The following is a 44,886-nucleotide window of genomic DNA, read 5'->3' on the forward strand; positions in this document are numbered from 1 at the left end:
GTGCGGGGGCGGTCATCGGGTGGCTCCGGCGAGGGCGGGAACGGGCGTGGGGGCGGCGGGTTCGAGGGTGTTGGGGTTGATGAGTCCGCGGGCCCACTGGTCGAGCCAGGTGCGTTCGTCGGCTTCGGCGAGGGCGTGCAGGCCGTCGGACCAGTCGGGGGTGTGGGCCATGGGCGGTCTCCGTTCGTGCGGTGTTGATCGCTGCAACGGTGCCGCAGAATCCGGCGGGTGTTCCCCTGGCTCAGGCTGACTGCTGATCTTTGGAGCGGTGGGTTCGCCAGGCAGAGGGTGTACCGCCCATCAGCCGACGCCAGTGGTAGCGGAACAGCGACTCACCGTGGAAGCCGGAGCGGCGTGCGACGGCCCTGATGGGCAAGTTGGTGGTCTCAAGAAGGTGCTTGGCAAGGTCTATGCGCCTGGCTATCAGCCACTCCAGGGGTGCGGAGCCTGTGACCGCGTGGAAGTGGCGCTGGAAGGTCTTCCGGCTGACGTGGGCACGGATGGCGAGGTCTTCGACGTTGAACTTCTGGTCGAGGTGGTCTTCTGTCCAGCGGATGGCTTCGATGACGCCCTGCCTGGAGCGGCTGGCCGGCTGGGGGTGTTCGGTCAATGCGTGCTCCGTGTCTTGTCAGGCGGCGTCGAAGGCTTTGCGGGGCATGGTGCCACCCGCCTTCTCGTGGCGGGCTCGGGCGATGGCGGCCTGGCGGGATGCGTCGTTGTCGCGGGCCTGGGCGGTCTCGAGGCGGTCGACCTCCCACACTGCGTCCCGGTGCTCGCTCTCGGGCTGCCGGTTGGCGCGGAGGGCGGCTATCTGCCGTTGGCGTGCTTCCTCGAGGTACGGGTTGACCGGAGGCGGTGCGGGACGGTTGTCGAGGGCGGCGGCGAGGGCCTGCCGGTAGCCGGTCGAGGCGGTCTCACGGGTCCGGACCGGCGCCGGCTGCTGGGGCTTCTCCGGTTCGGGAGCGCCCTCGCTGTGCGCCGGCGCGGCCGCTCCCGGGGCGAGGATCTTCAGCGCGCGGACGCTGCTGCCGGTAGGGGTCTGCTGGATGCGGGTGAGGATCTGCGGCTGGCGGAGGCGGAGCTGGGCGCCGTAGGCGTCGGAGGCGGGCCGCAGGTGGAGGGTGCCGGTGTCGTGCTCGAAGCGGACGGCGGCGACTTTGTCGGCGAGTTCGGGGGCGATCGAGGGCCACTGGTCGAGGATGCTGCCGCCGGTCTCGGGGGGCTGCCAGGCGCGTTCGGTCATCATGCGGGTGATGGCGGCGCCGAGTCCCATGGGGTCGCCGGGCCGGCGGCTGGAGCTGCTGGTGGTGGTGCGGCGTTTCCGCTGGGGTTGGGTGGGCCGGGTTTTGGCGTCGGCTCGGGCGGCGGCGAGGGCGGCGCGGGCGAGGTCGATCCCGGACGGCTGCTGGCTCATGCGGGGCTCCCGTTGAGGAAGGCGAGGATGTCGGCTTCGGCGTCCCACGTGTCGACGGCGCCGGTGGAGAGGTCGTCGAGGCCGCGGGCCTGGCACTGCTTCTGGTAGCGGGCGAGGCCCTGCCTGTTGGCGGCCATCACGTCGATTCGGGTGCTGATGCGGGCCTGGAAGGCGCCCTGGGCAGGGTTCTCCAGCTCGTACCGGTCGGCAGCAGCCTGTACGGCCTGGGCTTCCTGCTGCTGCTCCTGGACGGCGGCGAGACTGGCCTTGATGAACGCGACCGGGTTGGTGGGCTTCCACCGCATGCCGTGGCACCAGCCGTTGAGGTCGGCGGAGATCTCGTAGGCGTCCTTGCCGCGGTCGGTCCAGGCTCGGAGGACGAACTCCAGCTGCCGAAGGGGCGCTGCCTGCGTCCAGTTGACCATCGCCCGGACCAGGCGGGTCGTGTTGCCAGCCTTCTGGACATCAGCCGCGGTACGGCGTCGGCCGTTGATGCTGGTGCTCTGGTGGGGGATTCGCGGTTTCGGCTGCCGAGCCTGCGAGGTGTAGTTATAACCCTCTACTACCTGTACCTGACTCTCTTCTCTAAGCCAGGTAAGGGAAGGGGGCTCAAGGCCCTCGAGACCGGGGTTTTCCACAGGCGGGTTATCCACAGGCTCAGAGCGGGTCTGGGCGGGGATGACGGGGGTCTGCTGGTCGCGCTGGTCGATGACGATGCGGGCCTGGTAGCCGGCGCCGATGATGGTGTGGCCCATGGCGTGGTCGTAGGCGGCGGGGATGACGGCGGCGTAGATGGTGGCGGTGGCGGCGTAGCCCTTGAGCCCCATCGCGCGGCGGATGTTCACGCGGGTGCCGTGCTGGACCCAGGCGAGCGCGCCGAGCTCGCGGAGGTAGCCGACGTGCCGCTTGATGGAGGCGCGGGAGATGCCGAGCCGTGCGGCCATCTCATCGAGGCAGTAGCGGACGTGCCCCGTGTCGTAGTCCATGCGGGCTGCGAGGTCTTCGGTGATGCGGAGGGTGGTGTGGTTGGCCTTGGGGTGGAGGCCTGCGCTGATGAGCCAGGTGACGGCCTGGAGCCACTTCCTCGGCCCGCTGCGGCGGGAGGTGGTGTGGTCGATGTGCTGGCTCGCGGTGCCGTGCACGAGGGGGTGCGGGGGGCACTGGGTGTCGCCCGTGTGGGGGGATGTTCCTCGCGAAACGGGCGCCGGGGAAGCGCCAAGCTGACAAGAAGGGGTGCGCTGAGGCACTATGGTCTCCGTACTGCTGAGGTACGACGAAGGCCCGGTTGGGACTTCGGATGGTTCGGAGAGAACCTGTTGGACGCTCCGGGAGACCGGAGCCTTAGCTCGAAGCGCCAACTTCGAGCCGTGGAATGAAGGCCGCGCGCGGTGCGCCAACACCAGCGGCCAGGCGGTAGAGGATGAGCCCCCGCCAAGGGGCACAAGGACCTCCCGCCGCAGCGATCGCTACGTCACTTGATCTCCCTCAATGGGCGGGGTCTGGTCGATCCGCTTAACGATGTTGAAGCGGACCGGGTGCGGGAGACCGGAAGCCCCCGACAGCTCCGTGTCGAAGTACATGCCGTGCAGGAGTTCGGCCAGCATCCTCTCCACGTTGTGCGGGGCGTACCAGCCAGTGAGCTGGGCCTCGGACAGGCTCGTGCGCAGACGAACAGTGCGCGCCGTGAAGGTCAGCGAGGTGCCACGAGGGAAGAAGACTTGGATGCTGCGCTTCGCCCTCTCGGGCTCAAGGTGCCATGCCTGCCGCTGCGCGGGGATGCGAGGCTTCGGCCGGGGGCAAGAGACGGTGACTTCCCAGACGCGGGCGCTGGCCGCACCGCCCTGGGCGGTCATGCGACTGCGGGGGTAGTGGGGACAGGGCCCGGCTGCGTCGGCGGTGTGATCTTCACGCCGGATACGCACAAACTTCGGGGTGACCTGTCTGAGGGGGATAGACCCCGGGTACTCTTAGCCATCGTCGGCACCTTCAGTAGCTGGTTGAGTGTCGGCCCGGCCCCTGTACCGGATGTTGCGAGCATCCGGACCACTACGGGGGCCGTTCCTATTGTCTTGTGGTCAGCGACCGAACCTGACCGGTCGTCTGACGTGTACCACATGCTACCCGTTGAGCCTGCCATCTGTCCCAGCTCCTTCCCCCGTGTCCCTAATCCCACTTGTCACACCGCACATGACGGGCTATCAGTGCCCGTGCTCTGTCTCGCCGTCCGCCGGATGCGGCGGTGCCTCCGGAGCCACCAGACGTCGCGACCGCGCCACACTCCCGGCCATCGCATGGAAGCCCGCCTTCGCGAACACGCCCGCCAGGCGGTCCAACTGATCCCGGAACATGCGCGGCGCCGCCGACACCCGCCCCGCGTGGAAGCCGACCGCCAACGCCCGATCCCACACCGCCTGGATCAGCACCGGATCCGCGTCCGGCCACAAGTCCCGGGCCAGCTTGTCCGGACGGCCCACCGTCTCCAGCTGGGCGTTCGCGATCAGCCCCGCCAGGAACTCCCCCGACGACATGGCGCGGCCGCACAGCACCGCATCGTTGCGCATCGTCTCGAACCCCGCGTCATCGCCGGAGGCGGACGGGACAGGGGCAGGGGTCGTCTCGGTCATGCTGCGGCCTCCATCGGCTCAGAAGGGAAAAGATCACGCACATCGGCCAGGCCATCCAGCTCGGCCACATCCAGGTCCACCTGACCCGCCACCGACACAAACCGCGCCCGCAACGGCCGCCGCCGGAAACCCCGACCCACCCGACGCCCCGAACGCCGCCGGAACTCAGACCGCTTCGTCGGCCACAGCAACAGCTGCCCGCCAACCTCCAGCAGCACATCCTCCACACCCACCGGAACCGCCGGCACCGACCCGTCATCCGGCACCACCGTCACACCGTCCAGCAGGCCCCGCTCCCGGGCCGCCTCCAGCACCCGCATCCGCGACACCGACTTCGGCAACCCCAACAGCCGCGTCACCTGAGACCGCTGCCAGTTCGCCGTCCGCACATCCGGCAACCCCGCAGCCTCCGCCACCTCCACCGGCCGCCAGAACTGCGCCAAAGCCCGCAACAGGGCCCGCTTCTGCGGGGTCTGCAACAGCCGGTCCGGGGCCGCGACCAGCTCGTGCTGCCGCTTGATGAACGCCCGATGCCGCTCCAGAGCCGTCCTGCCGCCCCAGATACCGTCCGGTTCCGCCAGGCGCGGTGTGCCGGCCTCTCGGACGACGGAGTTCGCGTACGAGTCGCAGGCCACCATCACCGGGCAGTTCAGGCACACCTCCACTGCCGCCGCCTGCCGGGCCTCCCGCACCCGCTGCGGCTCCGACCCGTCCCGGTCATCCCCATGCCAGGCGTCCAGCGACAGCGACGTATTGCCCGCCGCACGGCCACGCTCCACCTGATCCTCCGCACACCCGCGGTACCTGTAGTGCGGGTGGTCCTCCCACGCCTGCCTCAAAGCACTCGAAGACGTCACAGCACTCCTCCCTCCGAAGACGGATCAATCCCGGACGGGGCCGACGCCCACGCCTCATCCACCACCGAGCCGGCAGCCACCACGACCGCCGACGCCGCCAACTCCGTGTCCAGGCGCCGTCGGAACCCATCCAGCTGCGCCCGCAGCGCCGCACCGTCCCGGTGCGCGCAGCCGGCCATCAGCTCCGCCGACACCGCCCGACACCTGAGCCGCGCCTCCCGACGCCGCACAGCAACCACGCCAAAGGCGGCGGCCGCCGCAGCAAGCGCCACGACGGCCGACACGCACAAACAAGCTCGAGCACCCAAAGCGCTCACCTCCAAGAACAGGGGAAGGAACGGACAGAACAGGAACAGGGATCAGGGGTGGTACAAGGAGTTCGTGCGGGCCGCGGCGATCTCCGCCGCCTCCCCCGCGTCCAGGGCCGCCTCATCCCGGGCGGCCTGTACCTCGTTCGGCAGCCGCCGCCAGGCGTCCATCTCCGCCTCCCACAGGCGGCGGTACGACGACGGCCGGCGCCGCTCACGACGCGCCTCCCACCACCAGCCAGCCGCCGACACCACCAGCAGGCCCAGCAGCCACCACACGGAAACAGGCATGACGAACCTCCAACCGGCAGCCGCCGGAACGGGATGGGTGAAGCAGACGCCCCAAGACGGGGACTTCAAGGAGGCGACGCCCCAGGTCAGATCAAGCAGACTTCGGCAGGGGCACCATGGCGTTCCTAGCGCCAACAGGCGTCACCGCGAGCGACGATCGCCTGGCCAGGCGCTGCCGCCGCTTGGCCGCACTATGCGCCGACCGGCACGGCCCGCAATACGGGATACCCAGCACGTAGTGCGCCTGGTAGCCCTCCTCCGTACCGCACCGGCCGGTCCAGTCCGGAAACGCATCGGGATCATCGATCGTGTCGTCATCCCACGCCCCCACCGGAGGCCAGCCCCGCTCAGCCGCATGCCTCCTGGCCCGGGTGACACCGGCAGCCGTCGCCCCAGCCTCTCCCGGATCGACCCGCCACAGAGCGTCGTACATCGCTCGAACCTGCAACACCCGGCCGACCAGGACGTGCTCCCGGTTCAGCATCATGCTGAAGTTCCCCGGCCGCATCGCTAGGTACTCAGCCAGATGCTGCTGAGGCCAGCCCATAGCAACCAGCGCCTGAACGCGGCGCCGCGTTCCCACAGGGCTCACCGGCGTGGAGGGCGCCAGGTTCTCCAGCACCGGCTCCACGGCCAGGACGGCGGCGGCCAGATCCGGCCGGACCCGCTCCTGCGGTCCACTGCCCCGATCCGACCGCCCAGACAGAATCGCCTGGAGGCTCCGTCGGGCCACGCCGGCCTGTGCCGCGATCGTGCGCAGGCCCATGGCGCAGGACTGGAGGTGGCGGAGGTGGATACGGACCGGTTCGGCGTCCACCCACGGCTGCCACGTGCCAGCCGTGATGGCCTTCGACCGGTTCTCGTCGTACTCGCTGCGGGCAAACCCGCAAATGTAGCAGCGGCATCCGTCCAAGCGGTAGCGGGCATAGCCGTGCTCCCGCTCGCCGGCCATCAGGCGGCGCTCCTCTCCGTGTCGCCGCCCTGCGCGGCCTTCCCCTTGCCCACCTCAGCGATCTGCGCCAGGTACTCCTCAACCGCGCCATCCGCCCGAGCCGCCTGCCAGATACGGCGCACCGTGGCCGCATCCGGCGCCTCGTGCGCCTCATGCAGGTAGTCCCGCCCCTGAGCCGCGGTCGGCTCCGCAACAGCCTCCGGGGAAGCGCTCGCAGCCTGCGGCTCCGGCTGCACCGGCGGGTCCTCCGGCTCCGGCGCCGGCGGCTCCACCGGCTTCCACTCCTGCGGCGGATGCGCAGCCGAGAAGTGCACCACCGGATCCGACGACCCGTTGTTGTACAGCGACAGACCGAACTGGTCCCCCAGGTTCACCGCACACCGCTTCAAGGCCTGCGACACCGCGGTCTTCATCGCCAGGTCGTGCGCATCACCGATGGACGGCTGGTTGATGGCGTCACCTGCGGCTGCGTCCTCGAAGTGCGTGATCTTCCGGCCGTCGGGGGTGTACAGCGTCAGACGAACCTGCGCTCGGTACACGATGGTCCACTTCGACCGTTCACCGTTCTTCGTCTCCCGCTCGGAGACCAGGTCCAGGCTGACGGTGTCGATGGAGAACCCGCCGAACCCGAAGACACGGATGAGCTGCCGTCGGACGTCCCACGCTTCGAGGTGGGCCATGCCGCGGAGCATGCGGACCCGGTTGGCGTGGATACCGCCGTGGAGCATCCGCAGCTGGTACGGGGAGAAACGTCCGGCCTGATTTTGGGTGTGCGAGGTGGGGCCCTCCGCCATCGTCCCGGCGGGGGCCTCAACGGCTTGCGCCATGAGGTCACTCCTATGAGGTTGTGCAGTGATGAGATACGGCAGGGTCCCGGCCCAGAAGTCGGCGTCCAGGCCGGCCACGCCCAGAAGTCCTACGCGGCGGGGTCTCCCAGCCGGTCCGTCAGAATCCGTCGGACGACCTTCCCCGGGTGCATCGGAAAGTCGACGTCCTGCGCCATCCGCGCCACCCACTCACGGAGGGAATCCAGCAGCTCGCCGTCCACACGGATCGACATGCCAGCCCTCTCGACCTCCCCGTTCGGACCCGACGCATACTGCGCCTTGTACGTGCCAGAAGCCGTCCGCGGACGCTCCGTAAACTCCGGAGACCACGAACCATCCAGCAGAGCCCGGATGCCGTCCTCCGCAACCTCCCGCAGCGTCACACCCTCCGACGCCGCACGAGACTCCAGATACTCAGCCAACGGCTTCGGCAAAGCCAGATACAGAACGTCCTCACCGACACCCGGCTGCTCCACACCGAGATCCCAGGCCAGATACGACACCGCGATCCGGGACTGGTTCACCCGGTACCCCAGCCGCTCCTGAAGCTCCACCGCCAGAGCCTGCACCTGATCGGCCAGCCCCTTATCGACCCGCACGTTCAGCGTCGCCAGCTCCGCATTCAGGTTCCGGGGCACCCGCGGCGGCGTCCACGTACCGTTCAACACGGCCTGGAAGCCCTCAGCGACCACCTGGCTCAGCGGCGTCTCGAACTCCTCCGACGCGGCCACCAGGGCGCCCTTCAGGTTCTTGTCGAGCGTCAGCGCCATGTTCTTCGTCGGGCCGCTCGAGCCGCCCGACGCCTGGAGACGCCTCCACCCACCCGGGCCGGCGACCAGCCGGACGTAATGCGCGGACTCCAGGTATGCCTCCCTGTCCTCCGAGGACAAGGTGCCGGACTCGCCCAACAGGCCGGCGGCCTGCTCCAGCTGGGCGGCGGCGGTCTCGAGGCGCTGGGAGGCAGCGGAACGGGGCACGAGGCGGTGTCCTCTCTTGGTGCTCCGCCCGAATCGGTAGGTGGGCGGACGCGTGGGGGCGTTGTTCACGCCAGTGTCCTCCAATCTGCGTTGCACCGCCACGTCTAAGGGGGTGGCAGGCGGGACGGCGTCCCGACAACCACTACAGTACATCACTACACGTTGCGCTGCAATGTGTATCGCGTTAGGGTGGATGCACCGCACCAACACGGGGAGCCCACAGTGAAGCTGACCGCACGCCAGACCCAGACCAAGACCCTCGCGGACCTCTACCGCAGCCTGGACCGTCAGCACGCCGTCACCATCACCTACCTCAAGCCCGGCGAAACCGAGCCCACCGTGCGAACCATCGAGATCATCGAACTCCGCACCACCAGCGTCCGCATCACCAAGACCGGCGAGATCCGCGGCGGCGGCATCGTCATCATCGCCATGTGCCGGCTCCGCGGCGAGCGCAGGGAATTCCACCTGGCGGGCGTGCTCTCCTACACCCAACACCGCATCAGCTACACCCTCCAGCACCCCGCCAACACCACCTACGCGCCCCCGCAGCACCAGCCCACCGACGACGTCCAGGCCCTCTTCTTCTACGAGCTGGCCCGCGACAAGGACGACGCCGACTACCGGCCCCGCGTTCGCCTCGCCGCCTAGGAACGACGAAGGCCACCAACCCCGGTACGGGGGAGGTGGCCTAGTCACACGAAGTGCGTGACGGCAGTCTACAAAATCAAGTCCCCAAGCACCACCCCCCTTCGCTGAACTGGGAGAACGTAACTGTGTCGAGATTCGCCGTCAGATGCGGATGCGGCCGATCCATGCACCTCGACGGACGCTCAGGACGCAACGCCTTTCGCTGCGGCTGCGGAGCACGCATCCGTATCGACGAACTGCGAGCCGCCAGCCGGCGCTGCACATTCGGAGAATGCCGCACCCTCGCCACGACCAAGGAACCCTTGCAGTTCTGCCCCGAGCACCAGGACGAAGCAGCCAGCCTCCTCGCCCAGATTGCCGCACCAGCAAAATTCCAAGAGCTGGAAGACGCGCTACAGCGCAGCCCGATCACCCTGTACCGCCGATACGGCTACGCCCTCACCCCGATCCCGCAGAACATGCAGCACGCCCCGCTCGTCTACTTCGCCCGTCGGGAACGCCTCATAAAGATCGGATGGACGACCGACCTGAAGAAGCGCATGAAGGCCCTGGTGACGCGGTCCCTCGCCACCGAACCCGGGGACATCGTCCGCGAACGGCAGCTGCACCGCCGCTTCAAGCACCTCCTAGCCGAAAGGCGGGAGTGGTTCCACCCCGGTCCGGACCTCATCGCCTACATCAACGAGCTGCGTGCAGCCGCTGGCGAGGGACCGATCGCCGCCGAGAGCCCACACTGGCCGCATGGTCAGTAGACGGCAGGAGACGCTGCTCATCGACCCCGGCGGCCGCGCCCGTATCTGGTGCCGGACCTGCGGCCGGGAACTTTCTGACGAGACCTCGCGCAGCCGGCGCCTCGGCCCGGAATGCGATCCCGAGCCGCGCCACGGCTACGGCCGGTACGACGTCGACCAGGAGCCGATACCCGGCCTGTAGGCGATCCCTCGTCAGGAGTCCTCGCCGTTGTCGTCGTCTCGGCGTACACCGTAGTTGCGGTCCCAGGCGCGTCCGGCGGCCAGGGCAACCAGTCCCACGGCAGGGCCGACTTCCAGGGCCTTGGCCATGACCTCGTCGGCCGTGTCGTTGGAGAACGACAGCGTCATCAGGGCCAGCAGGACGACGGTTCCGACGAACAGGACGAACGACTGACGGCGCACCTCAATCGGTAGGTACTGGACGTCGCCGCCGGCGAACTCGCGGGCAGTCTCCTCCAGCTCGGCGACCAGGTCGTCCGGTACGGCGTCCTCGTCGGCGGACAGATATGCGCTCTCCGCGGCGGCCACGGTGGCTGTCCGCTGTTCGTCGCTCAGCGCGCGCCACGCGTCTACGTCGTGCAGGAGACGGTTCAGGCCGGTGGTGTCGAAGCCGGCTGCTGCACGGGCCGCTGCCTGGAGGAGGGGGGACTGCCACCGGGCGGACTGGTACTGGGTGCGGTAGCTGTCGAGCCAGGACTGAACCACCTGGTGGGCCTGGTTGTTGCGGGCTTCCTGCGCCGGCACGAGTACGTCTCGTACGTAGCGGTCCCAGGTGGTCTGCAACCGGGTCATCGGCGTGATGGCTATGCGCATCTGCTCGAAGCGTGCCTGTTGGTCCCGGGCCATGGCCTCCCGGATCCGGTCCAGGGTGGGCTGCATCGCGCGGGCGAAGGCCTCACTGGGAACGGGCAGGTCTTCGTCGCCTGTGGTCGTCATGGTCGTCAGCCTTCCACAGGGCGGGCGAGCCGAGGGAAGGTCTCCCCAAATCCCCCGTAGCGTGATCCGTACAGCCCCGGCCCTGCCCGGCCGGCCCCCCTCCAACCACCATCCTGATCTTTCAGTAAAACCTCGGGACACCCCAGCTCAGGAGCCCCGTTGTGGTGCACGGCGCGGAACCAGCCGCCCCTCGCCCACACGACCTCCCCCAGTGGGTGGTGGGTCCGAGGTTTTACCCAATATCTTGATCACGGGTGTGGGGCGGGCACAATGAACGGCATGGACCCGCGCACGCTCCTCGACACCTGGCTCGACACCGCAACCCACCTGCGGTCCTCCAGTCGCATCGAGTACCAGCGCGAAGTCGACCGCTGGCTCACCTGGTGCGCCATGCAGCGCCCGCCGGTCGACCCCTACCGGTGCGGCATCGAGGACTTCGCCGCCTGGACCGGCACCCTCCTCACCCGACAGTTGGACGGACGGCCCTTCGACGGACCCGACGCCCTCGCCCACGTCGCCGAACACCACCCCGCCGCCGCACTCACCCACGACCGCAGGATCACCGCCCTCACCCAGTACTACGAAGCTGCCAAGGACCGCGGCGCCATCCGCCTCACCCCCGACCTCACCATGCTCCGCAGCGGCGTCGACCGCGACGCCAGCCCACCCCGCCGCCTCACCCCCATGGAACGCGCCGTCCTCCTCACCTGCATCGGCATGTGGGGCCCCGACCGCGCCCGCTACTACCGCCGAGACCGATTGATCGCCTACCTCCTCCTCGAAGGCCTGCGGCCGGCCGAAGTCTCCCGCGTCGACATGCGACACCTCTACGACCTCGGCACCGGCGTATGGGAAGTCCGAGCCCCCGACTACGAATACGAAGCCGTCGGCAAGAAACACGTCCTCGAACCCCTCACGGTGGCCGCGCTGGTCGAGTACCTCCCCCACCGCATCCGCCCCGCCGACGACGTCCACAACCTGATCACCGTGCAGGGCGGCCGGCCCCTCGACTCCGGATACCCCAACATGATCATCCGGCAGATGGCCGCCACCCACACCCTCCTCGCCCAACGCACCCCACCCGTCACCGCGGACACCGTCGCCCACACCGGGTTCTGGGACACGCCGCCGCCGTCGTGAACCGAGCGGGCTCTGGCATCTAGATCCGATCGAGAGCAGCGTGGTCCTGCTGCCACATGGCGCGGGCCCGGTCCACGATGTCCGCCGGCGTCTGACCGTCCGGGGCTTCCAGTAGTCCAGCGCCGACGAGCGTGTAGACGAGGGCCTCGGCTCGGCGGATGCTCTTGCCCCGCCAGGAGCTGTAGTCAGGGAACCGAGTGGGCAGCTTGCCGGTTGCGCGGATCACCACGCGATCCAGTGTCCCGAATGATGAGGGCCCAGTCTCCAGGACGTAGCCCAGGACGGCGGCAGCAGTGCCTGCGGGTAGGCCCAGGTCGCGGTCGGCGCTGGATGCGATGTCCCGCCCGAACAGGTCGTCCAGGGCTTCCGGGTCGAGGGTGGAGAGCAGTCCGGCCATCGGTGCGGTGAGCATCTTCTGGCGGCCGATGTCTCGCAGGAGCGTGAGTGCGTCTCGGTGCAGTTCTTCGGGGAGGTCGAAGGGGGCGTGTGCGGCGGTAGTGAAGGCCAGGTAGTCCGACATGCGCATGCGGTCGTACGGCGGATCCATGCGCGCCAGGGTCTTGAAGAGGTTCGGGCGCACCCTGCCGACGAAGTGCAGTGCTTCTTGGACTTCGGGGTCGCTGGAGACCCAGGCAATGAAGTTGGCGGGGTCCAGGGAGATGCCGGCCCGGTCTGCCAGCGACGCCCATGGGCTGACGGCCACCACGCACCACGGGGCCAGTGCGACAAGTCGCGCTGCGTCGTCCGGTGTCGCGGTCCTGGTCGTGATGACCCCTCCGACAAGGTCTTTGATGGTCTCCGCAGTGTCGTCGTCGGCCACGTTCCACAGGCGGGGCCAGCCCGGCAGCACACGGTCCGAGAGGGCGGAAGACAGTCGGTTTTGCACGTCGAGCAGGCGTACCTCCATTTCGATGACCTCCATGTCGATCGGTCCGTTGGCCGTCGACTCTCTGCGGGCGTCGATGTCCTCCTGTGCCTGCCACAGGTTCGGCAGGCCTGCCCACAGCCCTTCCGGTAGCTCAACGGCGGGCAGGGTCCCCGGCGCGAGCGGCCCTCCAACTACTGAGCGCGTCTGGTGTGCGACGTGCTCCCAGGCGGCCCGGTAGCGCTCCTTGCGAGCGTCCTCCTCGCGGCGACGGATCACCTTGCGGGCCTCACCAGTGGCCGCCTCGTTGAGCAGCTGCTCTCCGTTCAGCAGTCTCCGTGTGATCTCCTCCCGTTCGACGGCGAGCAGGTCTGCGGCGGGGATGGCGTCGCGGATCGACGCGATGGAGGGTTGCAAGCCCGCTGCTGCCAGTTCCGTTACCCAGGGGCCCACCTTGCGGGACGGGTTGTTGAGGTGGCCTGCCAGGCGTACGGGCAGTGGTTTGGTGGTCTGGCCTATGTACCGGGTACGGCCATCGCGCGGGTCGATGAGCTCGTACAGGGTGCCAGTCAGGGTTGGCGCGTTCATTCGGTGGCCTCTTCGGTCTGGGCGTTGATGCGGAGCATGGACAGGGCGGCGGCGCGGTGGGCGGAGTCGGCTCGCTTGCCGGCGCGACGCAGACCGACCTTGCGGTAGCGGTCCACCATCTCGTCGCTGGTCCAGTCGCCGGTGACGTCCTTGATCTCGGCTGCGCTGTAGCCGGCGGCGCCGAGGTCGGTGGGGACGCCGGCGCGGAGGCCGTGGGCGGTGATGGCGTCGGCGACGTCGACCTGGGCGGTCTTGGCGATCGTCTTTACGAGGTTGTTGATGGCCTGCCGAGTGAGTCCCTGACCCCCCTTGTTGGCCGGTCCGAGGTTGCCCCACATGTCGACGCTGCGCAGGAGGGGCAAGGACGGTGAAGCCTGGCCGGCGGTCTTCAGGGACGCCAGCCAGTCGCGGAGCGCGGCGAGGGTGTCGGGGTCGTCGACCTCGTACTCCCGGCCGTCACTGCTTTTGTCGTTCTTGCTGACGCGCTTGGTGATGACGATCAGCTGGGCGGAGACGAACTCGAGGTCGCCGATGCGCAGGGCTGCGAGCTCGGAGGCACGGGCGCGGATGTAGTAGCCCAGGAGCAGCAGGACTCGGTTGCGCTGCCCGGCGAGCGTTCCGGGGGAGCAGACGGCCAGCATCTGCCGGAGGCGTTCGAGGTCGACGGGTGCGGAGGACTTCTGCCCCTTGCCGGAGGCGGCCCAGGCGTAGCGGTGGTCCTGGTAGATCTTCAGGGCGGCCGCGGTGTCCGGGGTGTCCTCGTGGCCGGCGCGGGCGTTCATGTGGCGGACGGAGGTGATGGCCAGGCGGAGGGTGCCGGGCGGGGTGTCCTTGCGGCGGAGGTGCGAGACGTAGGACGTCAGGTTCGTGGAGGTGGTTGGCGGTCCGGGGATGCGGCTGTTGGCGGCGCACCAGCGGGCGAACGCCTTCCACTGGTCCCTGTAAGTCTGGCGGGTATTCTCGCGGCCGCTGTTGGCGAGGTCTTCGGCTGCTTCGGCGGTGAGGGTGTCGTTGACGTCGACCACTTCGGGGACGGCGGGGAGCCGGTCCTCGGTTGTGACGATCTCGGCGTCGTAGACGGGTTCGATTTCGGATCCGGGCACTAGCACTTTCCTTAAGTGGAGTTATGGAAAGTGATACCAGAGATCTTCGAGCGTGTTCCCCTGGCAAGGGACCACTCGTTACGTAAAGGAGGATAGAGGCTTGACGAATGAGACCCCGCGCGGGATGCTCGTCTCGTAAGCCTGATATCTACTCACGTCCGTTGTACGGAAGGCGACATGCGGATCACCGTCACGATCGACCAGCCCACCGGAGAGTTCCAAGAACGCCTCCTCGCCCTTCTCTCGGAGTACGCCGCCGATGTGGAGGAGGACAACCACTGGACCATCCCCCGCGCCGAGAGCTACTACCTCTCCCTGCCGCTCAGGGCGCGCCGAATCCTGGAGGAGGCGGTCACCCGCGACGGGTACGTGCCCGCCGAGGAGTTGCGCGACAGTGAGAACTCCAGCCTGCGCGGTCACAGCGCCGCACTGAAGACGGCACTCCAACGGGGAGCGACCCTCGGACGGTGGCCGGCCGGGATGCAGGCGCCGATCGAGCCGCAGGGGCCCGGGTTCGGAAAGGTCGTCGGTTATCGGATGCCGGACAACCTCGTGCAGACCTTCTACACCGCCATCAAGAACGCCAAGAAGTGAGGACACCGACATGACCGTGAGGAAGCCGTCGAAGCCGTGGCGGGTGACCGTCACCGGCCCGGACGTGGAGGCAACGTCCTCGTTCACCAGCGAGGCCAAGACCTTCGCGTTCGTCCGCGCCAGCCTCGGCGGCGACAGCCCGGCCACCGCTGCGAAGGTGGAGCAGTGGGAGGGCGGCCTGTGGCGGTGGTTCGAGACCGTGACCGCCGAAGAGATCCGCGCGGCCCAAGCCGCCACCGAGAAATGAGGAGCCGACCATGGGGAAGTACCACAAGGCCGGGGACCAGGTCCGCGTCCTGGAAGGCCCGGAGTCGGGGCAGACGCTGACCGTGTCGTCCGTCCGCATGTTCGCCACGGACAACGGCTACTACCTGAAGGGCGGCAGCGGCCTCTACTCGCCTCACCAGGTCGAGCTGGCCGCTGAACGCATCACAGGGAACCCGTGCGGGGCCGCCTGCGTGGAGCGGAAGCACGACCTTATCGGCGTCTGCGATCACTGCCGGGGCGAATGCCGGTGCTGGCTGGACCGCGAGATGGCTGTCGTGCGCGCAGCCGCCGCCGACCGCGCCACCGACAAGTGAGGACACCGACCCATGGGACTTGATCTTCGCGTAGGACGCGAAGAAGGCCGCCTCCCCAACGACCCGTGGCCATCCTGGTCATACCTCGGCTTCGGGCAGTTCCGGAGGCGGCTGGCCCAGCACATCGGCGTCGACCTGGACCAGATGCACGGGTTCGGTGGCGACGGCGACTGGACCACGGTGCCCAGCCCGCTCCGACACCTCCTGGACCACAGCGACTGCGATGGCGAACTGACCCCACAGCAGGCATCCGAACTGGCACCCGCCCTACAGCGGGCGCTGCAAGAGATTGGGTGTGGAGTCGAACCCGGTGACGACCCCGGGTGGGACTATGACCAGAAGACTGGTGCGGAACTGGTGCAGCTTCTGGAGCTGTGCGCCCGCGAGAGTGTCCCGGTGGAATTCTGCTGATCGAGACGTGATGGCGCCCCGGCCTGAGGTAAGCAGGCCGGGGCGTCGTCATGCAGGCTACTGGTCGACGGTGAGAACCGGACAACTCGGTGAGCCGCAGGCTAGAGGTACCTGGAAATACCTCGCGGATACTCGCGGCTGCTTGCGGAATCTTGCCGAGTTCCCGTTAATTCCCGTGACTGCCCGGTCGTGACCTGCGGCAGTTCTCTCCAAGCAGGTGCACGGCGCGTTTTGCAGACCCTCCGCACGCGAGCACGTGGTCTTCCTCTACCGTCTCCTCATCCACCGCATCGCGCGACGAACGGAAGGAGACAGCCATGCCCAAACTGACCTCAAGATCGGAGTGTTCCACGTCGTGCGAGGAAAATGTGTCAGTCCTCACACGCGGGTGGGCGGGTCGGTGGAAGGCTCCGGGCTGCTATGGCGTTCTGTCGGCTTCTGTAGTCGCCTGTGCTCATCTGCCCTACTGGATCAGTGACAGACCGTCAAGACGCCCGTCCCCAGGGCCTTCGCGCTGTGATGTGTTCTCGCAATATCACAGCCCGCCGGTAGGCTAGTTCACGCAGAAGGAGCCCATCCCCGACGCGAAGTTTCTCAGGCCCAGTGTCGGGAGGGCTCCCTGCGCGATGTCCCACCAGCCAGAGCAGAGAAAGGCAGGGAAAGAACACCGTGAAGCAGCGTAACAAGAACGGACAGGAGGTGGACACCCGACGGGCCGGGATAGTCCGCTACCTGCGGGAATGGCCACGCCGCCATGGACGTCTTGTCCACGATCACATGGTCCGGGGCGTGTCGTACGGCGTCGGGAGCGGCGCCGTAAGCCTCCTGATCATGTGGTGGCAGAGCCGCCACTGACCGCGAAAAGAGCCTCGATGGCCCCCGCCGTGGCGGGGGCCATCGTCGTTCGGAGAGCTCCCGCCGACGGGGAAGCGGTCTCATTCATCCTCTGCATCAGGGAGTTGGAATCTCCGTGCGGTGGAAGTTCTGCCAGGACCGGGATGCGGTCGGCCCGCGCTGCCCCTGATACCGGGACCCGCGCACCGCGCTGCCGTACGGATGCTCTGCCGCCGACGTGAGCTGGAAGAAGCAGATCTGCCCGATCTTCATGCCTGAGGCGCTGCCCCGAGTTCCCGCTTCCTCTTCCTCACCCAGTCGTGCACTGCCTCAATGAGAACGTCTGAGCGGTCCCGTCCATCTGACTTGGCCAACTTGTCCAGCTCCTGGCGGAGCGCGACGGGCGGCCGGAACGAGATCGCCGGCGTCTGCCCGGTTGCGGGCCTGCCTGCCATGTCTCCTCCATCGGTTGCTGTCATACAGAAACTAGCACCCACCTGCCGAACTTCATAGACAACCTCGTGTCGCCAAGCTATTCTTGTCATACAGAAATGGCCAGCGAACAGGGGTACTCGTGACGAAGATCGACCTGGAAGGTCAGAGATTCACCCGTCTCCTCGTTCTCGGCGAGGCAGGACGAAGCGGCAGGAAGGTTGCCTGGCTCTGCCAGTGCGACTGCGGGAAGACCACGAGAGTAATCGGCACCCTGCTCAGGCAGGGAGTCACGAGGTCGTGTGGCTGCCTGAAAGGGCAGCACAGCGCAACCCACCGCATGACGCGCACCCCGCTGTACCGCACGTGGCGGAACATGCTGAACCGAGTGACCAACCCGAACGTCAAGGCCTACCCCTATTACGGAGGGCGCGGCATCACCGTCTGCGAGCGGTGGCTGAGGTTCGAGAACTTCTACGCCGACATGGGCCCCACCTACCGAGAGGATCTGTCCCTCGACAGGATCGACACCAACGGCAACTACGAGCCCGGTAACTGCCGGTGGGTGACGATGGATGAGCAGGCCCGGAACAAGCGCAGCAACGTCCGACTGACCTTCCACGGCCACACTCTGATCATGAGCGAGTGGGCGGAGAGGATAGGGATTCCCTACTCACGGTTGGCCTACCGGGTGTCCAAGGGATGGCCGCACGAGCGAGCCCTGACGGAGAACATCGACCCTGAACGTGTTGCTGCGGCCCTGATAGAACTCGAACAGAAGACAGACGAGAAGTGAGGACAAGACCATGCCGATCAGCCTGACTTACCAGGTGAAGTGCGACGTCTGCTGGGGCGTCATGGACGGCGAGTACGACACCCGTGAGGAAGCGGAGCAAGCCCGCAAGGACCTCGGTTGGGAAGACGACAGCAACCGGACGGCCTGCCCCGAGCACAACACCCGGAACCGTGCCGCCCAGAGGCTGCGTGAGGCGCACGAGGAGGACCAGGAACGCGCGCTGGAGATTTTCCGAACCCTCCCTGACGACGAAGGCAACTCGATCGCCTGACCAGTAGCACAGCGGCGCCCCGGACAGGTCTAGTGTCCGGGGCGCCGCCGCGTCTGAACGTTACCTGGGCAGCCTGGTGCGTTGAAAGTCCAGGTGGGAGCGTGAGGCCGTAGGGCCGCGCTGCCCCTGGTATCGGGATCGGAGCCCCTTCGTACCGTAGGGCGACTCGGCAGGCGAAGTCATCTGGAAGACGCAGATCTGCCCGATCTTCATGCCCGGCCACAGCTTGATTGGTAGCTGCGCCAGGTTCGCAAGCTCCAGCGTGACGTGGCCCTCGAACCCGGGGTCGATGAACCCGGCCGTCGAATGCACGACCAGGCCCAGCCGCCCGAGCGACGACTTGCCCTCCAGCTTCCCCGCCAGATGCCGAGGCAGCCGCACCCGCTCGAAGGTCGACCCGAGGACGAACTCCCCCGGATGCAGCACGAACGGCTCGTCGTCGCTCACGTCGACCAGGCGGGACAGGGCGTCCTGCTGGACGGCGGGGTCGATGCAGGAGGCGCGGTGGCTCTCGAAGACCCGGAACTGGGTGTCGAGGCGGACGTCGATGCTGGCCGGCTGAAGCATCGCCTCATCGAACGGCGTGACACCGAGCTGGCCGCGGGCTATCGCGTCGTGGAGGTCTCTGTCGGAGAGGAGCACACGGTGAGGCTATGGCCGACCGCGCTACACCTTCCCCGCGAGGGCTGCCGCCCGCCGTTCCTCGAGGGCCTGCGTACACAGCACGCACAGCGGGTTCCCGCCCAGCCCGTACCGGTGGCACGGATGCTGGCAGCTACGACACGGCCCCACCTGCGACGGCGCACAGACAGGGGTCGGCGGGACGGGTCTGTCGGAGACGGTGCTGCTCATGCCGCCATCGTACGACCGTGCGGAGGGAACACCCGGGCGCGGCCCCGGGACACTGGGGGTACCGCCCTTCCCCCAGATCGGAGCCTTTCCCCATGGCCGAGCCCGCCCCTGCCCTCGAGCCCGTCTTCCGCGACGACGTCACCGTCCAGCTGGTCAAGCAGAGTGCCGACGACGCCCACGTCCTCTGGTCCGCCCGCGTCTCCACCCAGGGCGAGCAATCCCTCGAGCAGATCGGCGCCGACCCGGCCCGATCCAAGGGGCTCATCAACTACCTGATGCGGGACAGGCACGGCTCTCCGTTCGAGGCGACGTCGATGACGTTCTTCATCAGCGCCCCGATCTTCGTCTTCCGGGAGTTCATGCGTCACCGCGTTGGCTGGTCGTACAACGAGGAGTCCGGCCGCTACAAGGAGCTGGAGCCCGTCTTCTACGTCCCCGGTCCGGACCGGAACCTGGTACAGGTGGGGAAGGCCGGCCACTACCGGTTCGAGCCCGGTACTGCGGCGCAGCACGCTCTGGTCGACGAGGTGATGGTCGACGCGTACCGGCACGCGTACGACGCCTATCGGCGGATGCTCGCCGCCGGCATCGCGCGGGAGGTTGCCCGATCGGTGCTGCCGGTCGGCCTGTTCTCCTCCTGCTACGCCACCTGCAACGCGAGGTCGCTGATGCACTTCCTCGGCCTGCGCACCACCCATCCCGCCGCCGCGATCAAGTCCAGCCCGCAGCGGGAGATCGAGATGGTGGCGGAGAAGATGGAGGCGGCGTGGGCGGAGCTGATGCCCCTCACCCACGCCGCGTTCAACGCCAACGGCCGCATTGCCCCCTGACCTCGGTCGCACACCAGTTCAGGCAGTCGGCGGGCCTGACTGGTCCTGCACGGTGTCGTGCAGGGCTCCACGGTGCTGGGCGCGTACGACCATGGTGATCCGCTGCATCACCAGGAACGCGATGACCACCAGGAGCAGAGTGCGGATCGTGCGGAGCACCATGGCCGGCGCTCCGTGGTCCCAGACCGTGATGGCGACCGTGTACGCGCCGAGCGCCCCGATCGCCAGGGTGAACGTCATGATGTGCACGCCGACCGGCGTGGACCGCCAGGGCGCGAACCGGTGGTAGACGACGCCGAAGACGAGGCTGCACAGGGCGACCAGGCTCGAGGCTGCAAGGTTGGCGAGCTGCGCGCAGTCCATTAGCGGGGGCCTCCCTCAAAGGCTTGGCGGAAGATCTCCGCGAAGTGGTTTCTCTCCCGCTCGTTCGCCAGCCGCGCGGCAATCCGCGCGACGGCAGGACGGTGGGCTTCCACCGCCCGGCGGGCTTCCCGAGCACGGGACAGCGCTGATTCGGCTTCCCGCTGCCCGTGCGTCTTGCCAGACTCTTCCGGGCGCTGCGGGGCGGGCTCAGGACGGCGGCGCAGCAACCGTCGGATCCATCGCATCCCCGGGCACCTCCCCTCGTATCGCACGCAGAACGTGATCGGCGACTCGGGACAGTTCCAGGAGTTCACCGACTTGGTTCTGAGCTTGGATTCGTGCGGCTTCGCTCTCCCGGTGGGCTGCCCTCCACGCGTCTCGCTCCGACGCGATCTCGGCGACCCGGGCGTCCCGGTCTTTGCGTACGTCCTCGAGGACTGCGCGTGAGACCAGGTTGCCGCGGAGGATGAGCAGCACGATGAGGGTGACGATTGCCCCGGCCCCGCCCGGCAGTAGGACGTTGACGGCCGACAGGTCATTCACCTCTGCTGCTCCTTGTAGTTGTGGGGTCCGCGGGCGTCGCTGCCAGTCGACGCCACGCGCACCAGGTGGGCATGGTCAGGCGGCGCTGCGCACGGAACTGCGAGCGCCGACGTCCTGCGCCTTGCCGGACACTCCGGTCGGCTTCCACAGGCCGAAGTGCGCCAGGACACCCGTGGCGAACGAGACGGCCCACAGGACCAGCGCGGAACCGACCTGGTAGCCGTCGCCGGCGTTGGCCAGCTCCACGAGGAAGCCGTTGGCGGCGGTCAGGGCGAGGAGGAGGACTGCCTTGGTGCCGGGGTGGGTGACGCGGGTGGTGACGAGGCCGACGAGGACGGGCAGGACGACGCTGATCGCGAGGCCGAGCCAGTACGCGCCGTCGAGGGTGGGCTGCATGACGGTTCCTTAGGTGGTGGGGTCGGTTGGTGCAGGTCAGAGCGGCCAGATGTGGGCCTTGATCTCGGCTCGCTTGATGGTGATCGGGTCGTCGCCGTAGTGGATGACCTGGATCTTGGCGCGGTGGTCGGCGCCGACAACGCCGACGATCGGCATCCAGCCGAGGGTGTCGCCGCTGGTGCCGACCAGCTCCGAGGCGGGGAAGTGCTTGACCGTGGGCCCGCCGCCGTCCTCGTCCTCCACGACGCGGGCTTGGACCTCGTTGCCGCGGGCCACGCCGTCGGCCTGGAGGTAGAGGGCACCGTTGTAGTGGGCGTTGTGGGCGAAGGTCTGCCCGCCCGCGTAGTGGTCGTCGTCCTGGTCGGCCCATTCGGCGTCGAAAGCCAGCGCCTTCCACACGCCGGGCTCCAGGGTGAACGGCTTGGTCATGCCGAGCGACAGGTAGCGGGGCATGTCGGACTCCTCCTCGGTCTGGATGGGTGCTGACTGGGACGTGCTGGGGCGGGGCGCCCCCTTCTGCACCCAGGCGTAGAGCGGGCCGCCGGGGCAGGCGGTGGCGTAGCCGTCGCGGTGGCCCTTGATCTCGTTGCCGGCGCCGTTGGCGCGGAGCAGTTCGATGCCGTCGCGGATCGCGGAGAGCATGGCGTCGGTGGGCTGGGTGAGGCCTTCGGAGCCGACGAGGCCGACGATGGCGTAGTGGCCCTGGTTGAGGGTCTGGTTGCCGTTGGCGCCGGTCCGCTTGCGCAGGCCGCGACCTTCGAGGAGGTAGCCGTGGGGGCAGGCGGCGTAGTTGTAGGCGACGTCCGAGTAGTTCTCGGTCTTGTTCGCCAGGTGGGAGGCGCGGATGGCCTTCCACTCGGCGATGCACGCATTGTGGTCGCTGAGGAGCTTGGTGCTGACGGGGGCGCCCTCGTAGTGGACCTTGACGCCCTTGGTGCTGGTCTGGCTGGGCGCGGCCGAGGCGGGCCAGCCGAGCTGTGCCCGTGTTACGAGCTTCATTGTCAGGTCTCCTTGGGAAGGGGGGTGACACGCGGGACCTTGAGGCGGTCCCAGGCGATCTCGTCGGGGATGCCGGACACGTCGCCGGCGCCCTTGGGGCGGAGCTCCTGCTGGAAGGAGGCCCATGCGGCTGCGTGTGCGTTCGTCCAGTCCGGTCCGAGGCGCTTGCCGTGCGGGTTGTGGCCTTCGGCGGTGAGGCGGGCGCCTGCGGCGGTGAAGATGGGGCTGTAGCGGCCGCCGTGGAAGAACGCTGCCCCGGGGTAGGGCTCGTACTGGTTGCCGCTGTCGACGGTCACTGGGGGTTCAGCGACGGGTGCCGGGACGGATTCCGGCCGGGCGGGGGCGGTGTCCTTGGTACGGGCAGCCGTCTGCTCGCCGTCGTGCTTGGGGTCGGGCATCGGCCCGTGCTCCTAGACTCCCCGCGCCCAGGTGGAAGGGTGTTCGGGCCGCTGCTGTGCGGCCGTCCCTCGGTGGGTGGCGCTGAGGGGCGGAGGGTCGCCCTGTGTTCAGGCTACGGCCTGTGATGCCGGGGGTTGCCCCCGCTCACTGGGTGGGCTCTGCCGGGCTTTCGCTGCTGTTGACGGGCTGCTCGGTGGGGGTTTCGGGGGCGGGTTCTTCGCTGGGCGGCTGCTCGCCTTCACTGCCGCCCGGCTCTCCCTCACCGGGGTCGCCTTCTCCCGGGTCTTCGTCGGTGGGGGCGGTGACGACGGCGAGGAGGTTGACGTCCTGCCCGGTGCACGTTGCGCACAGGTCGACGGAGACGAAGCCCTGACGGCCGGGGTGCCAGACGCGGCCGGTGACGGCCGGGGGGACGTCCTGGGGGATGTGGTTCAGGCAGTTGTCGCAGAAGTTCGTGGCGATCTGTGTGGTGCAGGTGGGGCAGGGGTCGTAGCGGGTTGCCATGGGGGTCCTTACCAGAGGGGCCAGGAGATTCCGGCCAGTGACAGGTTGGTGACGGTGCCTGAGATGTCGTAGATCCGGAGTTCGCCGATCTCGTTGACGAGGAGGGTGACGTCGACTCCGCCTTGGGGGGCACGGTGGGGGAAGGGGTGCCGGACGAGAGGCCAGTAGCTGGAGTTGGGGAGGGTGGCGACGAGGGTGCCGTTGGTGGCGGTCCCCGCTTGAAGGCGGCCGAAGAGGTAGGCGGTGCCGTTGGCGGACTTGCGGACGGTGGCGGTGCCGTAGTTGGTGGCGTCGTAGTTCGTCCACCCGGATTGCAGAGACAGAGTGCCCGACTCGCCGGTGAACGGCTTGACCCGTCCGGCGACGGACGTGTTGCCGTCCTTGTCGACGGAGAACTTGTCGGTGTCCCGGTACAGGCGCAGCAGCGGCCCGGTGTGAGCGGACGCGGCTTGGACGTAGAGCCCGCTGAAGGTGCTGGCCGGGGGTGTCATGGCCAGGCGGCCGTTGCCGAGGGTCGCGAGGTTCGGCTCCACGATGTAGCTGGTGTTCTGCGCCGTGTTGTCCTGGTTGACGTATCCGAGGTTGGCGAGGGTGCCGTCCATGAAGATCCGGCCGCCGATCACACGCAATGGTGGTGTGGAGTCGAGGGCGAGTCGCTCAATGACCGCGGCGTCCCTGAACAGGCCGGACCGCCACAGCATCTTCGTGTAGCCGTTGGCGGGGAACGTGCCGGACACCAGTTCCAGGTTGGCGTCGCCTGGCGTGAGCTCCGATACGGCGACCGCGGCGACGTTCGACCCGGACGAGTTGTACAGCTGCACGGCCGGGTAGGGCAGGTTCGGGTTGAGCCACATGACAGCGCCAGACTCGCCCTTGACCAGGAGCCCTTGGGGGGAGAGCTCACCGATGGCGACGTCGTCCTCGTTGTAGATAATGATCTCGTTGGCGTTGGCCTCGTTCAGGGTGATCCGCGCCCCGCTCAGCGCCGTCTGGATCAGCCCGCCCGTGACGGTAGAACCCGTGATCGTGCCCGTGAAGGTGGCGTCACCGTCGGCGGCATCGAAGCGGATCACAAGCTCATCGGTGTCGTTGTAGACCCGCAGCCCGTCCTCGTTGAGTTCCACCCGGGCCCCGTCCGGATCGCCGGCGACGAGGCGGGTGGCGAGCTGGAGGACCGCTTCCAGCTTCTCCGCGGTCACCGCGCCGGCGGCGATGGCCCCGGCGGTCACCGAGCCCGCCTGAAGGTCGGCGCCCTCCACCTGGGTGGGGGTTGCCGCGGTCTCCTCGGACGGATCACTGACCGCCGCGGACGTGTTCACGGCGGTCAGCCGCACGTAGTGCGCCTGGTAGGGCAGCGGAATGACCGGGAGCATCCCCCCGTCGCCTGCTTTGGTGATGGTGCCGACGAACGTCGCGGCGGAGGGGGTGAAGCCGCTGCTGGTGGCGACGTGGACGGCGATGTGGTCGAAGTCCGAAGGGAGAGGGTTGCCGTCGGCGAGGGTGCCGTCCCAGACGACGCGGAGCCCGCCGATGGAGGAGGTGACGACGGGTGCGGACGGGGCGCCGGGCGCGGGACCGTCCACGGCGATCAGACCTATGGTGCCGTCGTCCTGCATGCCGACCCGTCCGCGGACCGTTCCGAGGGCGTCCTTGACGACGAGGTTGGTGTTGTCGAGGGCGGCGTGCGACAGCCGCGGACTGTTCTCGACCCGCGCCAGGCGTCGCTCGAACTCTGCGAGCATCCGCCCGATCTGCTCAGGGGTCATCAGACACCTCCGTAAGTGAACTGCGCAGACGGCTTAAGGGAGATCACGGCCTGCGGGCCGCCGCGTGCAGTCGGACGGATCGTCCAGCCCATCACGCGGCACCAGCCCGTGAAGGACGTCCAGCTGTTGTGGATGCGGGTGTACACGTCGTCGCCGACCTGCCACGACCCGAACGGTGCCGCGGGGGTGTCGCGGATCGTGACCTGCTCGACTGCCCCAAGGGTCTGCCGCCAGGCCCGTTCCCACTCGGTGCGCTGCCGCAGCACGTCATTGCCGTTGATCTCCGGGAACGCGGCGGTCGCCTCAAGGCGCAGCCGGCCGTTGCGGACCGCGGAGATCTGCCGGAGCTTCGCCGAGCCGTCTCCAGCGCCGGTCCCGACGACGACCTGCGCGTAGTCGTCACCGGATCGGACCTCTTCTGGCTCTTCGATGATGTTCACGCCGGATGAGAACTCGATGTCGGTGCGGCGGGCGCCGAGCCGCGGCCAGCCCAGCTTGATCCGCTTGATGACGCCGGTCTTGTCCGAGTTCCAGGAAGTAGTGCACGTGTACTCGGGGGTGGCCTGGTCGGAGACCAGATCGTCGACCTGATCGCCGAGGCTGGTCGTGTCGTACCAGAACGAGTGGAACGGCTCGGCCGTCGTGCCCACCTTCGACGTGCTGGCGGTCGCATCGACGGTAACGCCGAGGTTCCCGTCGGGGATGGACTGCGCGTACTCCCAGATCTGCCGGATGACGTGGCAGCGGTCCTGGTTGACGTAGGGGCCACGGCCGCCGTGCTCGCCGTCGAAGTCGAAACGCTTCTGCAAGTACGACGACCAGGACGCGGCCTCGATGCTGTAGTCGGTGCCTTGGGCGCGGACGTCCCAGATCAGGCCGCCCCACTCCAGCTGACCCTCCGACTCCACATAGATGAACGTCGTGCCCGGGTCGGCGAGCTGCGGGGACTGCGACACCAGCCGCGGCGACAGCTTCCCCCGCAGCTCCCCCGGACCAGATACCTCCGGCCCGTACTCCAGGTCCGTGACCGGCAGCGCCGTCGACAGCCACGCCCCCGTCAGGGCGTGCTGGGTGAGGACCCTGACCGGTGGGGCCACCGTCACCGGGGGGCCTCCTCGAACTGCACGTCGGCGATGAGGGTGGTGCCCTGGTCGACGTAGATCCGGCCGGCCTGCCCGGTGGAGAACGCGGAGGCGCGCGCCCGCAGGAGTTGGGTGGTGCCGCGGTAGGCGGTGGGGATGGTGAGGGTGTCGGCGACGGTCGCGGAGATCCGGCGGACGCCGGTGCCCTGGTCGTCGTCGAGGAGGGTGGTCTGGGTGGCGAGGCTGGCGCCGAACGTCGCACTGAGCTGGCCCCAGAAGTTGCCGAGGGCGTAGCGCATGGGGCTGATGTCGACGCGGACGATGGCTTTGGTCGCCCAGTCGGGGATGGCGATGTTCCATCCGGCGGCGGTGGAGAAGTAGCTGTAGCTGGTGGAGGCGCCGATGCCGGTGGACTGGCTGGCTGGGGACTGGGTGGCCAGGTAGCGCTGGCGTCGCGGGTTGGCGACCTTCCGCAGGTCAGTGATCATCGCGTTGGTGATGGTGGACGTGTTCGCGGGAATGTCGATGCGGGCGAGGGGGATACCGGTGCGGCTGTCGGGGATCGCCGTCGCCGACGAGGACACGTTGGAGATGACCTGCGGGTAGACGATCTGGTCGGTTTCCGGGTTGAGGGAGCCCTCGTACTCCGGGTCTTCGACACGGATGATCAGCATGTCGGAACGTCCGGACCCGGAACCGGTCGCGGCGATCGGTACGTCGACCGTGCCGACGTTGCACACCGAGTAGTGGCCCTGGAAGGTGTTCGCGCGGCCGCGGATGACGCCGGACCCGTCCCCGATCAGAACGCCGCCGCCGGGGGTGGTGCGCTGCGCCACTTTCAGGTCGTCGCCCTGGGTGATGCCCTCGGCGCCGTTGGCGAGGTCGCGGATCATCATGCGGAACTGCTGCGCGGAGTGCGTCGCCCCGTTGGTGAGGAGGGGCCGCGGAAACAGGGCCATGTCGGCTCTCCTTCAGAGGGCTATGTAGGCGTCGCGCCAGGTGACGCGGAGGCGGGCGGAGTTGGTGTTGTCGAACGCGGTCCAGCGCATCTCGCTGGTGCCGGGCGGGATGGAGAACAGGTCTATGCGGGAGGCCGGCGACAGGTAGGTGGAGGCGTTGCCGCCGTTGTCCCAGCTCACGGTCCGGTAGCCGGGACGGGTGTCGATCTCGATCCACCGTCCGGCGGGCAAGTTCAGGGTGGGCAGGGACAGGGCTCGTCCGGAGGCGACGTGGAGGATGGTGACGTTCGCGCACGGCCCGAAGACCCGCATGATCGGCCAGGCGTCGCCGGTGCCGTTGTTGGTGACCCAGCCGGGCCGGTCCGCGGCCACCGTCCCGTCCTGCACGTAGATCGGTGCGACGACGGGGGCTGCGAACCCGCCGCCGGTCAGCCAGCCCAACGGCAGTTCCGTCGTCGACTCGGTGTCGGCGTAGAAGCCGGGGTCGTGGGCCAGGAACTCCATATCGATCGGCACGTAGCCGTGGACGACCTGCCGGTACTCGGGGTCCAGGCGGCGGGCGCGGACCGTGAGCCGCTTCACCGGCCGGCCGGGCCGTTTGATCCGCAACGCCATGCCCTGCCCGCCGACCAGGCGGACGTCGGCGGCGTCGGTGACCGCCTGGAGGGCCGCGACCATGTCATGGCAGCCGGCAGGGTCGCCGGGGACGACGATCGCAGCATCAAGCTGGACCTGCCGGCCCGCCCAGTAGTCCGGGCCGGCGAACTGGCCGTCCATGGACGGCTGGTCGACGTCCGACTCCCGCACCGGCGGGCGCCCCAAGCCATTGGTTTCGATGACCTTGACGTTGGTGCCGCTGCCGATGACAAGACCACCGAGGTCGTACTGCCAGTCATTCAGCTCAGGATCAGTCACGAGCGGCCACCCCTCCCCTGCGGTTCCGGCGCAGACTGCGCCCCACCTCTGCTGCGATGTCGGAGGCGGTGGCGCCTGTCCGGACGGCGGTAACGGAGACCTGTGTGGTGTCACCCTGCTTGACAATGACGAAGGGTCGGGCAGCGGTGGCGTCGGTGAGGCCGACACCGAACCGGTTGGCGACGTCGGCGAGGACCGGCAGGGCCGTGCGGCGCTTCGACGGGCTGAGAGGCAGGTACGCCTCCCCGTGCGTCTCGGGCTCCGCGAAGCGGACGATGCCGCCCTGGGTGGCGTAGATCCCCGCGCGGATACCGCCGTCCGCGTAGGCGAGGCCCTTGCTGGCCTTGCCGAGGTCGGCGAGGAACTTCACCGCCTTCGACCCCAACGACTTGCTGATCTGCGTCTTGGCCTTGTTCGCGACGGTGATGATGTCGTCCTCACCGAGTCCGGTCTTCCCGGCGACGTCATGGATCCCGACAGTCTTCGACGTGATCGCGGCGATGATCTGGATGAGCATCCCCATCTGCTCCGACGTCAGCTGCGCCTTCGCCTGCTTGACCTCGGTGTTCGCCTTCGCCGCCTTACTCTTGTTGCCCGCTGCTTCTGCGGCGAGATCGATCGCGGCCTGGTCGCCCTGCGACGACAGCTGCGCGGCGAGGTCTCCGTAGCCCATCGCCGCGAGCTTGACCAGGTTGTTCTGGAAGATCTGGTTCGTGGCGGTGGCGTGGTCGAGCTGGACGGTGAAGTCCTTCAGGCTGGCGCGGGCTTCCTGCATCATCCGCCGCAACGCGATCGACATGGACGCCACGTACTTGTCCGTGCCGGTCGCCATCTTCGCCGCGAGCTTCATACCCTCGTCGCCCATCCCGGCCAAGGCCTTGGCGACGTCCCCGCCGGCCCGGTCGGCGACCTTCTCCAAATTCCGGTTCCAGGCGACCGTGGCCGCGCCCATGTCCCACAGTTTCCGTTCGACCGCGGCCAGGTCGAAGTACTCTACTTCCTTCGTCGTCCACTTGCCCTTGACCTTGGTGCGCACCTTCTTCGTCTTGTTGCCGGCGGCGATCGCATCGGACGGCGAGTACAGGGACCCGGAGATCGGGTCGTACTGCCAGCCTTCGATGCCGCCGGTCGCGTTCCACTGGATGGAGGCGGGGTCGCCTCCGAGCCGACGGACGGTCTCCTCGGCGATGGCCCGGGAACGGGGACGCTTGGACGGGGCGAAGGGAATGTACGCTTCGCCGCCAGTCTCGGGTTCGGCCCACATGCGGTAGGTGGGCTGGGCGATCTGCGCGACGTGGTTCTCCCGCATCCCACCCTCAGCGAAGCGCTGCACGCGGGCGGGCCCGTAGATGTTGCCGTCTGCGGACCGGCCCGCGGTGGAGCCGTAGTAGGTGCCGGACGGGGGCCCGCCGGGCTTGCCCTGGATGCGGTAGACGGTGGTGTAAGTGACCGTCACCGACCTGTTCCGCAGGCTCGCAATCGCGGTGGCGAGTCCGGCGACGTTGGAGCGCTGGCTTCCGGTGGGGACACTGATGGTGACGGTCTTGCCCTTGGTGTCGCGGATCTTGAATCCGAGGGCTTCGAGCTGCTTCCGGGCCTCGGTGGTCGGCGCCTTCATCGTGATGGTCTTGCCGTTGGTGGAGGCGACCTTCGCCTTGACTGCCTCGAGGTCCCCGATGGCGTCCTGGATCTCCGCAGACAGAGTGATGGACTTGTCGGTGAGGCCGTCCCGGGCGGCCTTCACCCGGTCCAGCCCGGACTTCGCGCTGCCCGTCTCCGCGGTCACCTGGAAGCGGCCGTCCGGCAGCTCCTTGACCTTGTAACCCATCTCCTCCAGCAGAGCGACCGCGTCCGTGGTCAGCGCGCTTACCGTCACGCTCTTCGCGTTGGGGGTCTTCTCGATCGCCGCGATGACGGAGTTCAGGCCGGTGATGGCGTCCTCGGTGCGCATCTCGAGGACGGTGGACTTTTTGTCGGGGATCTTCAGGTACTGGTCGGCGAGGACCCCAGCCTGCTCCGCGGTCAGGCCCATGTCGCGGGCGGCCTGGACGAAGGTGTCGCGGCCGTCGGTGTAGATGCCATTGACGTACTCCCACGACTTGCCCTGCTCCCGGGCGGCGGCCGCCGCGGCGTCCGTGTTCGCGGCAAGGTCGGACAGGGCCTTCTCCGCGTCGCGGGCCTTCTGCGAGCCGAGGTCCAGTTCACCGCCGCGCATCTTCAAGGCGCCCGCGTTGGTCTTCACGGCTTCGGTGACGTCGTCGATGGACTGCTCGAACGCACTCATCGCGGAGCCGCCGGCCCGGTTGACGTCGTTCAACGCTTGCAGGGACTGCCGCAGCCCGTCCGCGGAAGCCTTCTGCGCGGACAGCTTCGCCGCCGTGTCCTGCGCGGCCTTCCCGAACACGCCCTGCGACTGCGCGGCCAGCTCCGCCTCGAACGCCTGATCCGCGAGCGCCGACTTGTAGCCGTCGAGCTGCGCCTCCAACTCCTTGCGGGACATGCCCTGCTTGCGCATGGCCTCGCCGATCCGCTCCAGCGCGGCCGCGGCAATATCGCCCTTCCCGGACTTCACCAAGTTCGCGAGGGACTCGTCGACCGCGTCGAGGTCCTCCTTGGCTTCCTTGACCGGGGTGGAGTCCATCCCGACGAGGGAGGTGAGGAACTGCTGCGTCTTGTCGAGGTTGGAGGGGCGGGCGAGGGTGCGGAGGCTGTCGGCGAGCCCTCCGAGGTCCTGCCCGAACGCGCGGGCGGCTTCGCCGGCGACTTCCCCGGTCTGGCCGAGCTTGCCGAGGCTGGTGGTGAGCTTGTCGACGTCCGGCGGGGCGGACTTCCCGATGTCCGCGAGCTGGGTGAGGACGACGGCGACGGCGGCTATTCCGGCGACGACGACGGACGCGCGGGCCGCTACACCGAGGGACAGGAACGCGGCCCGCAGACCGGCGAGTCCACCGCCCGCGGCGGCGGCGGTCGTGGCCAGTCCGGCGATCGCTGTACGGACGGCACCGATACCGCCTGCGATGGCGGCTGCGCCGAGCCCGGCGAGCTGGAGGAGTTTCAGAGCGGTCGCAGTCTGGAGGATGATCGCGACCAGTTCGGGCGGCAGTGCGGCGACCAGGCGGGCGGCGGCGGTGACGAGGGTCAGCATCGTCGGACCGGCCTGCGCAGCCCCTTCGGCGAGGTTGCCGACGGCGTCACCGATCGCGTTCAACGCCTCCCGGGCCGCGGGCCCGTTCTCCCGCATGTAGGCGACGATCTGCCCGATCACACCGTCGTCGGCGTCGCCCTCGGACACGATCCGCAGGAGGTGGATGACCTGGTCGGTGAAGTCGTCGAGCCGCGCGTCGGTGAGTTCCGCGACCCGGTCGGAGAACGCGTCGAAGCCCGGTGTGGAGACGGCGCCGCCGGCAACGTTCACCAGCCGGTCCATCTGACCGGAGAACGACTGGACCTCGCGGCTCATGTGCGGGATGAGCTGCTCGAGGACGTTGAAGCTCTTGGTGACGGGCTCCATCGTCCAGTTCGACATGTCGTCCGACCAGTCGGAGAACGTGCCCTTGAGGTTGGAGAGGGAGATCGCGGCTTTCTGCGTCTCCGGCGGAAGGTCAGCGAGGACCCGCTGGTAGGCGAGCTGGGCCTCCATCGCTTCCTTGGACGACCGGCCGTTGTCGCGGACGGCTTCCTGGTACTTTTTTTCCGCGTCGGCGACCTCGGACATCGGCTCGATCTGCCCGGCCAGCGCGATACCGAAGGCGGTCGCGGCGCCGCCGGTCGCGGCGAGCATCCCGGCGAGTGGGGCGAGGTTCGCGGCGACGCCGGCGATGAGGGGGATCGCGGCGGTGGCGATGGGCAGCAGCCCGGCCAGCCCGAAGTCCGCTCCCCCACCACCGCGGCTGCCGCCGCCGAGGGTGCTGCCCAGGCCGCGGAGGGCGCTGGTGTCGGGGGTGACCCGGACCGTGATGGTCTGGTTCATCGACGCCCACCGCACCGCGGCGGACACGTCCCGGCGCAGTTGCATCGGATCGCGGAGGCCGATGGGGATTTCGATGCGGTGCCCCCACGCCGCCCACCGCACGGCGCCCTCGACTTCGCGGCGCAGCTGCATGGCGTTGCCGAGGCGCAGGTTGACGGCCAGGCCCTGGCCCGCACCGGCGGCGCTGAGAGCCGCGGACACGTCGGAGCGGAGATGGCCGGCGTCCAGGTCCAGGCGGACGCGGAGCCCCTGCCCTGAACCGGCGCTGGTCAGGGCGGCTCTGACGTCGCGTCGCAGGTGCGCGCCGTCCACGTCGAGGCGAACCCGGATCGGATTGCGGGTGTCGGCGCGGAGCCGGGCGATGTCCTGCCGTAGGGCGTTGACGTTGCGGGACGCGGTGCGGGCGTCGCCGGAAAGGCTGCGGAGGGTGCGGGCGAGTCCGGAGCCTTGCCCGGTCAGCCGGACACTCAGATTCCACTCGGACACGGGCGGGGCTCCTTCCTACTGGTGGCGGTGGGTTTTCTCGAGTTCGAGGGCGGCGGCGACGCTGGTGGGGATGAGGGCGACTTTCATGCCGTGGGCCTCGTCGCCGTCGGGGAGGGCTTTCTGCCGGTCCTGGAGGATCTGGCATCCGATGCAGCGGTGGGTGGTGGCCCGGTAGGCGTCCTCGTCGCCTCCCAGGGCTTCGTCCCATTCATCGGCGCGGGTGCCGCACGTCGGGCAGACCTGCTTGAGGTAGTGCTCGAGAGCGCGGGCCTTGCGGCGGTCGAGGTCGGACCAGGTGCCGTCTCCGTGGCCGCGGTAGAGGCTGTGCGGGATGCCGTACTGGCGGCACAGCTCCATCTCGGCTCGGAAGTCGGCATCATCGATCAGCCTTTTCCCAGGTCGGTCCGCTTGCGCTGCTGCACCGACCAGGCGGCGCCCCACAGGGACTTCCAGTCCTCGAGCGGCCACGTGGCCATGGCCTGCTGCGCGTACTCCAGGGGCATGCCGTCGGTGTTCGCGGCCGCGATGACGGCGGGCGCGAACGTGTCGAAGTGGAACTCGGCGCTGCCGTCCTGCGCCTCGTCTTCCTCGGTCGGCGGGTGCTTGGCCAGCAGGTCCCTGAGTTCGCCGTGCTCGAGTGCCCGGAAGGTGAGGGTGACCGTGGCCGCCTCGTACGCCTCGCTGGCGGCCGCCAGCTCGTTCTGCTCGTCGCGGGCCTGCTTGCGGACGAGGGCCAGCGCTTCCTTGTCGGCGTTCTTGTCCTTGCCGACGGAGTCCGCGTAGGCCTGCGCGCGTTCGGCGTTCTGCTTGGCGGCCTGGTAGCGGTCGCGGACGTCGGGGTCCGCGCACAGGCGGAGGACCTGAGTGGGCTTGGGCATGCCGTCCAGCTGCTTCTGGATGGCGTCCCACGCGGTGCTGCTGGTCATTCGGGTTCTCCTGTGGGAAGGCCCGGCCGGGCGCGCGGCGCCCTTCCCAAGTACGTCGGGCCCGGCCGGGGGCTAGGGGGGCGAGGGTCAGGAAGACGGCACGGTCGCGTTGAGGAGCGGCCGGTCGGTGATGGAGAACCGCACCTGGAGCTTCGCGGCCTCGTTGTCCGCGGTGATCGCCGGGGAGTTGGAGGCGACGCGCACCGGGTAGACGTCCATGCCCTTGGTGGACGGCGCCTTGCCCTTGCGGCAGATGATGACGAACCCGGTCGTGCCCTTGGCGAGGTCCTGCTCGAGGGTGTCGTCGACGTCGTCCTCGTAGAAGGTCAGGCTGGAGTCGGCTGCGGAGTCGTCGCCGGGGATCTTCGACACGAACGTGGAGTCCATGTCGGGGGTCTCGATCTCCTGGTTCTCGATGGAGAAGCCCTCGACTGCGGCGATGTCCTTGGTGTAGTCGGTGGCGCCGGTGAGCTCGGCGGAGGTGGGGAGGTAGCTGGTGGAGACGATGGTGTCGGCGAAGAGGATCTTCGTGACGCCCTTGCGGTTGAAACGCGGCATTGTGGGCCCCTTGCGGATGCGGGGCCAAGCAAGACCCCTGCTACACGTTGGTGTGGCGGCCACCTGCCTGGTGGCGTCCGCGTGGGGTCCCGCCGCGGTGCGGTGTTACGTGACCTCGAGGGTCAGGCCGTGGTCAGGTGGAACCTGAACCGCTGCACATAGGTCATGATTCCAGCTTCCTGCTCGGACGTTCCCCCTGGTATTCCGCCCGGCTCCGCTTCCAGGGTGCGGGTCATGCAGGAGACGCCGGGCACGGTCATCGGGTGCAGCCACAGTCCGGTCGCCGGGTCGCGGCCGAGGAAGACGGTGCGGGCCTTGTCGGCCATCCATTCCAGCTGGTCGAGGTCCGCGGTGGATCGGGGGTTTTGCGGGTCCGGGCCGGAGACGCTGGTGATCTGGTAGACGAAGGATCCGTCCTCGTTCAGGTCGGCGAGCGGCGCCCCGGACAGGTTGGTGTCGACGGAGTACAGCAGGTAGTAGGGGGGTGCTGCGCCGCTGCTGGGTTTGCGTCCGTCTCCGACGGGCCTCCCGGACGCGGTGGCGAGGGTGGTTTCCACCCAGTCCGTGACCAGTCGTTTCGAGATCATGCGAGCAGCTCCCCTACCGCGGCGCGCATCTGCTCGTGCAGCGTGTCCTCGATGTGCCCGAGGGCGGGCTGGACGTGCGGGAAAGGCGGCTGGAAGTAGTGCCGGCCGATGCTGTCCGTCATGTCGTAGAAGCCGAACTCGAGGCGCCGGCCTTGGGGGGCGGTGGTGCCGATGGTGCACTCCGCGCCGTACGGGATGCCGCTGATCTCGGCACGCCAGGACGCCCGGTAGCGGCCGGTGATGACGTTCGGGCCGGGACGCCCGGACGCGTTGGCGCGGATCCTGGCCACGCCCACGGTGCCGACGCGCCGCATCCGGCGTTCGACGGTGTCGCCGAGTTCGTCGGCCGCGGCGTCGAGGCGGTTAGCGAGGTCGTCGAGGTTCACGGGGTTCCTCCCCTGCCGGCCTGCTTCATGTCCATGGGGGTGACGCGGACGACTTCCACGGTGGAGGCGCGGGACGGGTCCTGGCAGAACCAGGTCCGGCCCAGCAGCGCCGCGTTGGCGGGGTTGTGGACGGTGACGACCTCAACCAGGTCGTCCCGGGCGGCCAGCGGCGCGGTGAGCGGCGTGAACAGGCGGGCCGGGGACATCGTCTCCTCAGCCCAGGGCAGCGTCGCCGAGGGCAGAGAGCTGATGCCGCCCGGCGCGCCGGCCGCGATGACCGCTCCGAGGCCCTCGTAGACCAGGTCCGTGTCCGGGTATTCGAGGAGCCCGGTGTCGGGGTTGAGGACGGGGTCGCCGGCGGCGGGGCGGGTGATCCGCACGATGTCGACCATGAGGTTCGCCTGAAGCCAGACGCCTACGGGGGCGAGGACGTCGTCGAGGCCGGCCATCAGGAGTCTCCTCTGGCCCAGTCGGCGGCCTGCCGGAGCATGGCCCGGGTGAGGTCGTAGCGGCCGTTGCCGAGATCGGCACGGTTGAGGGCGGCGTTCTCAAGTTCGGCGGGGTCGAGTTGGGCGAGGTAGCCGGTGATGGTGTTGCTGGGGTCGTCCGGCGTGGCGACGGCGACGCGGGCGAGGCCTTCGAAGGCGACGTCGTCAGGCTGCCGAGTGTGGAGGATCAGGGTGGGCAGGGCAGCGTTGACGTCGTGCTGGAGGGCGTAGCCGGTGACGGTTCCTGCGGGTAGGAGGTTGCCGTCGATACGGATGGCGGCGTGGCCGGGCTGCGCGTCGATGCGGACGCCGTGGGCCTGCGGCTCGTCAGGAGTCTCGGTCACAGGGCAGCTCCGGTGCGGATTTCGGTTCGGCCGATGAGGTCGAGGCGGGGCAGCAGCTCTCTCTGGCAGTTCGCGTGTGCCGTCGGGTGCGCGAGAGCGTCCTGCACGGTCCGCAGGGTCCGGTTGGCGCGGTCCGGATCATCGTGCGACGTCCAGCCACACGCGGCGCCATCACGGATCTCCACCCACTCCGTGCCCAGCTCATCCAGCGCGGTGCGGGCCGCCGCCGTGTTCGCGGTCGTCACCGCCTGCCAGGTGACCGCTGTACGCGCCCACGCATCGACCGGATGCCGGGCGTTGTTGGAGTAGATGACGGTGTCCAGCGGGTGATCCTCACGGAGCTGGGCGGTGTCGAAGCGGTCGGCGGTGGCGCGGGCGGCATCCTGGGCGGCGCGCAGGAAGGCGCGAGCCCGTCGGAGGGCTTCTGCGATGCGGCTGGTGAGGTCGGCGTAGTACTGCGCGGACGCGGCCGTGACCGCGGCACGATGCCGGTCGGTCCACGTGAACCGGTCCGTGCGCCGGTCGGCGTTCTCAAGCATCTGCCAGGCGCCCTCGCGGTAGATGAGCGGCAGGTCCGTGGACGCCCAGCGTTCCGCGAACGCCATGGCTGCCCGGTCGAAAGCACCCAGGGACGTGTTGAACGTGGCGATGGCTGCCCGGAGGGCGCGGCCGCCCCCAGAAGTCCGTCCGGGCCGGATCCGGGCGAGTGCGCTGAGAAGCCGGGTCTGGGCGGCGGTGAGGATCGACCACGCGCTACGGAGACGGCTTGTGGCGTCCGTGATGTAGGAGAGGAGCCGCTGCCGGAGGGTGCGGCCACGGCGCCGGACGGGGGTGGTCATCGCCGGGGCCGTTCCACGAGGCGGAAGACACCGAGCTCACCGTGGCCTCCCGGCCCTTCCGGGTCGTCGGGGGCGGGTGGCTGGCCCGACTCAAGTAGGGCGATCTTTCGTTCGAGGGCCTTGATGTTCTCGGCGAATCCGACAGCGACGACACCGGACACGTTGACGGTGGTGGGCTGCTGAAGGAGGGCGGCCAGTCGTTCGTTGAGGACTTCCAGGGCGACGGCGCGGGCGGCCCCGAGGCGCGTGTAGCGGCCTTCCAGGTCGGCGACGGAGGTTGCCGGGCCGAGCTGGGAGAGGAGCCAGGCTTGGACGCTGGCGGTGAGTGCCATGACTGGTTTCCTCCAGGGTGTGGGAAGGGGGTGGTGCGGGTGCGGGCCCGCCCTGCTGGCGCCCCCACCGTGAGGTGCGGGCCCGCACGCCGCTATTCGCCGCTGGTGCCCTCGCCGGCGGCGTCCCGGCCCCGTGACCGGCCGGTCGCCGCGGTCTTACGCGCGGCGGTCTTCTTCGCCGCGGGTGCGGCTTCCTGGTCAGCGTCGGCGGAGGCGGCGCCAGAGGCGTCGTCCTGGCCGTCGCCGGTAGGGTCCCGGTCTCCGGTCTGCTGGTCGTCCTGCTTCTTCGGCAGGCGGGGCACCTTCCTGTCGACCCAGGCGGCCGGGTTCGTCACCAGAGCGGCCAGCCTGGCGTCCGGGCTGGTGCCCGGCGCCAGTTCCACCGTCTGGTGCGTTTCCGGATCCGTCACGTACACCGTGGCTGCGAGTCGGGCGGCCATGGGCTACCACACCGTCGCGGCGATGTGGATGTCCGGGACGTACATGACGGGCAGCGCGGCCGCGGAGCCCTTCGTCCACACCTGCGGCGGGTCGTCCTGGTAGCCGCGGGTGACGACGATGCCGGGGGCCTCTTCCCGCTCGATGGACGGGTTGCCGCCCTGGGAGAGGATGAGACCGTCGGCGGTGAGACCGTACTGGGTCTCCGCCCACTGCTGCGGGTTGGGCGGCAGGAGGAAGAACATGTTCTCCGGCAGCGCGCGGACGTCCGCACCGGTGTCCAGCTCGATCTTCACGTCGTAGGTGGTGATCGGCGGGAGGTTGTAGCGGGCGCGGACGACGTTGACCTCGTTCGGGGCGAGGACCGCGGTGGGCGTCGCGGACGGGCTGACCGAACCGTAGTAGGCGGCCCGGTAGGAGTTGTTGCCCATCATCAGCGCCGCCGTCTTGTACGACGTCATCGCCCGGGACGGGGCCGGCGCTCCGGAGGAACGCAGGACCTCGATCCACCGCTGCTCGTCGGCGAGGATGTCCGCGGCCGGGTCGGTCCAGTCGACCGGGGCGGTCGGCATGTTCGCGGCCGGCACGGCGTAGTCGGCCTCGAGGGTGAGACCGTTCTCGCCGACGAGGGAGAACTTGCCGTCGACCAGGAGGTCCCCGACGGCGAGCTCGAGGCGCTTCTTGATGGACAGGACGTGCGCGGCGACGTCGTCGTAGACGGCGTTGACGAGGTCCCGGGAGTCCATGCCGCGGTCGAGGTTCTCGAGGATGGTCTCGAACTCGCCGACGATGTACTTCTGCCCGAGGGGCAGGAGCTTCCCGCTGGTCGCGAACTGCGTGATCTCACGCGTGGCGACCTTGGTCTGGGCGTCCCACGCGCGGTAGGAGGCGGCGGCGACCCTGCGTCGGTTGCCGCGGTGCTCCCACTTGACGGAGTTGATGGTCCGCTCGGGCATGACGGACTGGGTGAGGGCGTAGTCCGCGGGGGTCTGGATCTCCCGGGCGAACGCGTTGATCTCGGTGGCGCTGATGTCGCGGAGCAGGAGCTCCAGCATGTCGTTCGGCATGTCGGGTTCTCCTGATCAGACCTTGTAGACGAACTGGGAGTTGGAGCCCGCCGGTACGTCGGTCGGGTCGAAGGCGACGGGGAGCTTCGCCACGTCGATCTGGCCGTGGACCATGAGGGGGGCTGCGACCTTGGTGGCGCCGGGGTGGAAGGCGACCTCGGTGAACAGGAAGCCGGCGAAGACATCGGCGCCGTCGGCGGGGGCTGCAGAGCCGCCGGCCGTGGTGGTGGCGATGGTGATGTCGGGGCTGGTGCCGCCGGTGAACGACTCGGTGGTCGTCGGGGAGGCGACGTTCTCGCCGAGGTAGCGGCCGCCCCAGGTGAGGGTCCACGGTCCGCCGGCGTTGCCGGTGACGGTGACGTCGCCCGGGTTGACGTTGGACAGGCCCTCGAGAGCGGTCTGGACGGTGGCGGCGGTGGCGTTGTAGGCGATCGCCGCGGTGGTCTGGCTGTCGAACGTGATGGTGAAGGTGCCGCCGGTGGGTCCGCCGGTCACGGTGAGGGTCTGAACCTCGTTGGAGACGGCGTTGTACGGCGCGAACAGGCCGGACGCGGTGACCTTGCCGAGGGGAATACCGGACTTCAGCTTCCGGTCGGGCTGGTACTTGGACGCTTCTGTCCAGTGGAGGTTCTCGTCGAACTTGGTGAGGTCGAGGGTGACCGTCTGGTTGGCCTCGATGCCGAGCATGCTCATGAGCCACGGGCGGCCGACAGCGAGCGTCTCGGTGCTGGTGTACGGCTGGATGTCCACGCCGTGACCCCTTTCGCGAAATACGCGGGTGTGGTGTGGGCGTCTGCCTGGCGCCGTCCACGGGGGTTAAGGGCGTGGTCCCTTGGTCTGGGGTGGTGCTGGTCAGGCTGCGTCGTCGTTGCGCAGTCCCATGGCTCGGGCCCGTGCGCGGGCAGCGTCGCGGACGGCGTCCTTGCCGGCGACGGGCTGCCGGGGCGCGTTGCCGCCTGCGGGGCCACCGGACGGTGCCGGCGGCAGGGTCTGGGGGGCCGTGGTGCCGAAGAGAACACCGCGGCGGTTCTTCAGGTCGGTGGCGGCCTGGGTGATCTGTTCGTCGGTGGCGTCATCGGGGACGCGGAGGAGAGCGGCGGCGTCTTCGAGGTCGTCGCCGGTGGCGCCGAGGGAGACGAGGACGGAACGGATGCGGGTCTCCCGGTCGCGGCGGGCGGCTTCGGCTTCGCGCTGCTGGGCTGCGGTCTCCCGGTCGGCGAGGGCCTGCTCGCGGGCGGCGAGTTCCTCGGTGCGGCGCTGGTCGTCGGACATCTGCACCTGCCGTGTGGTTTCGGCGTCCTTGAGGACCTGGGTGAGGCGGGAGACGTCGGTGTCCTCGTGGTTGAAGGGGATACCAGCGGCTTCGCACAGTTCGCGGAGGACCTTGTTGCGGCCCTTGTTGTTCTCCCGGGTCATGATGCGGGTGAACTGGGGCTGGGTCATGGGCTGGCCGGTGTCCTTGTCGAGGACGTACTGGCTGGTGTCCTGGGGGAGGACGGGTGCGGGCGGCTGGGGGGCCCGGTTGGCGAGGTCGGCCGGAGAGGGCACCGGCGCGGCCTGCTGCCCGCTGCCCGGGTCTCCGCCGTCGTTGTAGAAGACGGCGATGCCGGGCAGGCCGGTGTAGGGGTGGGCCCAGCCGGGGGCGGCAAGGCTCGTGCGGGCGGGGTGCTGCGCGGGGCGACGCATCTGTACAAGTCCTCCCAGACTCGCTCGTTCTCCAGGCCCCGCGCCTGAGATCAAGTGGAGCACAGAATCCGTCACAGGTTCCCCCCGCTCCCCTGCTCCCCCGCATCCGGCTCTTCCTGGGCTGCATCGAGGGAGAGCTGCTCCGGGCCGACGGCCGGCAGGACGACGGGCGGGGTGTCCGGTTCGTCGGGGGCCTGCCGGCCGAGGAACGCGGCGACCTCGTCGGGGTTGCCGAGGGCGTCGGCGAGGAGCCGGGCGGCTTCGAACGAGCGGGCGTCGATGCGGGTGATCTCGTCTTCGGCGTCCTCGATGGGCCAGCCGATGTCCTGCAACCGGCGGATGGCGGTCTCCAGAGAGATGACCCCCGCGGTGCGGGCCTTGGTGACTTCCTCGAGGACGGCGGCCTTGTCGGTGGGCGTGTACGCGCCGCGGGTCAGCTTCGCGGGCAGCACGGGCAGGCCGATCCAGTCAGGGTGCTGGCCGGCCTGGAAGAGGCGCTGGACGAACTTGGGCAGGAGCCGGTCGGCGTGGTCGCGGGCGAGCCGCATGCTCGAGATGAGCGAGTCCAGCGGGCCGAGGGCCAACTCGAGCTGGTAGCCGGAGGTGAACTGGGCGGGGTCGGAGGTGCCGAGGGCGACGGCGGGGAGCCGGGCGGTTGTGGCGGCGCGGTCCTTGAGGTCGTGGGTGTGGTTGCGCAGCTCAGCGAGGTTCCCGCTGGTTTCCACGCTGGTGATGGAGCCGCCCTCGCCGAGGGTGAAGACCATGCCTGGCCCGGCCTCGTACTGCTGCTGCCGGTTCGTGCTCTGCCCGGAGATGGCGAGGATCGGGGCGCCGGTCGTCGCCGACGCCTTGCTGGAGTCGGTGTCGCTCGAGGACAGCTCGTCGAACACCTGCAACACCTTCGCGAGGGACGACTGCCCCCAGTGCTCGCCCGGCTCGGGCACGGTGTTCGGGACGTGGATGACCGGGATGAAGTCCTGGTACAGGTCCAGCTGGTCGAGGACCTCGCCCTGACCGTTCGTCGCGAACTGAGCCTTGTCCATCGGCAGGGAGTCGACGTCGATGGGCGCTTTGAGGTCGCCGAGCTCCCAGATCGCGTCCGTCAGGTACACGGTCTTGTACGAAGGCCGCTCCGACCACGGGTACAGGCGCGTGATGGAGCCGTTGCCGTCCAGGGTGTCGCCGCGGCCGAGGACGGGCTGGGAGGGCTGCTCGTCGGTGGCTTCGGACAGGACCGGCGCGCGCAGGGGCCGGCCGGTGCGGTCGATGCCGTTCGCGGTCTGGGGTCGGATCCAGTCCAGGTGGTAGGTGATGCGGCGCAGCCGGGCGGGGAGCCGGCGGGCCTGGTCCTCGGGGAGTTCCCACGCGAAGTGGATCCGGTCGGGGTAGTCGGAGCCGTCGGAGTCCTCGTCGAGGATCGGGAAGTAGAAGCCGGGGTCGAAAGTCTTGAGGCGGACGCGTTGCTTGTCGGCGTCCCAGTGCAGCAGGTACACGCCGTCGCCGAGGGAGACCGCTTTGCGTTCGGTCTGGAGGAGGCGCATGGCGAGGAGTTCCTCGTCGGCCCACTCCCGCAGGAGGGTCTGGACCTTCTCCGCCGTCTCAGCGTCCGGGCCGGCGTGGTCCTGGCCGGCGTGTTCGGCTCCGGGGACGGTGATGGTCTGCTCGTCGCCGAGGACGTAGGAGGTGATGGCGTCCACGAACATCGACGGGTCACCGAACTCGCGGCGGTCGCGGGCTTCCTCGCCGTCGCGGAACGCGGCGAGTTCGGCGGCCTGGTTCTGGTCGTAGGCGGTGAGGAGCTTGTACGCGGCGAGGCGGCGCTCGTCCTGAGCGGGGACCCAGGTGGCGTGGGCTTCGGGGAAGGCGCGCCGGTTGGGCATGCCGAGGTTGTCGCTGTACAGGGGTTTGTAGTTGAACGTCGACCAGCGGTCGATGATCGCCGCCCTGGCGCTGGCGAAGAGGCCCACAGCGTTCCCTTCCGCTGATCTCGTCCTACAGGCCCCGCGCCTAAAGATCAGGGTACGGGCGGTCGCGGCAGGGGTTCCCTCGGCTATCGGCGGCCGCGGAGCCGCTGGTCGGTGTAGTGCTGGGTGCCGAGGCCCTCGCCGGCCGGGTCGGCGAGCTCGGTCAGGGCGTGGACCGCAGCGTCCATCCTGTCGGGGCTATCGAGCCCCGGGATCCAGGTGACCATCTGCCGTTCCAGGTCCGGGAACTCCCCCACGTGGTGGATTCGCCCCTGCTCGTACAGCTGGGCGATCGGTTCGGCGCGCAGCCGTTTGCCCTGCTTGGCGTTGACCTCAACGATGCGCGGCATGGGCCGGCCCTGGGTTCGGCCGGAACGCGCGAGGTCCTGCCATGCCTGAATCAAGACCTGGCGGGTCATGTCGCCACCGAAGTTCGTTTCGACGACGAATGCGTCCGCATCGCAGTCGAGGGCGAGGAGGCAGGCTTCGGTGCCCCACGCGTTCGCTCCGTGGCGGCCGGACCGGTCGGCGAACAGGTAGGACTCTCCGTCGGCGTCTCGGCCGGCTGCGACGATGCCGGTTTCGTCGTTGGCGGTTCCGGATCCTCCAGAAGGGTCGATCGCGATGAGGGTGCGGGTGAGGTTGACGCCGCGGAAGGCGGCAGGGCTGATGCGGTTGGCGGTGATCCATGTCCACTGCCAGACTCCGCCCTCGAGGGGGCGGGGCTGCTGCTGGTAGAGGGCCCACCAGACGCGTTCGCCGACGGCGCGGCGAGTTCGGGCGAGTTCTTCCTCGTCGTACTGCTCGGGCCACAGTGCGTCGCCGATGCTGCGTCCGAGGGGGTCGGTGTCCGTCAGGGCGAGGGCTGGCAGGTCGATGACCATCCAGTTTTCTGGTTCGTTGGCCAGGATGCGGCCGGACAGATCGTCCTCGTGCCAGCGCGTGTTGATCAGGATCTGTGAGGCGCCGGGAGCGCGACGGGTGTAGAAGACGGACTGGTACCAGTCCCACACGCGGTTGCGTTGTGTCGGGCTGTTGGCGTCGTCGGATCCCTTGAAGGGGTCGTCGATGATTCCCAGCGAAAATCCCTTGCCGTTCAGTGAGCCTCCGACGCCAGCGGTGACCATGCCGCCGCGCACGCTGGAGTTCCGTGGCGCTTCAAGGTCGAAACGGTTGGCGGCGTGGCTTCCTGGGTTGAGGCTGACTCCGAGGGTGTGGCCGTGCTCTCGGAGTTGGTCTCGTACCCAGCGGCCGTGGTCGTCGGCAAGGTCGGCGCCGTATGAGGCGAGCATGACCCGGCCGGTGGGGTTGCGGCGCAGGTACCAGAGGGGGCCCCAGCGGGAGGCGCGCTGGCTCTTCCCGTGCCTCGGAGGGCAGGTGATCATCACTTGCATGCGTTCACCGGCGGCGATCCGCTGGAACACGCCGTCGATCATGTCGAGGTGCGGGGCTTGTTTCTCCCTGCCGTCGGTGAGGACGGCGGCTAGGGCGCCCGGGGAGCGGTCCATGGCGATTTGTCGTTCGACGGCGGCGAGCTTGGCGCGCAGGTCGGTGCTGGCGCGGGCGGCGACTCGCTGCCGTTCCTCCGGGGGGAGCTGCTGGTAGGCGTGGAGGAGGTGGCGTGCGCTAGTCGCCGTCGCCATCCTCACCGTCCTCCAGATCCTCTTCGTCTTCGTCGTCCTCGTCTTCCTCGTCGTCGGCAGTGTCCAGGGGTGGCGGTGTAGCGTCGGCTTGGCCGGCGATACCGATGAGGGTGTACAGCTCAGCGAGGTCGTTACCGCCGAAGGGGATGGTTCCGCCGTCGGGGCCGCTGATCTCGGTGCGTACGGGGACCTTCAGGCCGAACAGTTCGGTGATGTCGGCAATGAGCTTCCGGGCCTGCTCGTTGGCCTTGAGGTCGTTGTCCTCGATGGCGAGGGGCATGACGGCGCGCAGGAGGGTCTCGAGGCGGGAGCCTTGGATGAACCGGTAGAGCTCCGCGTCTTGGACCTCCATGGCCTTGGCCTTTTTGACGGCTCGGGCGAGGTCGGAGCGTGCGGTGCCGGGGGTGATGTTGAAGTGCTCTGCGATCTGGGCTGCGGTGCGGCCTTGGATCTTCATGATGAGCATTTCGGAGCGTCGCTTGGCGACGAGGGCTTGCTTGGTCTTGGACGCTGGCATGGCGGTGGGGCTCCCGCTCGGGTGGATGTTGTGTTGTGAGGCCCCGCGCCTAGATGGATGATCGCCGATTTCCGTGCGGGTGTTCCCCCTGGACGTGGTTTGGCCCCGCCGGCTGGGGGTGGCTGGCGGGGCCGCGGTGGTGGGTGTGTGGCACGGCCCGGTCCTTCTGGGGCGCGGGGACACCGACAGAAGGGCCAGGCACGTTGTCCTTCCGGGCCGTGCTGTTCTGAGTGTGGGGTATGCGGAGCTGTTTGTCTGAGACGCCTTCCCCCCGGCGTGCGTCAGCCCCCGGCGGGTGGGGTCCGGGGGCTGGTCGCTTCAGTCGCTGGGCTACTTGGGGAGCTGGTTGCGGGTGTGGGCCCATACGCCGCTGGTGTTGGTGTTCACGGTCCGCTGGTCTTGGACGACGGTGCCGCTGTAGTGCTGGTGGATGACGGGCGGGGCGGCCTGGACGGTCTCCTTGGCGCTCTTCATGAGGCTCTTGAGGGCCAGGATCGGAGCCGTGATGGCCGCGGGGACCGCTACGACGCCGGCGCAGATCCAGCCGATGACCTCGGGGTTGGCGTGGCCGGAGCCCCAGAGGACGCCGGTTGCTGCTGCACCAAGGGCGATGATGGGAACGCTGCTGGCGATCATGATCCCGCTGACGTCGGAGGCGGTCTTGCTCATGGCGGGTCGGCCTGGCTGCTCGACTGGCGGGGTGTCGCCGATTGTGGGGGTGTTGGGCAGGGCGTCGTTGCGGAATGAGGTGGGGATGGTCAGGGGTGACTTGGCGGCGTCCTTGAGGGCGTCTTCGACGTCGGCGAGGAAGGCGACGGCGTTGGGGTTGGGCTGCGCGGCGGG

At 68.9% G+C, this 44,886-nt stretch carries 55 protein-coding genes and 1 pseudogene; 11 read left to right on the plus strand and 45 right to left on the minus strand.

Annotation, left to right across the window (positions count from 1 at the left end):
- Positions 1-12 precede the first annotated feature (12 nt).
- From DMH12_RS39080 to DMH12_RS15305, 12 genes are all read right to left on the minus strand, one after another.
- Positions 13-171 (minus strand): hypothetical protein, encoded by a 159-nt coding sequence (locus DMH12_RS39080; RefSeq protein WP_185832329.1) that lies wholly within the window; start codon positions 169-171, stop codon positions 13-15.
- A 70-nt stretch (positions 172-241) separates the two neighbouring features.
- On the minus strand, positions 242-610 hold the full coding sequence (locus DMH12_RS15255; protein WP_125492114.1) for a helix-turn-helix domain-containing protein: 369 nt from the start codon (positions 608-610) through the stop codon (positions 242-244).
- 18 nt (positions 611-628) lie between these two features.
- Positions 629-1,414, minus strand: coding sequence for a DciA family protein (locus DMH12_RS15260; protein WP_125492115.1), 786 nt, complete (start codon positions 1,412-1,414; stop codon positions 629-631).
- Positions 1,411-2,556, minus strand: a complete 1,146-nt coding sequence (locus tag DMH12_RS15265) for a cell wall protein (protein ID WP_125492116.1) — start codon at positions 2,554-2,556, stop codon at positions 1,411-1,413. Before DMH12_RS15265 ends, DMH12_RS15260 begins: the two co-directional genes overlap by 4 nt.
- A gap of 324 nt (positions 2,557-2,880) precedes the next feature.
- Positions 2,881-3,267: a hypothetical protein gene (locus tag DMH12_RS15270; RefSeq protein ID WP_125492117.1), complete on the minus strand. Its 387-nt coding sequence runs from the start codon at positions 3,265-3,267 to the stop codon at positions 2,881-2,883.
- A gap of 345 nt (positions 3,268-3,612) precedes the next feature.
- On the minus strand, positions 3,613-4,038 hold the full coding sequence (locus tag DMH12_RS15275) for a hypothetical protein (RefSeq protein WP_125492118.1): 426 nt from the start codon (positions 4,036-4,038) through the stop codon (positions 3,613-3,615).
- Positions 4,035-4,817 (minus strand): WhiB family transcriptional regulator, encoded by a 783-nt coding sequence (locus tag DMH12_RS15280; RefSeq protein ID WP_185832330.1) that lies wholly within the window; start codon positions 4,815-4,817, stop codon positions 4,035-4,037. The genes DMH12_RS15275 and DMH12_RS15280 overlap by 4 nt, the downstream gene beginning before the upstream one ends.
- A 74-nt stretch (positions 4,818-4,891) precedes the next feature.
- A complete protein-coding gene (locus DMH12_RS15285) occupies positions 4,892-5,179 on the minus strand; it encodes a hypothetical protein (protein ID WP_125492120.1) in 288 nt (95 codons plus the stop codon).
- 75 nt (positions 5,180-5,254) lie between these two features.
- Positions 5,255-5,494: a hypothetical protein gene (locus DMH12_RS15290; protein ID WP_125492121.1), complete on the minus strand. Its 240-nt coding sequence runs from the start codon at positions 5,492-5,494 to the stop codon at positions 5,255-5,257.
- Between the two features lie 91 nt (positions 5,495-5,585).
- The gene (locus DMH12_RS15295; protein ID WP_125492122.1) at positions 5,586-6,446 is read right to left on the minus strand and encodes a hypothetical protein; all 861 of its coding nucleotides are present in this window, start codon (positions 6,444-6,446) and stop codon (positions 5,586-5,588) included.
- Positions 6,446-7,351: a Rad52/Rad22 family DNA repair protein gene (locus DMH12_RS15300; RefSeq protein ID WP_125492123.1), complete on the minus strand. Its 906-nt coding sequence runs from the start codon at positions 7,349-7,351 to the stop codon at positions 6,446-6,448. The genes DMH12_RS15295 and DMH12_RS15300 overlap by 1 nt, the downstream gene beginning before the upstream one ends.
- Positions 7,352-7,362: 11 nt before the next feature.
- Positions 7,363-8,250, minus strand: coding sequence for a hypothetical protein (locus DMH12_RS15305; protein ID WP_125492124.1), 888 nt, complete (start codon positions 8,248-8,250; stop codon positions 7,363-7,365).
- A 222-nt stretch (positions 8,251-8,472) separates the two neighbouring features.
- Between DMH12_RS15305 and DMH12_RS15310 the strand changes: the two genes are divergently transcribed.
- The 3 genes from DMH12_RS15310 to DMH12_RS15320 all read left to right on the plus strand — a co-directional run bounded on the left by DMH12_RS15310 (position 8,473) and on the right by DMH12_RS15320 (position 9,834).
- The gene (locus tag DMH12_RS15310; protein ID WP_125492125.1) at positions 8,473-8,901 is read left to right on the plus strand and encodes a hypothetical protein; all 429 of its coding nucleotides are present in this window, start codon (positions 8,473-8,475) and stop codon (positions 8,899-8,901) included.
- 164 nt (positions 8,902-9,065) lie between these two features.
- Positions 9,066-9,653, plus strand: coding sequence for a GIY-YIG nuclease family protein (locus tag DMH12_RS15315; protein ID WP_125492126.1), 588 nt, complete (start codon positions 9,066-9,068; stop codon positions 9,651-9,653).
- Positions 9,643-9,834: a DUF6011 domain-containing protein gene (locus tag DMH12_RS15320; protein WP_125492127.1), complete on the plus strand. Its 192-nt coding sequence runs from the start codon at positions 9,643-9,645 to the stop codon at positions 9,832-9,834. The genes DMH12_RS15315 and DMH12_RS15320 overlap by 11 nt, the downstream gene beginning before the upstream one ends.
- Positions 9,835-9,845: 11 nt before the next feature.
- On the opposite strand, the gene DMH12_RS15325 is transcribed toward DMH12_RS15320, so the two are convergent.
- A complete protein-coding gene (locus DMH12_RS15325) occupies positions 9,846-10,589 on the minus strand; it encodes a hypothetical protein (protein WP_125492128.1) in 744 nt (247 codons plus the stop codon).
- Positions 10,590-10,868: 279 nt separating this feature from the next.
- Here DMH12_RS15325 and DMH12_RS15330 point away from each other — a divergent pair, with 279 nt between their 5' ends.
- Positions 10,869-11,729 carry a hypothetical protein gene (locus DMH12_RS15330; RefSeq protein WP_125492129.1) on the plus strand — a complete coding sequence of 287 codons (861 nt, stop codon included), beginning with the start codon at positions 10,869-10,871 and terminating at the stop codon, positions 11,727-11,729.
- 19 nt (positions 11,730-11,748) lie between these two features.
- On the opposite strand, the gene DMH12_RS15335 is transcribed toward DMH12_RS15330, so the two are convergent.
- Complete coding sequence (locus DMH12_RS15335) at positions 11,749-13,182, minus strand: hypothetical protein (protein ID WP_125492130.1); 1,434 nt, start codon at positions 13,180-13,182, stop codon at positions 11,749-11,751.
- Complete coding sequence (locus tag DMH12_RS15340; protein ID WP_125492131.1) at positions 13,179-14,285, minus strand: tyrosine-type recombinase/integrase; 1,107 nt, start codon at positions 14,283-14,285, stop codon at positions 13,179-13,181. Before DMH12_RS15340 ends, DMH12_RS15335 begins: the two co-directional genes overlap by 4 nt.
- 177 nt (positions 14,286-14,462) lie before the next feature.
- On the opposite strand from DMH12_RS15340, the gene DMH12_RS15345 reads away from it, so the two are divergent.
- From DMH12_RS15345 to DMH12_RS15360, 4 genes are read left to right on the plus strand one after another with little or no spacing between them, the layout of a single operon-like run.
- On the plus strand, positions 14,463-14,879 hold the full coding sequence (locus DMH12_RS15345) for a hypothetical protein (RefSeq protein ID WP_125492132.1): 417 nt from the start codon (positions 14,463-14,465) through the stop codon (positions 14,877-14,879).
- Between the two features lie 10 nt (positions 14,880-14,889).
- Entirely contained in the window at positions 14,890-15,126 is a 237-nt protein-coding gene (locus DMH12_RS15350; RefSeq protein WP_125492133.1) for a hypothetical protein, read from the plus strand.
- 10 nt (positions 15,127-15,136) lie between these two features.
- On the plus strand, positions 15,137-15,460 hold the full coding sequence (locus tag DMH12_RS15355; RefSeq protein ID WP_125492134.1) for a hypothetical protein: 324 nt from the start codon (positions 15,137-15,139) through the stop codon (positions 15,458-15,460).
- Positions 15,461-15,472: 12 nt separating this feature from the next.
- Positions 15,473-15,871, plus strand: a complete 399-nt coding sequence (locus DMH12_RS15360; RefSeq protein WP_125492135.1) for a hypothetical protein — start codon at positions 15,473-15,475, stop codon at positions 15,869-15,871.
- A 951-nt stretch (positions 15,872-16,822) separates the two neighbouring features.
- On the opposite strand, the pseudogene DMH12_RS15365 reads toward DMH12_RS15360, so the two are convergent.
- Positions 16,823-16,981: pseudogene (locus DMH12_RS15365) on the minus strand (dCTP deaminase); the annotation flags it as partial.
- A 298-nt stretch (positions 16,982-17,279) separates the two neighbouring features.
- Here DMH12_RS15365 and DMH12_RS15375 point away from each other — a divergent pair.
- Both DMH12_RS15375 and DMH12_RS15380 read left to right on the plus strand, forming a co-directional pair.
- On the plus strand, positions 17,280-17,933 hold the full coding sequence (locus tag DMH12_RS15375; protein WP_125492137.1) for a hypothetical protein: 654 nt from the start codon (positions 17,280-17,282) through the stop codon (positions 17,931-17,933).
- A gap of 10 nt (positions 17,934-17,943) precedes the next feature.
- Positions 17,944-18,204 carry a hypothetical protein gene (locus DMH12_RS15380; protein WP_125492138.1) on the plus strand — a complete coding sequence of 87 codons (261 nt, stop codon included), beginning with the start codon at positions 17,944-17,946 and terminating at the stop codon, positions 18,202-18,204.
- Positions 18,205-18,264: 60 nt separating this feature from the next.
- Here DMH12_RS15380 and dcd read toward each other — a convergent pair whose 3' ends face one another.
- Positions 18,265-18,846 (minus strand): dCTP deaminase, encoded by a 582-nt coding sequence (gene dcd / locus DMH12_RS15385; protein WP_125492139.1) that lies wholly within the window; start codon positions 18,844-18,846, stop codon positions 18,265-18,267.
- Between the two features lie 302 nt (positions 18,847-19,148).
- Between dcd and thyX the strand changes: the two genes are divergently transcribed.
- The gene (thyX, locus tag DMH12_RS15395; protein ID WP_125492141.1) at positions 19,149-19,886 is read left to right on the plus strand and encodes an FAD-dependent thymidylate synthase; all 738 of its coding nucleotides are present in this window, start codon (positions 19,149-19,151) and stop codon (positions 19,884-19,886) included.
- A gap of 18 nt (positions 19,887-19,904) precedes the next feature.
- Here the strand turns inward: thyX and DMH12_RS15400 are convergent, their stop codons facing one another.
- From DMH12_RS15400 to DMH12_RS39085, 28 genes are all read right to left on the minus strand, one after another.
- Positions 19,905-20,249 (minus strand): hypothetical protein, encoded by a 345-nt coding sequence (locus DMH12_RS15400; RefSeq protein WP_125492142.1) that lies wholly within the window; start codon positions 20,247-20,249, stop codon positions 19,905-19,907.
- 207 nt (positions 20,250-20,456) lie between these two features.
- A complete protein-coding gene (locus DMH12_RS15405) occupies positions 20,457-20,792 on the minus strand; it encodes a hypothetical protein (protein WP_125492143.1) in 336 nt (111 codons plus the stop codon).
- 75 nt (positions 20,793-20,867) lie between these two features.
- A complete protein-coding gene (locus DMH12_RS15410; protein ID WP_125492144.1) occupies positions 20,868-21,188 on the minus strand; it encodes a hypothetical protein in 321 nt (106 codons plus the stop codon).
- A gap of 36 nt (positions 21,189-21,224) precedes the next feature.
- Positions 21,225-22,187 carry a peptidoglycan recognition family protein gene (locus DMH12_RS39780; RefSeq protein WP_260474218.1) on the minus strand — a complete coding sequence of 321 codons (963 nt, stop codon included), beginning with the start codon at positions 22,185-22,187 and terminating at the stop codon, positions 21,225-21,227.
- A gap of 2 nt (positions 22,188-22,189) precedes the next feature.
- Positions 22,190-22,585: a hypothetical protein gene (locus tag DMH12_RS15420; RefSeq protein ID WP_125492145.1), complete on the minus strand. Its 396-nt coding sequence runs from the start codon at positions 22,583-22,585 to the stop codon at positions 22,190-22,192.
- A gap of 145 nt (positions 22,586-22,730) precedes the next feature.
- On the minus strand, positions 22,731-23,090 hold the full coding sequence (locus DMH12_RS15425) for a hypothetical protein (protein WP_125492146.1): 360 nt from the start codon (positions 23,088-23,090) through the stop codon (positions 22,731-22,733).
- An 8-nt stretch (positions 23,091-23,098) separates the two neighbouring features.
- Positions 23,099-24,856 carry a hypothetical protein gene (locus DMH12_RS15430; RefSeq protein WP_125492147.1) on the minus strand — a complete coding sequence of 586 codons (1,758 nt, stop codon included), beginning with the start codon at positions 24,854-24,856 and terminating at the stop codon, positions 23,099-23,101.
- Positions 24,856-25,959, minus strand: a complete 1,104-nt coding sequence (locus DMH12_RS15435; protein ID WP_125492148.1) for a hypothetical protein — start codon at positions 25,957-25,959, stop codon at positions 24,856-24,858. The genes DMH12_RS15430 and DMH12_RS15435 overlap by 1 nt, the downstream gene beginning before the upstream one ends.
- Positions 25,956-26,897 carry a hypothetical protein gene (locus DMH12_RS15440; protein WP_125492149.1) on the minus strand — a complete coding sequence of 314 codons (942 nt, stop codon included), beginning with the start codon at positions 26,895-26,897 and terminating at the stop codon, positions 25,956-25,958. Before DMH12_RS15440 ends, DMH12_RS15435 begins: the two co-directional genes overlap by 4 nt.
- A gap of 12 nt (positions 26,898-26,909) precedes the next feature.
- A complete protein-coding gene (locus DMH12_RS15445) occupies positions 26,910-27,812 on the minus strand; it encodes a phage tail domain-containing protein (RefSeq protein ID WP_125492150.1) in 903 nt (300 codons plus the stop codon).
- On the minus strand, positions 27,805-32,268 hold the full coding sequence (locus DMH12_RS15450) for a hypothetical protein (protein ID WP_125492151.1): 4,464 nt from the start codon (positions 32,266-32,268) through the stop codon (positions 27,805-27,807). The genes DMH12_RS15445 and DMH12_RS15450 overlap by 8 nt, the downstream gene beginning before the upstream one ends.
- A gap of 15 nt (positions 32,269-32,283) precedes the next feature.
- Positions 32,284-32,625, minus strand: a complete 342-nt coding sequence (locus DMH12_RS15455; RefSeq protein WP_260474219.1) for a hypothetical protein — start codon at positions 32,623-32,625, stop codon at positions 32,284-32,286.
- A gap of 26 nt (positions 32,626-32,651) precedes the next feature.
- Positions 32,652-33,194, minus strand: a complete 543-nt coding sequence (locus tag DMH12_RS15460; RefSeq protein ID WP_125492153.1) for a hypothetical protein — start codon at positions 33,192-33,194, stop codon at positions 32,652-32,654.
- Positions 33,195-33,281: 87 nt separating this feature from the next.
- Positions 33,282-33,752 carry a hypothetical protein gene (locus DMH12_RS15465; protein ID WP_185832331.1) on the minus strand — a complete coding sequence of 157 codons (471 nt, stop codon included), beginning with the start codon at positions 33,750-33,752 and terminating at the stop codon, positions 33,282-33,284.
- A 122-nt stretch (positions 33,753-33,874) separates the two neighbouring features.
- A complete protein-coding gene (locus DMH12_RS15470) occupies positions 33,875-34,339 on the minus strand; it encodes a hypothetical protein (RefSeq protein ID WP_125492154.1) in 465 nt (154 codons plus the stop codon).
- Complete coding sequence (locus DMH12_RS15475) at positions 34,336-34,725, minus strand: HK97 gp10 family phage protein (RefSeq protein ID WP_185832332.1); 390 nt, start codon at positions 34,723-34,725, stop codon at positions 34,336-34,338. The genes DMH12_RS15470 and DMH12_RS15475 overlap by 4 nt, the downstream gene beginning before the upstream one ends.
- The gene (locus DMH12_RS15480) at positions 34,722-35,174 is read right to left on the minus strand and encodes a DUF6093 family protein (RefSeq protein WP_125492156.1); all 453 of its coding nucleotides are present in this window, start codon (positions 35,172-35,174) and stop codon (positions 34,722-34,724) included. The genes DMH12_RS15475 and DMH12_RS15480 overlap by 4 nt, the downstream gene beginning before the upstream one ends.
- A complete protein-coding gene (locus DMH12_RS15485) occupies positions 35,174-35,557 on the minus strand; it encodes a hypothetical protein (RefSeq protein ID WP_125492157.1) in 384 nt (127 codons plus the stop codon). The genes DMH12_RS15480 and DMH12_RS15485 overlap by 1 nt, the downstream gene beginning before the upstream one ends.
- Positions 35,554-36,396, minus strand: coding sequence for a hypothetical protein (locus tag DMH12_RS15490; RefSeq protein WP_125492158.1), 843 nt, complete (start codon positions 36,394-36,396; stop codon positions 35,554-35,556). Before DMH12_RS15490 ends, DMH12_RS15485 begins: the two co-directional genes overlap by 4 nt.
- A complete protein-coding gene (locus DMH12_RS15495; RefSeq protein ID WP_125492159.1) occupies positions 36,393-36,728 on the minus strand; it encodes a hypothetical protein in 336 nt (111 codons plus the stop codon). Before DMH12_RS15495 ends, DMH12_RS15490 begins: the two co-directional genes overlap by 4 nt.
- Positions 36,729-36,820: 92 nt before the next feature.
- Positions 36,821-37,168 (minus strand): hypothetical protein, encoded by a 348-nt coding sequence (locus tag DMH12_RS15500; RefSeq protein WP_125492160.1) that lies wholly within the window; start codon positions 37,166-37,168, stop codon positions 36,821-36,823.
- 3 nt (positions 37,169-37,171) lie between these two features.
- Positions 37,172-38,233 (minus strand): major capsid protein, encoded by a 1,062-nt coding sequence (locus DMH12_RS15505; RefSeq protein ID WP_125492161.1) that lies wholly within the window; start codon positions 38,231-38,233, stop codon positions 37,172-37,174.
- Between the two features lie 15 nt (positions 38,234-38,248).
- Positions 38,249-38,983: a hypothetical protein gene (locus DMH12_RS15510; protein WP_125492162.1), complete on the minus strand. Its 735-nt coding sequence runs from the start codon at positions 38,981-38,983 to the stop codon at positions 38,249-38,251.
- 102 nt (positions 38,984-39,085) lie between these two features.
- The gene (locus tag DMH12_RS15515) at positions 39,086-39,919 is read right to left on the minus strand and encodes a hypothetical protein (protein ID WP_125492163.1); all 834 of its coding nucleotides are present in this window, start codon (positions 39,917-39,919) and stop codon (positions 39,086-39,088) included.
- A gap of 71 nt (positions 39,920-39,990) precedes the next feature.
- Positions 39,991-41,886: a hypothetical protein gene (locus tag DMH12_RS15520; protein WP_125492164.1), complete on the minus strand. Its 1,896-nt coding sequence runs from the start codon at positions 41,884-41,886 to the stop codon at positions 39,991-39,993.
- Positions 41,887-41,969: 83 nt separating this feature from the next.
- A complete protein-coding gene (locus DMH12_RS15525; RefSeq protein WP_125492165.1) occupies positions 41,970-43,526 on the minus strand; it encodes a terminase large subunit domain-containing protein in 1,557 nt (518 codons plus the stop codon).
- Complete coding sequence (locus DMH12_RS15530; RefSeq protein WP_125492166.1) at positions 43,510-44,043, minus strand: sigma factor-like helix-turn-helix DNA-binding protein; 534 nt, start codon at positions 44,041-44,043, stop codon at positions 43,510-43,512. The genes DMH12_RS15525 and DMH12_RS15530 overlap by 17 nt, the downstream gene beginning before the upstream one ends.
- A 330-nt stretch (positions 44,044-44,373) precedes the next feature.
- Positions 44,374-44,886 (minus strand): hypothetical protein (locus DMH12_RS39085; RefSeq protein ID WP_185832333.1); only part of this gene is annotated, 513 nt, incomplete at its 5' end.

Origin of the sequence: Streptomyces sp. WAC 04229 (assembly GCF_003947455.1) — a bacterium.
Classification (GTDB): domain Bacteria; phylum Actinomycetota; class Actinomycetes; order Streptomycetales; family Streptomycetaceae; genus Streptomyces.

Coding starts and splice junctions, on each gene's coding strand:
- DMH12_RS39080 (WP_185832329.1), bottom strand. CDS start 171: ATGGCCCACACCCCCGACTGGTCCGACGGCCTGCACGCCCTCGCCGAA.
- DMH12_RS15260 (WP_125492115.1), bottom strand. CDS start 1,414: ATGAGCCAGCAGCCGTCCGGGATCGACCTCGCCCGCGCCGCCCTCGCC.
- DMH12_RS15270 (WP_125492117.1), bottom strand. CDS start 3,267: ATGACCGCCCAGGGCGGTGCGGCCAGCGCCCGCGTCTGGGAAGTCACC.
- DMH12_RS15275 (WP_125492118.1), bottom strand. CDS start 4,038: ATGACCGAGACGACCCCTGCCCCTGTCCCGTCCGCCTCCGGCGATGAC.
- DMH12_RS15290 (WP_125492121.1), bottom strand. CDS start 5,494: ATGCCTGTTTCCGTGTGGTGGCTGCTGGGCCTGCTGGTGGTGTCGGCG.
- DMH12_RS15295 (WP_125492122.1), bottom strand. CDS start 6,446: ATGGCCGGCGAGCGGGAGCACGGCTATGCCCGCTACCGCTTGGACGGA.
- DMH12_RS15315 (WP_125492126.1), top strand. CDS start 9,066: ATGCACCTCGACGGACGCTCAGGACGCAACGCCTTTCGCTGCGGCTGC.
- DMH12_RS15320 (WP_125492127.1), top strand. CDS start 9,643: ATGGTCAGTAGACGGCAGGAGACGCTGCTCATCGACCCCGGCGGCCGC.
- DMH12_RS15325 (WP_125492128.1), bottom strand. CDS start 10,589: ATGACGACCACAGGCGACGAAGACCTGCCCGTTCCCAGTGAGGCCTTC.
- DMH12_RS15330 (WP_125492129.1), top strand. CDS start 10,869: ATGGACCCGCGCACGCTCCTCGACACCTGGCTCGACACCGCAACCCAC.
- DMH12_RS15335 (WP_125492130.1), bottom strand. CDS start 13,182: ATGAACGCGCCAACCCTGACTGGCACCCTGTACGAGCTCATCGACCCG.
- DMH12_RS15345 (WP_125492132.1), top strand. CDS start 14,463: ATGCGGATCACCGTCACGATCGACCAGCCCACCGGAGAGTTCCAAGAA.
- DMH12_RS15350 (WP_125492133.1), top strand. CDS start 14,890: ATGACCGTGAGGAAGCCGTCGAAGCCGTGGCGGGTGACCGTCACCGGC.
- DMH12_RS15355 (WP_125492134.1), top strand. CDS start 15,137: ATGGGGAAGTACCACAAGGCCGGGGACCAGGTCCGCGTCCTGGAAGGC.
- DMH12_RS15360 (WP_125492135.1), top strand. CDS start 15,473: ATGGGACTTGATCTTCGCGTAGGACGCGAAGAAGGCCGCCTCCCCAAC.
- DMH12_RS15380 (WP_125492138.1), top strand. CDS start 17,944: ATGCCGATCAGCCTGACTTACCAGGTGAAGTGCGACGTCTGCTGGGGC.
- thyX (WP_125492141.1), top strand. CDS start 19,149: ATGGCCGAGCCCGCCCCTGCCCTCGAGCCCGTCTTCCGCGACGACGTC.
- DMH12_RS15400 (WP_125492142.1), bottom strand. CDS start 20,249: ATGGACTGCGCGCAGCTCGCCAACCTTGCAGCCTCGAGCCTGGTCGCC.
- DMH12_RS15410 (WP_125492144.1), bottom strand. CDS start 21,188: ATGCAGCCCACCCTCGACGGCGCGTACTGGCTCGGCCTCGCGATCAGC.
- DMH12_RS39780 (WP_260474218.1), bottom strand. CDS start 22,187: ATGAAGCTCGTAACACGGGCACAGCTCGGCTGGCCCGCCTCGGCCGCG.
- DMH12_RS15420 (WP_125492145.1), bottom strand. CDS start 22,585: ATGCCCGACCCCAAGCACGACGGCGAGCAGACGGCTGCCCGTACCAAG.
- DMH12_RS15425 (WP_125492146.1), bottom strand. CDS start 23,090: ATGGCAACCCGCTACGACCCCTGCCCCACCTGCACCACACAGATCGCC.
- DMH12_RS15430 (WP_125492147.1), bottom strand. CDS start 24,856: ATGACCCCTGAGCAGATCGGGCGGATGCTCGCAGAGTTCGAGCGACGC.
- DMH12_RS15440 (WP_125492149.1), bottom strand. CDS start 26,897: ATGGCCCTGTTTCCGCGGCCCCTCCTCACCAACGGGGCGACGCACTCC.
- DMH12_RS15455 (WP_260474219.1), bottom strand. CDS start 32,625: ATGGAGCTGTGCCGCCAGTACGGCATCCCGCACAGCCTCTACCGCGGC.
- DMH12_RS15460 (WP_125492153.1), bottom strand. CDS start 33,194: ATGACCAGCAGCACCGCGTGGGACGCCATCCAGAAGCAGCTGGACGGC.
- DMH12_RS15465 (WP_185832331.1), bottom strand. CDS start 33,752: ATGCCGCGTTTCAACCGCAAGGGCGTCACGAAGATCCTCTTCGCCGAC.
- DMH12_RS15470 (WP_125492154.1), bottom strand. CDS start 34,339: ATGATCTCGAAACGACTGGTCACGGACTGGGTGGAAACCACCCTCGCC.
- DMH12_RS15480 (WP_125492156.1), bottom strand. CDS start 35,174: ATGGCCGGCCTCGACGACGTCCTCGCCCCCGTAGGCGTCTGGCTTCAG.
- DMH12_RS15490 (WP_125492158.1), bottom strand. CDS start 36,396: ATGACCACCCCCGTCCGGCGCCGTGGCCGCACCCTCCGGCAGCGGCTC.
- DMH12_RS15495 (WP_125492159.1), bottom strand. CDS start 36,728: ATGGCACTCACCGCCAGCGTCCAAGCCTGGCTCCTCTCCCAGCTCGGC.
- DMH12_RS15500 (WP_125492160.1), bottom strand. CDS start 37,168: ATGGCCGCCCGACTCGCAGCCACGGTGTACGTGACGGATCCGGAAACG.
- DMH12_RS15505 (WP_125492161.1), bottom strand. CDS start 38,233: ATGCCGAACGACATGCTGGAGCTCCTGCTCCGCGACATCAGCGCCACC.
- DMH12_RS15515 (WP_125492163.1), bottom strand. CDS start 39,919: ATGCGTCGCCCCGCGCAGCACCCCGCCCGCACGAGCCTTGCCGCCCCC.
- DMH12_RS15525 (WP_125492165.1), bottom strand. CDS start 43,526: ATGGCGACGGCGACTAGCGCACGCCACCTCCTCCACGCCTACCAGCAG.
- DMH12_RS15530 (WP_125492166.1), bottom strand. CDS start 44,043: ATGCCAGCGTCCAAGACCAAGCAAGCCCTCGTCGCCAAGCGACGCTCC.